Source organism: Aquimarina discodermiae, assembly GCF_040786235.1.
Taxonomy (GTDB): Bacteria; Bacteroidota; Bacteroidia; order Flavobacteriales; family Flavobacteriaceae; genus Aquimarina.
Map to the genome: position 1 here is coordinate 57,672 of NZ_JBFMKP010000022.1, position 57,671 is coordinate 115,342.

The following is a 57,671-nucleotide window of genomic DNA, read 5'->3' on the forward strand; positions in this document are numbered from 1 at the left end:
CCTTAAAATAAACCGTTTGCCCAGGTCTGTAGATACTTCGATCTGTAAACAGGAAAGTAGTATTACGGGTTTTGTTTTCTCCAGAGGGGTCATAAGATTGATTAAGGTAATACCCTTTAAACAAAGCAGAGTCATCTTTATAAGTTACTTGTGCGTCTATGTTATATAGGTAATTAGGAACGGTTAGAGAAGCTTGTCCCTTATCATCTGTTATCAACTTTTTGTCAAGCTGATTGTTACCATGACGTCTTTGCTTGTCTGTTGTTAAGTGCATAGTAGCATTAGCAATTGGAGTACCATTGTTTCTGTCTAACACCTGAAAAATTGTTTTTTCTGGGGTTTTGTTTTCGATCAATGCCAGATTACTAATTTGAGTATCTCCAAAAGAAAACATTTTGTTGTTCGACAGATCTTTCGAAACACTAGCAACGATTATGTAAAAACCGTGATCTAATGCTGGTAAAGTAATTTCTGTAGTATGTCCCTGATAATCGTTGTCATTACGAAGTGTTGCGTCCCAGGTTTTATAAACCTGTAAGGTGTTAATGAATCTGATTTTTTCTTGTATTTCGTAAAGTCGGTTTAAACTTTGTAATTGATCGGGAGTTATTTTAAATGCGTTTAGGTAAAGTTTACCAAGGTTTTTATAGGATACCAGAATTCTGGAAGGTGTTTGAATCGGTACGTGCTTTTCTGTTTTTAAGTTTAATGTAGCTTGAAGTATTTGGCTTTTTAAAGCGTTGCATTTATCACTACCTCTGGAATTCGGAAATTTTTTAATAATGGCATCGCAAAGAGTAAGAGCATCTTTAGCTTTCCATCGATTAGTATCGTTTTTGCCTGGATCATATGTAGTAGATTGATTCCTATATAAACTTGCAATTTCGTAGCTATAAAGGGCAGATGAAGGTTGTGATTCGATTCTTTTCTGTTCTGCTTGTAAACACTGTAGTAGCACTTCATTTTTATCTGTAAAAACAGCATTGGATGTAACAAATTTAATGCGTTCTAGGTTTGCTTCTGTAAGGGCATCTAATGTCTTATTTCTTATATGAAACTTGATCAAATTTTGATATAGCTTCAAAGCATTGTATTGTAGCGACAAAGAGTCTTTAGTCTCTATTTTTAAAGTAGAGAAAGCTGTATGTTCTTTTAAGTATTTCGCATCATTGATAGAAAATGCGTAAGCCGGCTTGGTAATATTGGTTTCCGAAGTTTTATAAAAATCTAGCGCATTGTGGATCAAAAAATCATACAACGTTGGGCGATATTTTTTAGAATCCTTTTCTTTATGTAATATATTATCAAATTTTGAGAGATCAGTTTGTTGGGCCAAGACGCCATTTTTTATCGAATTTTGAAAATGTAAATGTACTTCTGCAAACAAGGTTTCTAAATCCCAGGTCCTAAAATCTTGTTGATCTACTTTGGTAGCAGTTTGAGTTCTATTATAAAACCTCCATCGGTTTTGTTGAAAATATTGCCAATACAAGTTAGCAAGGATACTTTCTAATATATTCTTTTTAGGAAATGCACTTTGTTCAATCTCATTTTTTAAATCAGAAATAATAGTAAGCTGTGCATTTTCTTCTAACGTAAGTAAGTACCTGGCTTCGTGTAAAAATGCTTTTATAGTCTGGTTGTCGTTTTTTTCTTTTTTTGCTTGTTTATATATTGTTTTGATTACCTCTAGAGCAGATTTTGGCAAGCCTTGTCGGTCAAACTCTTTCACTTTTTTCCAGTCGCTTTGATAATCGTTTTGACCATTCATAATATATAAGTTAGCAATACAAAATATGATTAGGATGATATGTTTTTTCATCATTTGTGTTTTTGGTGTTGAAAAAAATGGATACAAGTGTTATGCCAATTCTACTTGTGATAACGTTTTTCAAATTGTAAATAGTATGATAAAACTACGTATTTGAAATTATACCATTTGTGTTTTGAATTTACAGGTAAATAAAAAAGAACATTTTATTCCTGTAGATTTAAAGTATAAAAGGTATTGACTACGGGTAGTTTTCTAAACAATTATCAAAATACATGTATTTTCTGTTTTATTTACTAATAAAATATTAAATAAAAATATGTGAAACTATAAATGAGTGAAAAGCCTATTTCATTTAGGTAAGTTGAGGGGTGAAATTAGGGAATGATATAATAGGGAATGATATAATAGGGAAAAGGCGAAAACATTAAAAAAAGAGAAATAAATCAATTGATTTACCTCTCTTTTTATTGTGTCAGGTTATTGACGAATTAAACTTGCCTCTGAAAGTAAGGCATTTTTTGCGCTTTTTTGAGCTGGAGTTTGATTTCTTGTTTTGATATTGTTGCTTTCGTATGGGTCTGTAGATAAATCATAAAATTTTTGAACCCCATTATCTAACTGGATAACTTTATAGAGATCATCTGCAATGGTGTACCCAGATTTAGCGGGTTTAGAAGCGTCAGTTAGCTCAGAATAATTATGATCCCTGGGAAAAGTGTTGCTTGTAGATAAAACAGATTTAAAGCTAACACTATTCTCATAAGTAGATTGATTAACTCCTGCTATTTCTGCAATGGTAGCAAATAAATCAGTACTAGCAATCATGCTTTGATCTCTTTCGTTTATTCTGGTAACTCCATTTCCTGATACTATTAAAGGAACATTTACCCCACCTCTAAACAAACTTCCTTTACCTTGAGTACTTGCATAAGGTGATTGTAATACCTTTTTAGGAGTTCCGTTGTCCCCTATAAATATGATCACAGTATCGTCCATAACTGAAGTTGGGATTGAGTCTTGTATACGACCAATTTCATGATCGATGCTTTCTATCATTGCCATATAGTAGGGCATTGGGTTGGCATTAATACTAGCCTGATCTGTAGGAAGATTACCTTGTGAGTGCATATTGGTAGGGGGTAAGTGATAAGGTGTATGCGGCGCACTATATGCAAGCCAGCAGAACCAGGGTTGACTTTGTTGATTAATCCAGGAAATAGCCAGATCTGTAAGTTTAGAAGTGCAATATTCTGTGGTAGAGCTGGATTGTCCGTTTTCTACAAGATTCCAGTTGTAGTAGTCAGAAACGGCACCACCAGAATAACCAGCATAGTAGTCGACTCCCATTACTTCTGCATCATTTAATCCATTAGATAAATGCCACTTCCCGATGATAGAATGACTATAAGTAGTTGAGTTATCATCCAGATAAGTTTGTATTGACTTTTCTGTTAAAGAGACATGGTTTCCAACATTAAGTACTCCCGTATGAAATCCATATTTCCCTGTAAGCATAGAAGCTCTGGTAGGAGAACATTTTGGGTACGCCCATGCATTGTCAAATGTTAATCCATTGGTAGCAAGGTTTTGTAAATTTGGCATATTGGGTTTGGTAGCGCCAATAGAGTAACCCGGTGTTGCATCGACCCCCATATCATCGGCAATGATTAATAAAATATTTGGTTTTGCAACGGTGCTTTTGGCAGTTATATCATTTGTTATTTGATTCGGGTTTGGTGCTGCTACTGAAATTTCTTTTTTTTCGCATCCTGCTAATAACAAAGTAAATAGCACGAGAAATACACTCATTTTTTTCATTTGATTGGTTTTAAAAGTTATTGAATATTATAGATTAGTGGTAAACCACTTTGGTTAGTTTAAAGATAAGGTTTTTGAGATTAAATCATTGATTATGTGTTTATTGTTTTCGTTAAAAAGCATTTGTTAACAAAGTAAGTGTAGGTTATGGGCTACTATTTGTAAATTATTTAGTTTAATGATAACCCCGTGTTGAGTTTGGTGTTGTGATCAAAATAAAGTGTGTAAATGTGATAAACGAGCTTAGAAAGTAATTTTGGTAGGGTATTTTTTTATCTTTACTTCCTGATTTAACAGTTAATTATGCGTGTACATTTTATAGCAATTGGCGGAAGCGCAATGCACAATCTTGCCATTGCTTTACATAATAAAGGATACCAGGTTACCGGTAGTGATGATACAATTTTTGAACCTTCAAAATCCAGATTAGAGAGGTGTGGTTTGTTGCCAGATGCCTTTGGTTGGTATGAAGAAAAAATTACCAATGATATAGATGCCATTATCCTAGGTATGCATGCAAAAGAGGATAATGAAGAGCTTATAAAGGCACAAAGTTTAAGATTGAAAATATATTCATATCCAGAGTTTTTATATGAACAATCCAAAAATAAAACAAGAGTGGTTATTGGTGGGTCTCATGGAAAAACTACGATTACTTCTATGATTTTACATGTATTACATTATCATGAAAAAGAAGTTGATTATATGGTGGGAGCGCAATTAGAAGGCTTTGATACGATGGTACACCTTACAGAAGAAAATGATTTTATGGTATTAGAAGGTGACGAATATTTATCGTCCCCTATAGATCGAAGACCAAAATTTCATCTGTACCAACCCAATATAGCATTGGTAAGTGGTATCGCGTGGGATCATATTAATGTGTTTCCTACTTATGATGGATATGTAGATCAGTTTAGGATTTTTATGAATTCTATTATTAATGGTGGGGCATTAGTATATAATGAAGAAGATAAAGAAGTAAAAGAATTGGCAGAACAAGTTGAAAATCCAATTCGCAAGTTTCCCTATGCGACTCCTAATTATAATGTGGAGAATGGAGAAACTTTGTTACATACTCCTGAAGGAGAAATGCCAATAGAAGTATTTGGAGCACATAACCTTAGTAATCTTGCAGGTGCAAAATGGATTTGCCAGCATATGGGAGTCGATGAAGACGATTTTTATGAGGCTATTGCTTCTTTTAAGGGAGCTTCTAAACGTTTAGAAAAAATTGCAGAGAGTACTAACGCAGTTGCTTATAAAGATTTTGCACATAGTCCTTCTAAGGTAAGTGCGACTACACTTGCAGTTAAACAACAGTATGCAAATAGAAAAGTTATTGCATGTTTAGAATTACATACCTATAGCAGTTTAAATGCAACATTTTTAAAAGAATATGAAGGTGCCTTGGATGCGGCAGATGAGGCTGTTGTGTTTTATTCTCCTGATGCTGTAAAAATTAAGCAGTTAGAAGAGGTGTCTGCAGATCAAATTGCACAAGCTTTTAATAGAAATGATTTGATAATATATACAGACCCTAATAGTTTTAAAGAATATCTACAAGAAAAAACATTTCATAATGCTACCCTATTGCTTATGAGCAGTGGTAACTATGGTGGGTTGGATTTTGATGAGGTCAAAAAGTGGATAAACAATTAAAAATGTGTTTCGAACAAATCGTTGACAAAATTCTCAATATTTGTTTGGTTGTTTTTGATAAGTATTTGTTTGGCAGCATGAATATCTGCGGGAATTTTATCTTGACTAAGTTTGAATTTCCCTTCCCAGTGGTCGATTTTGATCTGAAAACCATGCACATAATTAATTAGACGATCCATTTTAGGATCATCTAACCCTAATGTGTATTTGTGATCGGGCGCCTCAAGATAGTTGGTCATGTTGACTATAGATTGTTTTATGAGGTTTGAGTCTTCTATTGTATGTACAAACCCATGTGCATGTGCTATAATATAGTTCCAGGTTGGTAGTTGTTGCGTAGTGTAAATAGAAGGAGAAATATAGGTTTGTGGCCCATGAAAAATAGCTACTATAGGATGGTTATTGCATAGTACTTGAGTATGAGGATTGTTTTTGTCAATATGTCCTACCAAAGTATTATCATCTAAAATAAGAGGAGCATGGGTGATAAAAGGTTTAGAGTCTTTTGCAGAAACTAAAGTTGCAAAAGGATAAGTTTTAACCACTTTTTTGATGGTATTTTCATTACCCTCTATATGATGTTTTGGTGGATACATAGTTTATACATTAAATTGTTTAAGATGATGGTCTAGGTGTTTGTATTGCAATTGCCCCCATTGTTGAGGTGTAAAAGTGCCAAAAATAGGATGAGGATTCCACTCTTTTTTATTTCTTTCATCATAAAAGCTAGAAACAAGCTCTAATAGTTCAGTTTTTTCAGTATCAAAAACCTTTTGATCTGTAATTTTTAGACTAGGATGCGTCGGAAGATTTTTTCTCCAGGGTCTGTTATTATACATAGATTTTTTAAAAAGTATTTTGGCAAGAATATTTGGTTTAATTTTTGGTGATTTATTCCTTAATGCAATTTTTAAAGGATATTTACAATGACATAGCATTTGCGCTACATCCATTTTTCCCCAGGAAGCAGTACTTGAGTTTGATAAATTATTAATGCGCTTTTCTATTTCTACATATGTTTCGGGTGTGAATAGAGATTTCATAAATGGATGTTTGATGATAGCTGGTTCAAAAGTAACGTTTTAATAAAAAAAAGGCTAACTCCTGTTTCAAGGAATTAGCCTTTTTCTATTGAACTTAATATATATTGTTTAGCTTGCTTCGTCGAAGAAAAGACTTAGAAAGCCATCAAGATCGTCATTTCCTGCTATGTCCTTAGGCGTACCAAGGTTAATCATGAGAGGTTGGTCTTTAATAGTTCCCTGTAGGAAATATTGATATGTGGTACCCATTTTGAACTTATATCCTTTTAATTGCGCACCAAATGACGTAAATGTAACCTCTGTTTTTGAACTATTACTTTCTGCAAAAGCACTTATGGTAGCGTCAAAAACTGCTGTTAACATATCATTTGAATAGTAATCCCATTTTATAGATGTGCCATTACAAGCTTGCAATTCATATTCTGATTGGGCTTGACATCCTTTAGGGACTTGTATGTTATTTCCTACCAAATTCAGAAAGGAAATCTTTTTGTCTTGCCCATAAAAACTAACTGTTGCAAGAAGTAAGATTAGAGTCAAAATATTCTTCATAAATAGGGTTATTTCAAGTTGTTAAATAATTCATAATACGACTAGGGGTTTCCAAATATAGTAAAACTTTCATTTTCAACCAAATATATGGAAAAAATAAAGAATTATTAAAACGGTAAAACCACAATATTTTGATATTTTATGAGTAATAAGATATTGTATCTGAGATAAATAGTTTATACTTATAGCAGGTAAATAATTTATAATTTTAACATTTAAAGAGGTGAAATGAAAGAACCGAAACCTGTGTTTTCTATCAAGGAATGGAATGAAAATGATCGTCCAAGAGAGAAATTAATCGCTAAAGGGAAGAATGCATTGACTGATGCAGAATTAATAGCATTATTAATAGGTTCTGGTAATAAAGAAGAAAGTGCGGTAGCCCTTAGTAAACGCGTTTTGGCTAGTGTTGATAATAATATCAATGAGTTGGGTAAGCTATCTTTAAAACAATTAATGAAGTTTAAAGGAATTGGAGAAGCTAAGGCAATTACAATAATTGCAGCACTAGAATTAGGACGAAGAAGAAAAGAAGAAAAAGTACAAGTGATTCCTAAAATTAGCTGCAGTAGTGATGCCTTCCATTTATTACAGCCTATTATGGGTGATTTGGATCATGAAGAATTCTGGGTTTTGTTTTTGAATAACAGAAATAAGATAATTCAGAAAAAACAGATTAGTATAGGCGGAAAGACAGGAACATTGGTAGATGTAAGAATTATTTTTAAAGCAGCCTTAGAGTATGGTGCTACAAAATTGGTATTAGGACATAATCACCCAGGCGGATCTTTGACTCCGAGCGAGTCGGATATAAAAATAACTCAGAAAATAAAACAAGCGGGATTAACATTAGACATTGGTTTATTAGACCACCTTATTATAACAGAAAAAGGCTATTTTAGCTTTGCAGATAAAATGATATTGTAATTGATTGTATTTTAATACCAGAGATATGTTGTTAATACATGTGTCAAAGTACACACCAAGAGTTTCTTATATATTTAAACAAATATGTAAGCGAAACCTTGGGTTAGAGGTTGATTTAACCGCAACCATAGAACCCTTTATTGCACATGATGGCCCAAAATTTTCATATGGTAAACAACCACTTGGTAAAGAATTGTATTTTCAAAGTAGCGATTTGCTTTATGAACATGGATTAAATGATGTAGAGATACAAGTAAAAGATTGGGAAGAGACTCAATGTTTTTTTGAAGTTAAACATGTCAATGCTGCCTTACCGTTCGATATTTTTGCTGCTTCATTTTATTTGCTTTCAAGATATGAAGAGTACCTGCCACATGTAAAAGATGATATGGGACGTTTTCCGGCTACAGAAAGCTTGGGATACACACATAATTTTTTAGAAGACCCAGTTGTAGATGTTTGGGTTAGTAAGTTCAAAAAGGTGTTGTTAGAAAAGTATCCTAATCTTAAGTTTCCTGAAAAGAGTACTCTTATTATGCCGGTGGTTTCTGTTTCTCAAACTTTTGTTTATAAAAATAAAGGGATTTTGAGATCTATTGGTGGAGGACTGCGCGATTTATGGAATTTACAGTTTGATAAATTAACCAGTAGAACAAAAGTGAATTTAGGACTAAAAAAAGACCCCTATAATACTTTTGATTTTATCATAGAACTGCAAAAAAAGAAAAAAAGAAAATCTAAAGTATTAATCGGTTTAGGAGATTATTCTACGTTCGAAAAAAATGTAGGATATAATCGTTTGCAACATCATATTATAATTAAGCATATTGCTGATTATATTGATGTGGGTTTAAAAGCATCTTATGATGCAATTGCAGATGTTGTTACATTAAAAAAAGAAAAATTACGAATAGAGAATATTCTCAATAGAAAACTTCAATATGCTTTATGTTCTTTTTTTAAGCTTAAATTACCAGAAGCGTATCGTAACTTTATTGAATTAGAGATAGGAGAAGATTATTCGATGGGATACCCTGAACACTCTGGTTTTAGAGCAGGCACCTGTTCTCCGTTTTTGTTTTATGATTTAGATTATGAAGTACAAACCCCTTTGGTAATATATTCTTTTTGTTATAACAATTTGGGAGAAGAGGGACTAATCGATTTGGCTTCCGTTAGAAAAGAAATAAGTAAATATCTGGATAAGGTAAGAGAGGTCGATGGTGTTTTTATTCCAGTTTTTAGCAATACACTTTTTAGTGATCTTCAGGATCGGGCGTTTTGGAAATCAATTTTTAAATTTATTTGGATGTCAGATGATGATTAAAGGTATTAAAAACGTTTTTTTTGATTTGGATCATACATTATGGGATTTTGATAAAAACTCATATTTGGCTTTTAAAGCTGTTTTTAATGAACTCGGAGTATGTATAGATATAGAAAACTTTCTGGAAGCTTATAGGCCGGTTAACTTAAAATACTGGAAACTATACAGAGAAGAAAAAGTTAGTAAAAGTGAGCTAAGAAGAGGGCGTCTTATAGATACTTTTAATAAACTTAACCAAAACATACCTGTTAAAACTATCGATGCCATATCAGATAGCTATATAGCTTTTTTGCCAGATAATAATTATTTGATTCAGGGTACAGTAGAGTTGTTAGAATACTTAAATCCAAAATATTCACTTCATATTATTACTAATGGTTTTGAAGAGGTTCAAAATAGAAAACTTACAGAATCAGGAATAATTCATTTTTTTGATACTGTTACAAATAGTGAAGAAGTAGGAGTGAAAAAACCGAATCCCCTAATTTTTGAACGCGCCTTACGAAAATCTAGTGCAGATTTAGAGACAAGTATTATGATTGGAGATAATTATGAAGCAGATATTCTGGGGGCAGAATCTTTAGGTTTGCAAACCATATGTTTTAACTATCACAAAGAGAAAATCCCATTACATAATATACAAGTTTCAGATTTAATTCAGATTAAAAACTATATTTAACAATAAATATTTGTATTTTAGATACATATAGAATGTTTTTAATTACTTAAATTACAGTTATTACTTACATTTATATAATCGAATACTCCAAATCAAAGCTATTTTATAGTAGTTAACACTTTGTCAAAATCTTCAAACCCCGAACAAAGATTTTTAACTACATATATAAAATATGCATGTATAGACATTTTTTCTCAAAAAAATATAAAAGGTACTTATCTCTTACCCTATTTAGTTTTTTATGGGTGTTTCAGTTTACTTCTTGTGTAGATGATGTTGATTTTGAACAAGTGCATTTGATAGAGCTTAATCCCGTGTATGAAGTTGATTTTGTATATGCACGATTCGACACAGATGTTTTTCATCAAAGCTCTTCTGTTTTTGTTCCTGAGCTAATCGTTAATGATACCTTAGACTATGATTTACTTGGAATTGATTTTGCTACGAAGCATTTGGTTAGAGTAGAACTGACTTTTGAATTTGAAAATACAATTCAACGAGATTTTGAGTTTCATTTTGGTTTTTTGAATGGAGAGGGAGAAAGAATCGGTCCTACTTACCACATGATTGCAGACAAAGGAAATGGGGGCGGCACCAGTCCTGTAAAAACTACCAGACAAATTGTTATGAATAATGTTACAATTGATGAGGTAGAAACTGCTACCAAACTTGTTTCTTCTTTAAGGTTAAAAAATGTTTCGGGTACTTTAAAAGGCATTTTTGAATTGAGATCAAAAGGAAGTTACTTTATCAATTATCAGTTATGAATTTCTCTCTTTTCTTATGTTATATCCTACCAAGGCGAAAAGAAAAAGGTAAATCTCCAGCTTTTCGCAATTTTGTTAAACCGTCTTTTACAGAGGCAATCGGTAAAAAAGTTACTAGTACAGCTTTGATTTTAATACTTTGTTTTAGTGTTATGTACTCACAAAATAAAGAAATGTTGTATGACTTTACAGATATACCACAATCTTTACTGCTTAACCCAGGAGCAGATACTAATTTTAATTATCATATAGGAATACCTTTGTTGTCTCATATCAGCCTTAATGTAGGGATTAAGGGGGCCTCGTTGTTTGATGTTTTTTCTGAGGATGAAGACAATATTAATGATAAAATAGCACATACACTTAATAAACTAACAAACGATGATTACTTAACGATAACACAGCAATTAGAAGTTTTTAACTTTGGTTGGAAAGCAAACAAACGTGATGATATTTATTTTTCTGGCGGAATTTATCAAGAATTTGATGCAATAGGGTATTTTCCTAAGGATTTTTCGGTACTGGCTTATCAAGGAAATCAGGACTACGTCAATGAAATATTTCGCTTTTCTAAATTGAGAGGAAATGCAGAGTTGATGATGGTTTATCATTTTGGACTCACAAAAAAAGTAAATAAAAAATTGATTTTAGGATTAAGAGCTAAGCTGTATTCTAGTATGTTTCATGTGCGTTCTAATAAAAACAAAGGTTTTTTTACGACGTTAGAAGTGTCTGATGCAAATAACATTTACCAGCACATCATTAGTAATGCAGATATTACGATTAAAACATCTGGGTACGCTTCTTTAAAAGAAATATATGAGAATGAAGAAGATGATGGTGACAAAGTAGATGAAAGTATCAATTCGTTGGTAGGAAAAAGTCTTTTGGGTGGAAATCTAGGCTTTGGTATTGATCTTGGTGGTACTTTTAAATTAAACAATAGAACAAATATAACAGCAAGTATAAATGATCTTGGATTGATTTTTTATGACAAAGATATAGAGACTTATCAAATAAGAGGGGATTATGTTTTTGAGGGTTTTGATACACCAATTCAATTTTCTGGACAGGCTGCGCAGAATTTTTTAGATGAATTAGAAGAAGCGATTTCTATTGATGAGAATAATGACCCATACATTGTAATGCGCCCTTTAAAATTAAATAGTTCTATTAGATATTCATTTAATAGGTATAAAAATGATAATTGCAATTGTTTTATTAAAGGAGAACAGTTGCCATTTATGGATGCGTTTGGAGCTCAGGTTTTTATGCAGTTTAGACCAAAGAGACCGCAATTTGCAGGTTCACTTTTTTATTTGAAACGTTTTTTCCCTTTTTTGCGAACAAAATTAACCTATACGATAGATGAATATTCTTATTATAATGTTGGTTTTGTAATTTCTGCAGATATAAACAAAATTAATTTTTACATTTCGGCCAATAATTTGTTAGATTATAATAATATTGTAAAAGCTAGAAACATTTCTATGCAATTGGGATTTAATGTAATAATGTAAAAATATGTCTCGTAATTTTCTTTTTGGATTTCTTCTGTTGTTTGTGTTTTCGGGTATAGCACAAAAAAAAGTTAATGAATATAAATATGTCATAGTACCTGATAGTTATCTTTTTTTAAAAGACAAAGATGCTTATCAGCTCAATTCTCTAACAAAGTTTTTATTTAATAAATATGGTTTTGAGGCGTTTATGCAAAGTGATGATTTTCCTAAGGATCTTAGTAACAATGGGTGTAAAGCATTACATGCAGATGTAAAAGAAGAATCGGGTATTTTTCAGACAAAACTTATTGTAGAATTAAAAGATTGTAATAATAAGGTGGTTTATGTATCAGAACAAGGTAGAAGTAGAGAAAAAGATTATAAAGCAGCATATCATGAAGCACTTCGAAATGCATTTTTAGGGATAGAAAAATTAAATTACAAATATGTTGGTGACACAAAAGTGTTGACTTCAGATAATTCTCAGGAAAATAAAAAATTACCAGCTAGACCCACCAAAGTTAAAGAAGAGGTGAAAATAGATCAGGTTGATTCCAAGAAAAATACAATTTTATATCAGCTAAATAATACTTCTCTTGTTTTTGAGGCTAGAGAATATGGGTATGAAATATTTACAAAAGAAGATGCTTTGATATCAATAGGCAGGGCATTTAAATCTTCAAACAATAAGAGTTATATTTTAAAAGCTAATGACTTAAGTGGTCATGGTTTTTTTGATAGTTACGGTAACTTTATTTTAGAACGGGTAAATCCAGCTACTAACAAATTAGTAAAAGATATACTTGCAAGACAGTAAATAAAACGAGTAGAGGTATATTAAGGTAATGCTTTTGTAGGGTTTTGAAACTCATTTTTTATAAGAAAAAAACCTTCATAGTGTTTTTGCTGATCATTCTATGGGTAAACCATACCTTGTTGGTTACGGCATTTTACAAGTTTACAAACCCCTTTCGTTCTGTATTAAATTTTAACAGAATTATTTAAAAGAATAAGTATGTGATTTTTATGTCAATTGTGAATGCACTGTTAAAAAAAATGTTGTTTTTTGAAAGGAGACCAGAAAAAGTGTAAGATATTTACTGTTTTAGAACCTATTTTTTAAGGTTTACTTATTTTATTGAGGTAAAATTGAATTTTTGTGATTTTATTTTTTTGTTATGTTAAAAAATAGTTATTTTCGATGCGAAAAACAAAAAAGTATAATGAAGTAAAATACTTTAAATGTCATGGGGATATATTTTAGTCAAACAAATTCTTATAATTAATATCATTATGGTTTGATTAATTTAAATTTCAGTTTTTTGTGACTAGATTTTTTACTTTGTTATTTTAAATTAATTTTATTATAAAACTGAATTTACATGAAAAAAGTTGTTAGAAATTTAATGTTACTTGCTCTGGTTATGGGAGTAACGTTTGCTTGTGGAGATGATGATCTCAGAAAAATTGATGCAGAAGATGTTGATGAATACCTAGAGTCTCTAAACCCTACTACTGATGTAGAGGAAGAAGAAGAAGAAGAAGAAGAAGAGGAAACTCCTGAACCAGAAGCTTTGAGCTTTAATGTCACCGAGAAAAGTGGACATGTAAGTTCTTGTGACATAGAAAACTCTACTTGGAGTATTACTGGTGAATTTACAGGAGATGCTAGCTTTGTAGATGATATAGAGAATGCACAATTACTTGCATCTTTTGAAGATTTGACTGTTGATGTAGAAGTTAAAAACTTAAAAGAAGACACATTAATAGAAGAATTAAACAAAGATTCTTTTACAAATGATGGAGGGAAGGTAAGTGTAACTTTCGATATTACATTTGGTGATGTTTTAACTGCTCTTGAGTTAACGTCTGGAGATATATCTACTTCTGATAAATTCAAGTTTGAGTTAGTTTTTAATGCTGGAGATGTAGTTTACAATAATGAAAATCTTTTAGATGATTCTGAAGGTTCTTTAGTAAGTTTTGAGGAGACTGTTGTAGAAATAATTAGTGATACCAAGTTTGTAGGAGACTATACTGTTTCATTTGCTGATCCAGATGGTCTTGATGGAGGAACTTTTACAGGGGGGCTTGCATTTGCTGATGATGTTACTTATACTTTAGTTGTTGACCCAGAAAACGAAGGTAGAAGAATTATGAAGATAGTTCATCAACCTAAGTTTTGTTCAGATGATGATCCAATAGATTTTATTATGGATTTTACTTGTGATGCTATTATTGTACCACTTCAGAGTGCATCATGTCATTGTGGTGATGGGACTGATTGGCATGGTCCAGCTGTTACTCCTACCAATTATGATGTTAATGATGACTCGACATTTGTTGTAAAATTCGAAGAGAATGCAAATGATAACTGTACTTCTTATGCTTTTCATGAAGCAGAAGTTACTTTTACTAAAGTAGAGTAGAATTGTAAAAGATAATTCTATATTATTATACGTAAAATATAATAGTTAAAAAAGTCTAACTATTATATTAAAAATAAGTTTTTTAAAACAATCCGGTGAAATTATTTCATTGGATTGTTTTTTTTTACACAATAATTAAAGTGTAGATTAGATTAATATCATATAGATGATAATAACTTTAAGGATAAGAGGTTTTATATCTTAATATCCATATTTATCTCCCCATCTTGACTTAAGAAATGACCGTAGTGAATGTTCTCGTTGATTATCACCTGGGTTATATAATGTTGTTCCCTTAATCTCTTCAGGAAGAAATTCCTGAGCAACAAAATTGTTTTTGTGATCGTGAGCATATTTGTAATCTTCTCCATATCCCAAATCTTTCATTAGTTTGGTAGGAGCATTTCGGATGGCTAAAGGTACAGATAGATCTCCTGTTTGCTTTACAAGTTGCTGAGCCTTGTTGATAGCCATATATGAAGCATTGCTTTTTGCTGAAGAAGCAAGATAGACAGCACATTGGCTTAAAATGATTCTAGCTTCAGGATATCCAATGGTGGTAACGGCCTGAAATGTGTTATTAGCAAGAATAAGCGCGGTAGGATTGGCGTTGCCAATATCTTCAGAAGCTAGTATAATTAATCTTCTGGCAATAAATTTAAGATCCTCTCCTCCTTCGATCATACGTGCTAACCAATAAACAGCTGCGTTAGGATCACTACCTCTTATAGATTTGATAAATGCAGATATGATATCATAATGTTGTTCGCCAGTTTTATCATATCGCACAGTGTTTTGTTGCACCAGTTTTGAAACAAGATCATTGGTAATAATTATGTGCTCTTCGTTTTGCCCGGTAATGATTAACTCAAAAATGTTTAAAAGTTTACGGGCATCACCACCACTTAGTTTTAATAAGGTTTCGGTTTCTTTTAGAGTAATTTTTTTGGACTTAAGGTACTCATCCTCCTGCATTGCTCGATGTAATAATTCCTCTAATTCAGTTTTTCCAAATGCTTTTAGCGTGTATACCTGGCATCGTGATAAAAGTGCAGGAATTACTTCGAAACTAGGATTTTCTGTGGTCGCACCAATCAAAGTTACCCATCCTTGTTCTACAGCTCCTAATAAAGAATCTTGTTGAGATTTGCTAAAACGATGAATCTCATCAATAAATAAAATAGGGTTTTTGGCAGTAAACAAACCTCCGCTTTGTTTTGCTTTATCGATAACCTCTCTAACTTCTTTAACTCCACTGTTTATAGCACTTAATGTATAGAAAGGCCGTTCGGATTCATTAGCGATTATATTGGCTAGTGTAGTTTTTCCTACTCCAGGAGGGCCCCAAAGTATTAAAGAAGGGATAATGCCGTTTTTAATTTGATAGGTTAGCGATCCGTTGTCCCCAATCAAGTGATCCTGACTTAGATATTTTTCGAGAGATTTGGGGCGTATTCGTTCTGCTAAGGGTTTGTTTGTATTCATACTACAAAGTTACAAACCTTGAGCATATCACCGTAAAATAAAATAGGTAAGATGTAATGATGTTTGATTTGCGCAGACTATAAACCTGCCATTTTATCCGAATTATGGGTTTTGGAATTTTTTTTGATACTTTATGTGTTATGAATGAAGAAAATACACAGTTCAATTTTTATACAGGAGTCATAGGGTATCCATTACTTTTTGTATTGGCTATTTGGATCGTCTTTTGGTTTGAAATTCGTTTTGGATTTGATTTTAATTACTTAGGGGTGTACCCAAGAACTATAAAAGGACTCAGGGGGATTTTGTTCTCTCCTTTTATTCATAGTGATATATCACATTTGTGGCATAATACGTTGCCATTGTTAATTTTGTCGGCTGCGTTATTCTTTTTTTATCAGAAAAACTCGTGGAAAGTAATGATTGTTGGAATATTTTTCACAGGTTTATTTACATGGTTATTGGGTAGGTCAGCTAATCATATAGGGGCAAGCGGAGTAATTTATATGCTTTTTGGTTTTTTATTCTTTAAAGGAATTCTCGCAAAACACCTTAGGTTGGTAGCTTTGTCATTTGTGGTTGTTTTTATTTATGGCAGTCTTGTAATGTATGTTTTGCCAATTGACCCAAAAATTTCGTGGGAAGGGCATTTATCTGGACTTGTAACTGGTACGGGATTGGCATTCTTTATTAAAAAGGGGATAGCAAAACCAAATCGGTTTGTGTGGGAGTCAGAAGACTATGATGATGAGAGTGATGAGTTTTTAAAACATTTTGATGCAGATGGTAATTTTATAGAGCATTTGCCACCTGAAGAAAATGAAGAAGTACCCATTAAAATTGTGTATGAATACAAGGAAAACCTAAGAAATTCACCTTTGCCTCCTCCTGATGATCAAAATAAATAAGGATTATAATTTTTGACGAATAGCTTCATATAAGAAGACACCGCAGGCAACAGATACATTTAATGAAGCAATAGTGCCATGCATAGGTAATTTGGCTTTGTGATCTACCAATTTCAGTACAGAAGGAGATATTCCTTTGCCTTCACTACCCATTATAATAGCGGTTGGAATGGTTAAGTCGGTATCATAGATGGTATTCGTTGCTTTTTCAGACGCAGCTATGGTTTGGATACCCGATCCTTGAAAATAAAATATAGCATCCTTAATATGATCTACTTTACAAATAGGAATTTTAAACACTGCTCCTGCAGATGTTTTTATAGTATCTGCATTTATAGGAGCTCCTCCTTTTTTTTGAATGATGATCCCGTCTACACCTGTACATTCTGCTGTACGAATAATAGCTCCAAAATTACGAACATCTGATAATTGATCCAGTACAAGAAAAAGAGGAGTTTTCCCTGATTCTATAACTTGTAATACCAGATTTTCAAACTCATAAAATTCGATAGGAGAGATATGCGCAACAACACCTTGATGATTGTTTCTAGTAAGTCGATTTAATTTTTCTATAGGTACATACGTATAAGTAATGTTTTGTCTTTTTACAAGTTGCATTAATTCCCTGGCCAAGTCGCCCTGTAATCCTTTTTGAATAAAAAGTTTGTCGATAGTCTTACCAGAATTTATGGCTTCTACTATCGCTCGAATTCCAAAAATAAGAGAATCGTTTTTCATTAATTTGTTTTAAATTAAGACTTAATCCAAAGATTAAAGAATGATTTTTCAAAAATTAAAGGTGAAAAATTGTTTTGGGTGTAAATATAAATAATCTAATACTTAAAGATTGAGTATTTAAAAAAAATAAAGGCGATCTTATGATTAAGATCGCCTTTTTGTTTGATGATATATTTATTGATTAATGAGGGCAGAAAACTGATCCAGCAAAAGGAAAAATATCAACACCTTTTCCTTCATCTAGAATTACATTTCCTTCTGGATCGGTTAATGTATACTCGTTCTCTTCTTCAAATCCTGGTCCCAAGGCTCTACCGGGACTTGGAGAAGAATAAGAAGCGGCTATAAAAGCAGTTCCTTCTGGTACGGTAATATTAAAATCACTACCAGAATCGGCGGCTGCGTATTCTGTTTTTACACCATCTATATCAAAGGTGAAAATAGCACCGTTCCACCCATCACCATAAAGGTCAATAGTTTTCAACACCCATATTCCAGGAATTGGATCTGTAATTACACACGCATAGGAAACTTTGAATTCCATTGCTTGTCTGTACCCTCCTTCATCAAGTAAATTGTCACTTAGATTTCCTCCTAATATTTTCACTAAGCTATCAGGTTGAAAAACAGGTCTTTCATAAGTGAATACTTGACCTTCACTTGTGGTAATGGTGGCGTTAAATTCAAACGTGTTCCCTCCATCTAAATCGGCAGGTGTTAAACCTAAAGATGTTGCAATATCACTCGGTGATATATCAAAATCTGAAGGGAATGAGGTGATAGATCTAAATGGAGATACAGATGTAGTGTCTCCACTAACTATTGAAATCATTTCATAATCAACCTTTGTAATATTACCGTTAGGGTCCTCAATTTTAGATGTAAAAACTTCACTAGGCGCTTGCCCAGGTATAACGTTTAGGTTAAAGTTAGGTTGGTCACCTTCCGCAAACCTTACAAATCCTCCTTTAGATAATTCGTGAGTAACAGGGCTATTAAATTTATCTTCATCTTGACATGACATAAAAGCACCTACGATGCTTAATGTCAATATTTTTAAAATTATATTTTTCATTTTCTAATTTTTTTTATTTTATAAAACCAGCAGCATTCGTATCCCAGAATACTTGATCGGTCAAACTCTTTTGAGTGATATTAGGGTTGTTATTAGCCTCAATTTCTGAGTTTGGTAAGAAGAAACTTCTAGGGAACTGCCCTGCATCACTAATAACTGGTTCTTGTAAGTCTGGAAATCCTGTACGTCTGTATGCATTGTATGCTTCGATAGAGTTCCCAAAAGAAGCTACATAAAATTCTCTTATGATAATTTTTAATCTGTCTGAATCGGTAGTTGCCATGTCATATTCATTAGAAATTGAATCGATATAGTTTGTTATAAGTGTAGCGTCTATTGCTTGTCCCGCAACCGTGCCAACTCTATCAAAAGAGTCTTGTATTCCTTGTAACATTAGAGCTTTAGCATCACCTGTAGTACCTAGACCAACCGGGGCTGGTAATGAAGCTTCAGCTAGTAAGAAATGTGTAAAAGAAGAAAGTAGTATGGGTGAAATGCCAGCTCCTCCTTTATTAGTACTTTCATTTCCTTTAGGGTTAATATTCGTTAATTTTTCTAATAGAAACTCTGCTAAGGTTTGATCAGGATTTGCAACATATTCTGTGGTAAAAGTGGCAATTGCAGCTACTTGAGTGCCTCCATTATCGATAGCACCACCGGCAGGATAAACACCATAAGTGGTTCGTTGGTCTCCATCATTAGGAATACCATCATTATCTCCATGATCTCTTCCCCAATATCCATCACCAATGTAACAAAAAGTGATGTCAGCATCTGCGGTACAAGGTAGCCAATCGTTGTCTGCAACTAATGGATTGTTTGGATCGTGCAATACCTGACGATAGAAATAATATTTCATTCTTGGATCTTGATCAGTAATACTTCTTTGCATTAAATCCATAAGACCATTATTCATGTATTCATTTGCATTGGTAACATAATTATTTTGAAATGAAGGATGTCTTACATCTGGGTTGGTTGCCTGAGTGCCGAATTGTACAAAAAAGTCATCCGCAGGTGAACTGATGAAATCACCAGATGCAATAATTGCATTGATATCTGTTACGGCTGCAGTATTATTAATTAATTTTGTCTGTACATACATTCTTATTTTTAATGTATTAGCCAGTTTTTTCCATTTAGAAACATCATCCGTGGTTGCATCAAAAAATATGTCCTCTAAAGGTACAGAACTTGGTGTTTCCAATTCAACCAATGCTTGGTTTAGTAGGTTGTACATTTCATTATAAATATCTTCTCCTTTATCTAATTCTGGATTTGGAAATGTTCCTGGTTGGTTAGCTTCAGAATACACAGCAGTTCCAATAAAGTCCACTAAATTTACAAAGGCATAAGCTTCTACAATTTTGGCAATGGCTACATGTTGTGATAACCCCCTTTCTGTAGAAAGCTGTTCTAAAAACTCTCTGTTAGACCTTACCTGATAAGAAAGGGCCCAAGGTGTGTTAATAGCAGTGTTGGTTGCATTAGCTGCATACGTACCAAACTGGTGTGTATGCCTTATTATAGGCGATGCAAATGCTGCTAATGTACCTTGCTGTTGTGCAAAATTAAAAAGTACCGAATTTAATACGAAATTTGGATTCGCTTGATCCTCTGTTAAGCTGGTAGGGTCGTCTTGTAAATCTAACTCAGTAGTTTCGCAAGAAATTGCTACTTGCAGTACTACTATTATAGCGATTAATTTATATATATATGTTTTCATCTTTTTCATTTAAAAAGTTAATTTAACTCCAATAGAATATTGTTTGTACGAAGGGTCGTTTTGGAAATCTATCCCTTTTCCATTACCCACTCCAGATCCTAATACTCCTGGATCTAAGTTAAGCCCCTTAGGGATGTTTGGAGTTTCATACCAAAGGTTGTTTCCAGATAATGTAAATACAACACTTCCAAAAGGAGTTCGTTCTAGCTGTTCTTTGGTAAATGTATAAGATAAAGACACGTCCCTTAAGCGAATTACAGAAGCATCATATACAATGTTTTCGTTAACATCTTGTAGGTTAAGGAAGTAAAGGTCATTTGCTGCTAATTGAATAGTATTAGGAATTGTATTGCCGTTTGTATCCGTAAGGATGGTGCCATCAGCGGGATCTGCATAAATTCCTGGAATTACAAAAGTGCCTTCTCTATCTTGAGTGTCTGTTGTAACACCACGTCTTAATAGGTTAGTTGCTGTATCCGACCAGATGTCTCCACCATGTATATATTCTAATTGTGCTGATAACGTTAATCCTTTATAGCTAATGGTGTTAATAGCAGTAGCTCTCCAGTCCTCGTTAGGGTCACCGATAATTTTATTTTCCTTACCAGCAGCATCGTTTGCTATGATTTTACCATTAGCAGGGTTGATCAGTAAGGTTCCGTTACTATCTCTTAATGGATAGGTGCCTCTAAATACTCCAAGAGGTTCACCTTCTACCGCAAAGTTTCTACCAAATGCAATATTTAAATTGTCTTCTGGTAAATCAATTACGGTGCTTTCATAAGCAGTAAAGTTGGTGTTGATATTCCACTCAAAATCATCATTTTTATAAGCATTGTAAGTCAAACCAATTTCAAGACCTTCTGTGTCAATACGACCAGCATTTACTACAGAACGTAAGAAACCAGTAGAGTTGGGTAAGTCGGTAAACAAGATTTGATCTTTAGATATTCTTTGATATACAGATAAATCTAACGATACTTTGTTATTAAAGAATTTACCTTCAACACCAACCTCAATCTCTGTTAAAAGCTCTGGTTTGATATCTGGGTTAGGTCTAAATGTATTGGTCGCATTGGCAGCAACAGTAGCTCCTGTGAATGGGTTTATAAAGGCATTGTTGTTACTTGCTAAAGAAGGACGCGTGAGATAAGGTCTTGGAAAACTTGCCGAAGAACCATATCCTGCTCTTAATTTTAAATAATTTATGGCATCACTTTTTATCCCAGGAAAAGCACTTGTGGGGATAAATGATAAGGATGCACTAGGGTAAAATAAACTTCTGTTTTCTGCTTCGGTTGTTGAAGCCCAATCATTTCTTCCTGATAAAGTTAAGAAGATAAATTGATCATAATCAAAATCTAATGAACCATAAACACCCATTCTGTTTTGCTCAGAAGAATTAATGCCAAATTCATCGGCATTTATTGGGTTATGTGCTCTAAAATTGTCGTGATTTAATACACCAAACAGCGCTTGATCCGTACTGTTAATACCTAAAACATTTTTTCTGATATTTCTAAAGTTAGCTCCTAATGTAGAATTAAAAGAAATCTTTTCGGTCAATTTTAAGTTTTTCAGGTAGAAAATAAAATCATGGTTTGTGATGGTGTTTTCGTCATTAAATGTAGAAAGAAATCCTAATGGAGCATTGGTTCCTCCTCTATTGATACTATTTTGAGTTCGTTCATTGTAAGTATCAATACTATATCTATATGTTGATGCTATATAATCGCTAAAATCATAGTCTAGTGCAATCTTACCAAAGAATCTTTTAGTTTCTGTAGCAAATTTGGTATTCGCTAACTGCCATCTTGGATTGGTGACAGTCGCTCGATAATAGATACTTTCTCCCGTAATAGGATCCTGGAAAGGTAGGTTGTGAATATCTAAGTTACGAGGTATCCAAGTAAGTAAAGTAAAAAGATTTCTTGTTGGTCTTTTTGTCTTAGTTTGCGTAAATCCTGCAGAAGTTTGTACAGAAAACTTGTTGGTTAGTTTAGTGCTACCTCCAAAGTTTAAGTTTAATCTGTCCAAAACGTTTTCTGCAACATAGCCAGTCTGGTTCGTATGTCCCACACTTACGCCATAATTAGTATCTCCAGAATTACCGTTAACTTGTAACGAGGTAATTTGCCCGATACCAGCAGAAAAGAAATCTGAAACGTTATCTGGTACAGCTTTGTACTCTACAGTTTGATTACCATATTCAGCTGCTCTAACACCCGATAGTGGGTGGGCAACTATTTGCCCGTTAAATCGAGCTCCCCACGTACCAAAAAAGGTAGTGTTAATCGTTTGATCACCTCCTTGTCCATATTCGTTTTGGAAATCTGGAAGGTTGGCAATTTGTGTAAATAAAGTAGTAGAAGATACAGAAATTTCAAACTTCTTATTAGTTATACCAGCAGCTCCGGTTTTTGTTGTAATAAGAATTACCCCATTTCTACCATCTTCACCATATAGGGTAGATGCTGCTAAACCTTTTAATACACTTGTAGATTCAATGTTATTAGGGTCTAAATCGAAAGACCTGTCACCCGTAATAGGAGAGCCATCTACAATATACAATGGTTGGTTGTTACCTGTAATAGATCCTTTAGAACGAATAATTACATTAGTTCCTGACCCTAAGAATCCTCCTCCAACATTTACTTCTACACCGGCAACCTTACCTGTTAAGATTCTTGCGATGTCAGCTTCTGGTTTTTTCTCAATATCATCAGATTTTATTGTGCTTACCGCGTATCCTAAAGCTTTTTTCTCTCTTTTAATACCTTGTGCAGTTACAACTACCTCTTCTAGTTCTGATGCGTCTGCAACAAGTTGAATGTTAATTGTATTACTACTACCAACAGTGACTTCTTTAGTTTTAAATCCCAAATAACTAAATGTTAATACTGATCCTGTAGAAGTATTGATAGAATATTTACCATCAAAATCAGATTGAGTACCTGTAGAAGTGTCTTTTATCAGAATGTTTACTCCTGGTAATGGCAACCCTTTATCGTCTGTTATGGTACCTGAGATTGATTTTTCTTGTGCAAAAGTACAATGCACGACAAACACTAGTAAAAGTGTTAGAATTTCACTAAACTTTGTTCTCATTTTTAAAATTTATTTGAATTAGCCAGTTCCAAAAGTCATAATAATATTATTATAAAACAACTTTTTGTTATTAAAAGTTTAAAATTAAAAGACTTACGGTGTTGAGGTTAACACTTATGTATGATGTGCTTTAAAGGTCGTTTTTACCGCGTCTTTCGGCGTTTTAGTACGCTATTTTAATTTTCAAAATTTTGCTAAGTAAGTCCATAATCTAACTTACTTTTTGCCAAAAATATTGGATTTTTGAAAAGAACAAAATCTTCGTTTATTTGTGTTTTTTAGGCCTATATGTTAATATACTATCATTGTTGTTTGCCGAAATAAGATGTAAACCGTTTTCTTGTTTTAATAAAAGTAGTTTCCTTGTCTGCTTATTATGTAATTCTAATCCTATTTCAAAGGATTTTTTGTAGACAAAAGATGATTTTTTCGGATTCTTATAAATTAAAAACCCGGGATTAGAGTTAAAAACCCCGTGGTAGGTGTTCAAACCATTAAAATTGCCTCCTAGCAAAAGTTGGTCGTAGCCTGAATTACTAAAATCACCTTGTACAAAACAATTTATTGGGGACAACTGAAGATCTTGGGGGAATTCTTTAAAAGAATTATAGGTTCCATTATCATTGATGATATAGCCGCTAGCCAGGGTTTTAGTTTCGTATTTTGTTAAGGTGTCTTTTGGGTTTAGCATTGTTAAGATGCTCTCAATAGGTTGATTAGCGTAGCTTTTATAATCTTTAAAATGCTTATTGATGATCGGTAATTGAGACGATAGTTCGTCTTTGGAATTAGCAGGATAGTACGCTCCGTTTTTTTCATAAGTAAGAATGGTTTCTTTTTTTCCATTTTGATCAAAATCAGAAAGGTACATTAATAAAGGAGTGTTCGCAGAAGCTTTGAACTTAGTGTTTAGCCCCCAGTTCCCTAAAATAATATCGTCATCTCCGTCATAGTCGATATCGTACATTGTAATGGACTGCCATAGCCCTTTTAAGCTCGGAAATTTTTTAGTTTCGTTCAATTTTCCTTTTTGATTCATGAATATTCTTGGGTAATCCCATTCTGTAGCTACAAGTAAGTCTTTATGCCCATCATTATTTAGATCTGCCCAAATAGCGTCTGTTACCATGGACTTTAATAAAAAAAGAGTGTCTTTTTCAAACTTACCATCATTATTTTTTAATAAATATGATGGTACTCGGTTTCCAAAAGTTGATGAATCAGATCTGTTTCCAACAAAAAGATCCATATCTCCGTCCTGGTCATAATCATAAGGTTTTACTACAGAAGTGTTGAGAAAATTTTGTGGTATACTGGTGGTATCTTTTACAAAATCACCTTTACCATTGTTTATGTACAAACGATCATTCTGATATTTTTTGTTTTTTTTGAAACTTATTCCTGATGCAATATATAAATCCAAATCATTGTCGTTATCAATGTCTATAAAAGTAGCAGCCACATCATCACTTATAGAGTCTTTTTCTATTTCTGGGATAGATTTCTCTATAAATCCATGCAAAGTATTGATGAATAGTTTTGATTTTTTTAATGAAGCGCTTCCTATAAAAATATCTTCTCTTTTGTCGTTGTTTACGTCACCTATTGCGATAGCAGGTCCTTGTTCCGACACTTTGTATGGTGCTAATTTGTCAATATCAAAATCATTGTAAGAATCTTCTTCATGTTTGTAAGAAATTAAGTTTTCTTGCTGAAAAAGAATACTTTTTTTTAAGCTTTCGCTGGTTAGGTAAATTTCGTTTGTTTCGTTATAATTTATGGTTATTTCTGAAATGTCTTTTTCTGGAATAATTTTCTGTTGTTTAAGATTAGGCCAGATAATTAAAATAGAGTCTATAGTGTTGGATTTGGGTATTCCAAAATGCAATTTTGATTCTGTTGATGATATAAATCCTCTGGAAACAAAAAGTTGTTTATATTGAGTATTGTTGTTTGAATAAAGGTATACTTTTGAGCCAATTCCATTTTTGTTTAACTTTTGGTAGTTAAGTTTTATTGAGATGTTAGAGTTTGAAGTTCCTTCTTTTGTGTTGTTTTTATAAATAGAAGCATAATCGTTTAGATTGTTTGTTATGATGTCTAAATCGCCGTCCAGATCTAAGTCTACATAAACGGCCCCATTTGATAAAGAAGGAAGGTTTTCTATCCATGAACCATTTCTATTAATGAATGTTTTCGAATTTCCTTCAAAAATTTGATTAGGAGCTTTTCCTGTAGGCATAGCTTCTAATGATTTGATTAGCCAATCTTCGTTTTTTTTGTTTTTCTGGCGGTTTTTAAAAGAATTGGAGAGATATCTCATAAAGTCTAGGTTGTTAGGCCTTTTGAGTATTCCGTTAGAGATAAACAAATCTTGATGGCCGTCCATGTTAAAATCGGCAATAAGTGAAGCCCAACTCCAATCTGTTGCGGCCACATTAGTATACAATCCAGCTTCGGTAAAATATTTTCCTTTATTATTTAGCTGCAACATGTTTCGTGCATATTGTTTTTGATATCCCTGGCTTATTAGAAAATCTTGAGTTTTGTATGAAACATCCCCATCAGACTCTTTTAAGATTTTTTCGTCATAAGGAAGCATGTCTAACGTGATAATATCAAGATATCCATCTCCGTTAATATCCCCAGTGTCACTCCCCATAGAAAATCGACTGGTATATGAGAAACTTTTAGAAAGCTCTTCTCTAAAAGTTCCATCTTGATTATTGATGTAGTAGTAATCGTCTTCATGAAAATCATTGCATACATAGATGTCATCCCACCCGTCATTATTAAAATCTGAAATAGATGCACTTAAGCCATACCCATTAGCACCGCCATAAATTTTGGCTTCTGTGCTTATATCTTTAAATCTAGAATCGTCATTTCTTAGTAAAATGTCACCAATTAGATTGGTTCTCTTTTTTCGAATGTAAGAGGGACCATGTGATGTTTTTGTGTGTAGGGCATGATTAACGATATATGCGTCCAGATCATCATCTTTATCAAAATCAAAAAAATATGCTTGCGTTGCATATCCTTTAAAATCTAAATCATAGTTTTTTGATTGTTCAGTAAAGGTCTCATCTCCATTGTTGATAAATAATTCGTTATGACCCTTAAAGCCCAATATTTTGGTTACTGCACAGACATAAATGTCTAAAAAACCATCTCCATTAATATCAACCATTGTAACGCCTGTATTCCAGTCAGAATTTCCCATGGTTCCAGAGGATTTGCTGATATCTTTAAATTTTAAGTTTCCTTGATTTAGGTATAGCTTATTTTTACCACGATTAGAAACGAAATATACATCAGGAAGATTGTCGTTATTAATATCTCCAATGGCAACACCGCCGCCATTATAGTAATACAGATAGTTTACAATGTTATGTTTTTTATCTTCTTTAATTATGTTTTTAAAATCTATGCCTGTGATTGTGTGATCTTGCATAGAGAATAGATAAGAATGTTTAGATTTCTCGTTAGAGGAGCAGTTAAGAAATATGGTAAGTAGCAGGGTCTTGAAAATGTGTCTCATTGTATAAATATAAAAAAAAGAGGTTGTGTGTGAACAACCTCTTTTATGTAAAATACTTGATTTGTTGTAATATATTAATTTGGTGTTGAAGATGGTGGATTGAAATCTGATTCGAATGCAGGTACCGGCCAATATTCTAAATACCCATAGTTGATAGTTGCATTAGTATTTAATACCCCATTTTGATCAAGTACGTGGGCTCCTGTTCTAGAACCTGCAGCCACACCGTAACGTCTGGCATCATAAAAAGAAACGGCTCTAAAGAGTAAGGCTAAACGACGTTCTTTTCTGATTTCTTCAAGTGCTTCATCTTGAGTAAGTCCTGTTCCTACGGTTGCAGCAAGTCCAGACTCTTGTAAAGTTCTTACGGCGTCTAAGTGAGCAAGTCCACCTTCAATATCATTGGTTCGTACTTTGGCTTCTGCCAGAAACAGTTGGTTTTCTTCATGAGTACCAGCATAGTACATGGTAACTTCTTGGGCTGTTGATGAAACAAGTGGTGAACTTTCTTGCCAAAAATAAGAAGCTCCATATTGAATACCACGCCCTCGAGGATTAGGGAAAGGAAAACCATCATCTGCGTCCTGGATAAAAAGCCTGTCTAATCTTTCGTCTCCAGTATTAATGTCCTGAATTAATCGATCACTTGGGAAATACCAAAAACCAGTTACTTGCCCCGGAAGCCAATTATTGTCAATAAACGAAGTTTCAGATTCTATGGTGAAAGCACTTGAGTTGGCACTCACTCCATTATTAGCAAGTGTAATTACCTGATTCCAGTCTGCTGTAGTCATGTCTGCTACCTTAGTGTTGTAAACCAGGTTTCGTACCCTAAGTGTATTAATGTTTTCTAATAGTTCGCTTAGGTTTACTTTTTCTTTTAGATAAGCAAGTTGGAAATTGCTAAATCTGGTATCGAATGCACTTGCGTCAGAAACATTATTTAATAATGTTTCTAGGTCGTCTAATATGGCATTCGATTTTGTAATAAGCTCGTTATTAGATGCGTATTCTGTGCTTGGTGCCGAAGTTGGATTAGAGATTAGACCACTGTCATTGATTACTCCTTGTTCGTACATAGAGCCTAGCCTACTGTAACCATAGGCTCTCCACCATAATGCCCAGGCATTAAAAGCTTGCTTGGTCACATCATCTGCAGGGAGATTGTCTAATGCTTCTAGAATAGTATTGCTTTGTACAATGATGCTATACATATCTCTCCATTCGTATTGCAAAGCGTTATCACTTCCTGCTGCTCGAGTGTTTCGAATGGCAATTTCTCCAGGTTGTGGCCCTCCTGCAGGAGGGGTAATTACCGAAGCGTCATCTAAGGTGATAGATTCTGTTTGGTTAATCCATCTTCCTCCAAAATTACCCCAGGGCATGGTCATAACGTCTCCCATGGTCTCATGATATCCATAAGTAAAGAAAAGCATTGGGCTTTCTTTTTCTACTCCGACAGTCTCAAAAACATCTTCCGAAGCAATAAAATCATAAATTCCTTTTGCAAAAGTGGTTAATCCATCTACATTGGTCAATGAAGAAAGAGAAGGAAGGTTGTTGTCTACTGGGTCTATGTCAGTGTCTAAAATGTTATCTTGACAAGAGACCATAAATAAAAGCACTAAAAATGATAGTAATGCTACTTTGTTAAATAAACTTTTCATAGTCTTAGTTTTTAAAATGAGATGTTTAACCCGAAATTATAGCTCTTAGTATTTGGATGCGTAAATTCATCAAAACCTCTTTGAAACGTATTGCCAAATCCTCTGGCTGCTTCAGGATCCAATCCAGAATAATCGGTTATGGTGATTAAGTTTCTTCCAGAAATACTTAAGTTAATATGGTCTATTTTATCAAATTTAAGAACGTTGTTTAATTTGAAATTTAGACTAATGTCTCTAAAGCGAATGAATGAACCATCTTCTATAAATTCTGAAGTCGGTACATTGGTGTTATATAGAGAAGTGTAATAGGCTACAAAAGCTCCGGTTTGATCAGCTCCGGTAGGGTCTTCAATAGTAACGGGTACAGCTGTATTGGCATGTAATCCGTTGTTATATAGCCATTGTCTCGCGCGATTGTAAACATCGATCCCTTGAAACCAATCTATTTGAAATGAAACCCCAACAAAATCATTGAGTATAGAGAAATCATTGATAAAAGTTAGTACAAAATCGGGCTGTGTACTACCAGCGACTATTTTGTCAGGCCCTATAACCACTCTACCTGTGCTTTTATTGACTACGTAACCAGAACTTGCTATGGTAAAATCATTAACGTCTGCAGCAGGGATAATTCTATCACCACTATTATCTACAGCGTCTAAGCTTGTAATAACAGGAAAAACAGAGAATGTTCCTATTTCTTGGCCTTCCTGCAACACAAAATTATCACTAACAACAACTGGTAATTTGTTGGCAATTCTATCCAGTATAGCTGTTGATTTGGTATAGCGAATACCAAAATCCCATTTAATTTTGTCTGATTTGTAAATTGATAAATCTATAGAGGCTTCAAGACCATCACTAGTAATGTCATAAGCGTTTGAGACTATAGCAGATGTTCCTACACTTGTAGGTAGTCCTAAGTCAAAAATAGCTCCCTCTGTTTTTCGGTCAAAGTAATTTACAGAACCATCTATTCTATTAAACCATAATCCGGTACCAGGAGAGAGGGTATAGTCTATACCTAATTCTAACTCTTTAGAGATTTCTACTTCTAATTCTGGATTAGCAACTGTAGAGGGTATACTGGCAATTGCTTCACTACCAATGGTGGTTAGAGCAAAAGTAAAGAGGTTCTGACCAAATAAGGGTTGAATTCCCGCTTCACCATACGCTCCTCTTACTTTTAGTGTTTTTACAACATCAGATTCAAATAGTTCAGCGGTATTTAAGTAAGCATCGGCTCTTGGGAAGGTGAAATCTAATCCAGACCCAAATCGGTTTGAGAAATCTTTTCTAAGACCGACAGAAAAACCAAAAATAGCTTCATAATCAAATTTTTGATTAATTAAGAATCCGTAGGTTGTAAAAGGCTCTTCTTCATAAGAGTTGAATGTTTTGACAACTGCTTGATTGATGTTAAAAGAACCAAGAGGGCCAGACGGCAAGCTGGTGCCTTGAACATCTGTTGTTTCAGAGTTTAGGTCTCTCCAGTCAAAATTGAATGTAGTGTTTGAGGTAAAGGGAATGTCAATTTTGAGATCTTCTACAAAATCTAGGGTTAGATTTGTAGAAATTAGTAAGTTTTGAAAATATTCCTGTGTATCTACCTGATTTATAATGCCAGATACATTGGTTCCTATAGAGGATGCTTGTATATGATCAATTTGATTCTCCTGAAAAAAGGTAAACTGTTGGGTGAAGGTGTCATAGCCGTATTTAAGATTTAGTGATAAGACTTCAAGAGGTTGGTATGTGATATCAAAATTTGCAATATACCGGGTTACTTTGTCTTCTCTATTCTGTATTTCTTGAAAAAAGAAAGGGTTTGAGGAGTTTGGGTCTGTAGCATCTGGCGATACCGTTAGGTCTCCGTCACTATTCCTGTTAAAGAAATTTACATGTGGAAGGTTTTGATATACATTATTGATCAGGTTATTGTCGTTAGCATCATCAGTGTCTGTACCTGTAGTGTTGGTGCTGTTAATCACATCAAATCTAGTGTTGATTTTGATTTTTTTAGAAAGATCAAAACCTAGATTTATACGAGCATCGTATTTGGTGTATTTTCCATTTACCAATACACTCTCTTGTTCTGTCCTGTTACCAGATACTAGATATCTGATGGTTTCTGAACCTCCAGATACAGTTACACCATTAGTGGTGTTGATCGCATTATTAAATAATATGTCTGATCCTACAAAAGTTGGTTCTCTAAATGGAGTGTTGTTAATACCTTCGGCTCCAAATTGAGCGCCATTAATGTCTGCTATTTCATTAGGATCAACCGCTAAGTATTGTGCATTGTCATTTAATTGTGTGACGGGAGTTCCGTTAAGATCTACCAAAAAACCCTGGGCATTGGTAGAATAGCGATGTAAATTGGCTCTTAAAGGATCTTTGCTAGTGATCGCTTGTGCGATACTAACAGAGGATCTAATGTTAACAACAGGGGCACCAGCCTTACCTTTTTTTGTGATAATGTTAATGACTCCGTTGGCTCCCTGGGCCCCATAGATAGTACCCGCAGCTGCACCAGAAATAGTTTCTACTCTTTCAACATTAGAGAAATCAATATCAGCAAGACGAGAACTTTGGTTAGATGCACCTCCAACACTGGATTCTGAAGTGGATACTTGAACACCATCGATCAAAATCATAGGTTGCGAGGAGTTTAAACTATTGATCGCTCTTAAGATGATATTTTGTTGTTGTCCTGGTTGTCCTGTAGTTGACTGAATAATGGTACCAGCAATTTTACCTTGTAAGGCCTGGTCAATTGCTTGAGCTCCCTGTACTTGTAAATCTTCAGATTTTACCGAGTTTACAGAGACTCCTAGCTTTCGTTTATTTGTACCAGATGCTACCCCAGTAACAACTACTTCTTCTAATACCGCAGCATCTTCTTGTAAAGAAACATTGATTTCACTTTTGTTAACTGTAATTATTGTTTTGGTAAACCCAACGTAACTAAACTCTAATGATTTTCCTTGATTTGTTTCGATAGAGTATTTTCCGTCAAAATCAGTTTGAGTTCCTTTATTGGTACCACGCTCAATAATATTTACCCCAGGTAAAGGTGCTCCGTTGTTGTCGGTCACAATACCTGTTACGGTTATTTCTTGAGCAAGCGCAAGTTGCGCAACTAACACTAAGAAAAGTGTTAGAATTCCTTGTTTTGATGACTTCATTATGTGTGAATGTTTAGGATTAGCTTGTCTAAAATTCTTTATAATATCTTAATTAAACAACTTTTTTTGGTTAAAAAATAATAAGTATATGGTAAAATAGTATATGTATTTTACGTTTAAATAGTATATAGTGTATGGTTTAAGTGTAAGTTGATTGCGTCTTAATAACCTGCTAATCATGTTTTTATGGGGTTTTCGGAAATGTGGTTTCTGGTGTTTTTTTGAAAAAACAAGCGTAGTTTTTTAATTTTTAATTTTTAGAAAACTTTAACTACTTGTTTTTCAGTATTTTGTTTCATTTATTAAAAAATGGGATGTAGAGTGTTTTTTTTGTTTCACTACTTCGGACATAAGAAGAAGAGTTGTATGTCTATGTGGTTTTTTGGATTTGACTATGAGGTTTGAGATAATATTTTATAAAGTTCTTTAGGTATTAACTAAATTTAAATTCGATATTTAGATAGTTATGAGAAAATACATAGACATGTTTAGAAAAGCGGTTGTATTAACTTTTTTGGTTTTAGTGGTTTCTTGTCAAAAAAGAAGGGAAGAGAGAATTAGTTTGGAGGCAGAAGATTATCATAAAGCAATCGATAAAATTACTGAAGTTATAGTGCATGATATTTTTTCTCCACCAGTTGCTAGTAGGATCTATAATTATGTAAATATTGCTGCTTATGAGGTGGTGGCTTCTGGAAGTAATGATATGAGGTCGTTAACGAGGCAATTAAATGGATTTGATAAATCTTGTAATGTAAATGCAGTAGAGTTGGTGGATTATAAGATGGCCTCTATAATTGCTTGTTTGGATTTGGGAAAAGAACTGGTTTTTTCTGGGTATAAAATAAAGACATATCAAGATAGTTTGTATAATTCTTGGGGGCAAGTGGATCAGAAGGTTTTTGAGGATTCTAGAGTTTATGGGCTTAATGTTGCGCAGTGTGTGAAAGAATGGTTGAATCAGGATAATTATGCAGAGACGCGTTCTATGTCAAGATTTTCTGTAGATATTGAAGACCCTTCTCGTTGGCAGCCTACACCTCCCGATTATATGGATGGTATAGAGCCTCATTGGGGGAGGATAAGACCTTCTGTTTTAGAGTCTGCTTCACAGTTTAAGCCTGCAAAGCATCCTGATTTTTCGTTAGAAAAGGGGTCGGCGTTTTATTCTGAGATTATAGAAACCTATGAGGTGAGGAAAGAGATAACAAAAGAAGGAGATGTCTCAGAGAAATTACAGATTGCTCAATTTTGGGATTGTAATCCTTATGTTTCAGTACATAAAGGCCATGTAATGTTTGCTTCAAAAAAGATAACACCAGGGGCTCATTGGATTGGAATATGTAAAATTGCATGTAAAAAAGAAGATGTCGATTTCGAAAAAACAATTTTTGCTTATACCAAGACATCAATTGCGATAGCAGATGCATTTATAAGTTGTTGGGATGAAAAATATAGAAGTAACCTTATTCGTCCAGAGACTTTGATCAATAAGTATATAGACGAAGATTGGGAGCCGGTTTTGCAAACACCTCCGTTTCCAGAGTATACTAGTGGTCATTCGGTAGTTTCTGGAGCGGCTTCTGTAATTCTGTCTGATATTTTTGGCGAAAACTTTCAGTTTGATGATGATACAGAGGTTCCTTATGGTTTGCCGGTGCGTTCATTTCAATCTTTTGAAGCAGCAGCAGAAGAGGCAGCAATAAGCAGATTGTATGGAGGAATTCATTATAGATCTGCAATAGAATTGGGACTTCGACAAGGAAAGGAATTAGGGAAATTTGTTGCAAACAAGTTGGTTATGAAAAACGAAGCGAATTAATTTTAGCAAGTTAAGAAGAGGTGTGTTGCGGAAAAGATAAATGACGATTTTTAGTATTCTTGTTTTATGACAATAAAAAAAGAGGTGCATAAAAGCACCTCTTTTGATTTAGTAAGTAAACTTAATGAGTTGATTATTCAAAAAGTTTGTTTTCTTTGGCTGATATTGGTATTTCAACTGCAGGAGGACCGGAGCTGGAAAATTTAAAAGTAACTTCTCCGATTAAAATAACACCATAGTGGTCTACAGGGGTGCCATCTACATCTCGAACTATTTTGTATACATAGATATCATCTGGAGTAGCTGAAACCGATGTAGAAGATGATCCTGCATCAAAATCTACTTTTGCTTGTTCAAGATCATCATATTCTTCAAAGCTATCAGCTCCTGTAATGCCTAATTGTACAAATGAGATGTCAACCATGTCTTCTGCTTCAAAAAATGGAGGTCCTCCAAGATCCATAGAAATGTCAGATTCTTCATTTACTCCTGTAGAAAGGTTTAATTTCTCTTTGCCCTCTACATTTCCAATAACACCGTTAATCACATCGTTAAACATTTGTGGTAGGATAGCTGTTTTGGATTCTACAGCTTCTGATAATGTTCCACTGGTTACTGTAAATGTGTAGATTAGGGTATCACCAGGAACAAAACCATAGGTTGCATACTCAAGATTTTTTAGGTCGATAGAGCCTTTGTCTGAAGCAAAACCCGTAGAGATGTCTGTTTCTGCACCCATCTCACCATTTTTCCAGGTAACTGTGATGTCGTCGATATTGGTTCCTGCAGTAGTGGTTTCATAAGAGATTACATTTCCATCAGAAGTATCTCCATTTTGTACAGATTCGACTTCGCTAGTTAAGCTTATAACAGATGTTACATCGATTGTTTCTGTAAAAGATGCTTTTGCAAAGTTTCCGCCAGAAAAAGTGGATACAATGTCAAGGTTGATTGAGCCTGTTTCCAAAGTTCCTAAAGATGAGGAACTGAAAGTTGCTGTTTCTCCATTTATTGTTGCATCTGCAATTTTGTCTGAGGAGCCAGATCTGTATATTTCAATACCCGTTGTTTGGGAATCACTGGAGTTGGTAATGCCCAATGTTAGGTCAATGTTCGAATCAAAAATAGATATGTTGTCATCTATCAGAAAAACTGGGGCTGGGATGGTAGTTCCTTCTGCTCCAATTTCATCATCATCAGAACATGATGATGCAAAAAGCAAGGATACTACCAATACTATATATAAGGGATTTAAAAATGCTTTCATAGATATTGTTTTAATTGTAATACATCGTCTTCTTCCGTGGTTTTTCATTGTTTTTAATTGGCTTTGAATATCCATAATTGATCAAATATAGTTACACCATCCGGAGTATTGCTGTTGGTATTTGTGGATTCTTCTGGGTAAGGAACCCTTTGAATAAATTCTGTAGCAATTGCTTTTCCATCATTAGTTGGTATCGATAAGGTAGCAGGATAATCATAATTATGCCTTCTTACATCTACCCATGATTCGGTATTCATAGTAAACATTGCTTTGTGCTTTTCTGTCATTATTTTTTCTATAGTGATAGAGCCGGCATCCTCATCGGCAAAAGCTGCAATGTACGTATTTATTTTTGCCTGATAGGTGCTAACATCACCTCCAGATGAAGTAAGGAACTCTATTGCAGAAGGAGTGACTAGATTAAGCTGCGCTATAATTGCTGCGTTATGAGCAGTAGCGGCTCTTTCTGCATCTCCGGATCTTAAGGCTGCTTCGGCTTCTATAAAAAGTAATTCAAAATGAGTAGATATAAGCTGCGGGGATGTTTCTTTTCCATAAAATCCTTGTGGACCTACAGGCGAATAACTAGCATTATCTGTTCCAAAACCGTTTGATTTACCTGTATATCCTACTACGGTACCATCTGTAGCTTCGGTATTCCAGTAAGCTTCTTTACGAGGATCATTAGTGCTTGTTAAAGTATTCATGAATACTTCTGATGCAATCATTTGGTTGTTTTGAAAAAGGTGATAGTAACCGTTTCGGTATATATCTGCTCCTTCATAAGGAAAAACCAAATCATAAGCATGTTCTGTAAAGCCAGCTGATTTGGCATTGTCTACAGCCGTAAGCGCAGCGGTTGCTGATCCAGAAGGATCTTTAATACTAAAGTGATTTCGATATCTTGCTTCTAGAGCATATGCTAAAGCTTTCCATTTATTTAGTTGTTCTTCGTTACTTGCGGCAGCTGAGTTGTGAAAAACAAAGTCTTCAGCTCCTAATTGGATAGAACTGGTTTTGTCTAAATCAGCTATTCCTTCGCTTAACAAAGAAAACATACTATTGTAGATTTCTTCTTGAGTGTCAAATTTGGGATTCGGATTTTCTGAGCCTACAAGTGCTTCTGACCAAGGGATTCCTCCGTATTGGGAGGTAAGTGTTCCTAAAGCAAGAGCAGATATTATTTTAGAAGCGCCTACATGTTGCCATGCTTCTCTTTCTGTTCCTAAAGAAATCACGATCTTTAGGTCGTTAAGGGCGTCGTACTGTCGATCCCATAAAGAGGCATTAGGTAGGATATCGTATAAGTCATAATTAACCCCGTTTCCATGGTTTCCTGCAAATGTTTGTATCCATAACCCACACCAAAGATCCCAATCAGTTCCTTCGGTAAATCTACCATATTTATATAAGATAGAGCGTTCTCCTGATGTGAAAATTAAAGGTATGTCAACCTCTTTAGGGTTGTTAGGGTCCGTATTAGTTTCTTCAAAATCTTCTGTACATGATGTTATTATACTAAGGACAGAAAAAATAAATAAGAAAATATTTTTATAGTTTATTATATTTAATGTTTTCATGAGATCTTTTTTTAGAATTGAACTTTAACCGTCATTCCATAACTTTTTGTGTTAGGAGCTGTAATCGTGTTGAATCCCTGTACATTACCTGCTCCAAGTCCGCTAGTTTCTGGGTCAGCACCAGAATAATTGGTGTCTAGCCATAAGTTACGACCAGTAAACGTAACACTTACTCTGTTTATAAAGGTGTTTTCTAATATTTTGGAGGGTAAATTGTATGTTAAATTAAGAGTACGTAATCTTACCCATGATGTATCTTCTACAAAATTTTCATCAGTCGCGTTGTAGTTATTGTGATAATAGGTGTTCGTTAAAGGTACGGCAATGGTACTTTGTTCTCCAGTACTTTCGATAATACCATCAAATACTCGAGTAGCATTCGCATTTACGTCAGAAGCGTTATAAAAACGATCTTCAGTTGTCTGACTTAAACCAGCATATATCCAAGATACTTCGGCATCGTTATAAAGGTCTCCTCCTTTTCTAAATTCTAAATTTCCACTTAAGGTAAATCCTTTGTAAGATACTCTAGGGTTAAAATTTAAAGTCCAATCAGGATTTATATTACCAAGAATCTGGTTAGACTCTCTTTGGGGAGCTCCACTATCGTCTAATAGCAATTGTCCGCTTTCGTTTCTTTTGTATTTGTCTCCGACAAAAGTCCCGTAGGGTTCTCCTGGTCTTGCAACCAATTTAGTTCCATTCCAATATCCGTTACCAATAATGATCTCTTCAAGACCTTCTGGTACTTCTACAACTTCACTATTGTTTTTTGCAAAGTTAAATCCAAAATCCACTACAATACCATGGTTGTTTTTAATAAAATCATTAATGTTCAGTAATGCTTCAATACCATTATTGGTCACTTTTCCGCTATTGTCGATGTATTCGGCAAATCCTGATGAAGAAGTTAACGGAATCGGTAATACTTGATCTACTGTATTTCTTTCGTAATACGTAATATCTAGGCCAATAAGATTGTTCAAAAATTTAAATTCTCCACCAATTTCCCAAGCTGATGATAATTCTGGCTTGATATTCGGATTATTTTGTCTGTTGCTTATGGTAAACTGAGGTTGCCCACCAACATTAGGTGTTCTTCTTGCAAAAACATTTTGTAAAGAAAAATTGGGTGCGTCATTTCCTAATTTTGCCCAGGAACCTTTTAATTTACCATAGCTTAAAATTTCGTTATCACTTAATAGGTTGCTAAACACAAAACCAGTACTTACAGACGGGTAGAAAAAAGAATTGTTTACTTTAGGCAGTGTAGAGGACCAGTCGTTTCTACCTGTTAAAGTCAAAAATAAGAAGCTTTTATAATCTAATGTTACTTCCGAAAATGCTCCGAAAATTTTCTTGTTATTGTCCGAGTTGTTAGAAGTGACTGTTTTTGCATTTGAGATATCAAAAAAATCTTTTGTTAATAATTCTTGACCATCTACATATAATCGATCATATCTTGAGGTATAGATGTCTCCCCCTACTAAGTAAGATAAATTTAAATCTTCATTCAGTATAAAATTTCCTGATAAGTTAAAGTTGTTGGTAATATCTTTACTGTTTATTCTTATTTCATACATGTCACCTAATCTGTTATTGGTGTTAACAGAAGAAATAGGTCTCACTAACCTTTTTTGGTCGCTGTAGGTATCGATACCTGAGCGAAAATTTAATTTCATCCAATCTGTGATATCATAGCTAAAATTTATATTTCCAATTGTTCTGTTAACTTCTCCTTTTTCCCCTTCTTCATTTACGATCCAGTTAGGATCCCCAACAAAATCACTAAACCATACTTTGTCTCTATTAGAATCTACCCATGGTCTGTTGATATCCCACATATGATGCCAATAGGTTAGCCCATTACCAATACCAGTGTCTCCTCCTTGAAACGAATTCGTGTTTACATTAGAATAACTTGCCATTGCACCTATTTTAAACTTATCAGTAATGTCATAGTCTCCTTTTATGGTGAAATTTGTTCTTTCGTAAGTGTCATTTTTAACAATACCTTCGTGATTTACATTACCAGCAGAAACATAAAAACGACCTTTTTCACCTCCGCCAGAAACAGAGATATTAGTGTTTAACCTGGTGCCTTTTTGCCAAAAATTCTTGTAGTTGTCTCTAAAGAAAGGAATTCGTTGTCCAGAAACATCGTCATCTGTTCCGTCTCCGTCTATATCAGTAATAGTATTTGCAGGAAAGGTAGGATTGTTGGCGTATGCAGGTCCCCAACTCCAATGAGTTAGATTAGAGTAAGCTCCATTTCGACCACGGGCATATCTGTCTGTAAATTCTGGAAATTTGTTTACTTCATCTATGGTGTAACCAGTAGAAAGTGAGATGTTCAGTCCTTTTTGATTTCGAGACCCACTTTTTGTGGTAATTATGATAGCTCCATTAACTGCTCGTATACCATATAATGCAGTTGCTGCTCCACCTTTTAGTACGGTCATAGAGGCAATGTCATCCGGATTAATATCAGAAGCTCTATTGACACCTACAGTTTTTCCGTAGTCTCTGAAATCAGTTCCATCAACCGTTCCGCTAGAGGATCCATTTTCAGTGTTATTATTAATGGGTATCCCGTCTATTACAAAAAGAGGCTGGTTATTTCCTAAAATACTAGAAGAACCTCTAATAACAATGTTGGCAGAAGCACTAGGAGATCCACCAGAATCAGTAATGTTAACCCCGGATACCTGACCGTTTAATGCGTTTACGAGGTTGTTTTCTGCTGCATCGTTTAATTTATTTACATCGACACTTTCAGCAGAGTACCCCAATTTGTTTTTTTCTTTCGCAATTCCAAAGGCGGTAACTACTACTTCTTCTAGTTCAGAAGCATCTTCTTGCATACTTACGTTTATTTGGCTGCTTTGCCCTACAGTGACTTCTTGATTTGCAAAGCCGAGATAGCTAAATATCAAAATAGATCCTGTATCAGCAGAGATAGAATATTTTCCATCAAAATCTGATTGGGCACCTTTATTAGTGTCTTTTACTTGTATGTTTACCCCGGGTAGCGGTAAACCTTTGTTGTCTGAAATAACCCCGGTAATAGTTTTTTCTTGAGCAAACGAAGTTTGCGTTACTAATGTTGCGAACAACATTAGCAATGTTGTTTTAATTGATTTATTCATGTGTTATAATTTTAGATTAGCCACGATAAATGTCATAATTATAAATTAATAAAGCAACTACATTATTGATAATTAAGGTTTTGCAGTAATACTTTTGTGTTTTTAAAGTAATTGTTAAGTGTTTTAGGTCTTTTGGTGTTGAGTTTTTGGTATAGTTTGATTACGGAAGTGGAATAGTAAGTTGAAGTTTTTGGGATGGTATTTTTAAGAAGTGTGGTTTAATTTAAAATGGTTTAGATAGGTAGTTCTGGGCAAAGATTATGTTATAAAGAAATTTTAGATTTACTGGCTTAAAACGAAAAAGAATTACATGTGTTAAATTTTATAAGTTTTTTGGGAATACTTTTGTAAGGATACTGGGTATTAGCGTGTAGGTGACTCTTTTCTCTACTGTGTGGTTTGAATTACGGGTAAAGTGTTGCTTTTTTATTGATTAAGTCTGTTGTGTCAGAAGGTTGTAAGTTGAAAAAATTAAATGTATTTGAAAATTAATGCATTAGGATTTGATTTGCTCAAAAATATTTCTACCTTTGCAGCCCTCATAAAAGAGGTGTAATAAAATAATTAATAATAGTGTAAAGCAAATTATGCCAACAATTTCACAATTAGTACGAAAAGGTAGAACCAAAATAACTAAGAAGAGTAAATCGGCTGCTTTGGATTCGTGCCCGCAACGCCGCGGTGTATGTACACGTGTTTATACTACTACTCCAAAAAAACCAAACTCAGCTATGCGTAAGGTAGCTCGTGTTAGGTTAACAAATGGGAAAGAAGTGAATGCGTACATCGGTGGTGAAGGACACAATCTCCAAGAGCACTCGATAGTATTAGTTAGAGGTGGAAGGGTAAAAGATTTACCAGGAGTTAGATATCATATTGTTCGTGGAGCTTTAGACACCGCTGGTGTTGAAGGTAGAACACAACGTAGATCTAAGTATGGTGCAAAACGCCCTAAGAAGTAATTAAAAACTTTTAAAAAGAAGACATGAGAAAAAGAAAGGCTAAAAAAAGACCGATTTTGCCAGATCCACGTTTTAACGATCAACTAGTGACTCGTTTTGTAAACATGATGATGTGGGATGGTAAGAAATCGACTGCTTTCAGAATATTCTATGATGCGATAGATATCGTTGAAGAGAAAAAACAAGATGAAGAAAAAACTGCATTAGAGATATGGAAAGATGCATTATCTAATGTTATGCCTCACGTAGAAGTAAGAAGCCGTCGTGTGGGGGGTGCTACTTTTCAGATTCCAAATCCGATTAGACCAGACCGTAAAATATCCACTGCAATGAAGTGGTTGATTCAATTTTCTCGTAAAAGAAATGAGAAGTCAATGGCTCAGAAACTTGCTGCAGAAATCATTGCTGCGGAAAAAGAAGAAGGAGCTGCGGTTAAGAAAAGAGTAGATACTCATAAAATGGCAGAAGCCAATAAAGCATTTTCACACTTTAGATTTTAATCATTAAGAAATGGCTAGAGATTTAAAATATACAAGAAATATAGGTATTGCTGCGCATATTGACGCAGGAAAAACTACAACTACCGAGCGTATACTTTATTATACGGGGGTAAGTCACAAAATTGGTGAAGTGCATGATGGTGCAGCTACTATGGACTGGATGGAGCAAGAGCAAGAAAGAGGTATTACAATTACTTCTGCTGCTACCACTTGTGAGTGGAAGTTCCCTACAGAAAATGGTCAGGCGATTTCTGATACAAAAGGATATCACTTTAATATAATTGATACACCGGGTCACGTTGATTTTACGGTAGAAGTTAACCGTTCACTTCGTGTTCTTGATGGTTTAGTGTTCTTGTTTAGTGCTGTAGACGGTGTAGAGCCGCAATCAGAGACTAACTGGAGACTAGCAGATAACTATAAGGTGCCACGTATCGGTTTTGTGAATAAAATGGACCGTCAAGGATCTAACTTTATGGCAGTTTGTCAGCAAGTAAAAGATATGTTGGGGTCTAATGCAGTGCCAATTGTAATGAATATTGGTGATGAGGCAGATTTTAAAGGGATTGTAGATTTAGTGAAGAACCGTGCTATTGTATGGCATGATGAAACACAAGGGTCTACATTCGACGTTATAGATATTCCAGAAGAGTTAAAAGCAGAAGCATCAGAGCTTAGAGGTAAGCTTATTGAAGAAGTAGCAGCTTATGACGAGAATCTTTTGGAAAAATTCATGGAAGATGAAGACTCAATTACAGAAGAAGAAGTGCATGCTGCACTTAGAGCCGCTGTAATGGATATGAGTATTATTCCTATGATTTGTGGGTCTGCATTTAAGAATAAAGGAGTGCAGTTTCTTTTAGATGCGGTTTGTCGCTATTTGCCATCTCCTACAGATAAAGATGGTATTACAGGGATTAATCCAAATACAGATCAGGAAGAATTACGTAAGCCTGATGTAAAAGAGCCGTTTTCAGCATTAGCATTTAAAATTGCAACTGACCCATTTGTAGGGCGTTTGGCATTCTTTAGAGCTTATTCTGGACGTTTAGATGCAGGTTCTTATATCTTAAACAACCGTTCTGGTAAAAAAGAACGTATTTCTAGAATTTATCAAATGCATTCTAATAAGCAGAATGCTATAGAATATATTGAGGCTGGAGATATTGGTGCGGCAGTTGGGTTTAAGGATATTAAGACAGGGGATACCATGTCTGATGAGAAAAACCCTATTGTTTTAGAATCAATGGATTTTCCAGATCCGGTAATTGGTATTGCTGTAGAGCCTAAAACTAAAGCTGATGTTGATAAATTAGGATTAGCGTTAGGTAAATTAGCAGAAGAAGATCCAACATTTACAGTTAGAACAGATGAAGCTTCTGGACAGACTATTATTTCTGGAATGGGAGAGCTTCACTTGGATATTATTGTTGATCGTTTAAAGCGAGAATTTAAAGTAGAGGTTAACCAAGGTCAGCCTCAAGTAGAGTATAAAGAAGCGATTACTCAAAAAGCAGAGCACAGAGAAGTTTATAAGAAACAATCTGGTGGTCGTGGTAAATTCGCAGATATTGTATTTACTTTAGAGCCTGCTGAAGAAGGAGCTGTAGGACTTCAATTTGAGTCTACTATAAAAGGTGGTAACGTTCCTAAAGAATTTATACCTTCTATAGAGAAAGGATTCAAGATGGCAATGACAAATGGTCCATTGGCAGGATATGAAGTAGATGCTATGAAAGTTACTTTGACAGATGGTTCGTATCACGATGTGGATTCTGATCAGTTATCTTTCGAATTGGCGGCTAAATTAGGGTTTAAAAACTCGGCAAAAGCAGCTAAGGCAGTGATTATGGAGCCAATTATGAAGCTAGAGGTAATTACACCAGAAGAAAACATGGGTGATATTGTAGGTGATCTCAACCGTCGTAGAGGACAAGTAAGTGATATGGGTGATAGAGCAGGTGCAAAGACTGTAAAAGCAACCGTTCCGCTTTCTGAAATGTTTGGATATGTAACAACATTAAGAACATTGTCTTCAGGTAGGGCAACATCTACAATGGAATTTTCTCACTATGCTGAGACTCCTTCTAATATTTCAGAAGAAGTAATTGCAGCAGCAAAAGGAGTTAACGCTTAATTATTACAGAAATGAGTCAAAAAATTAGAATAAAACTAAAATCTTACGATCATAACTTGGTGGATAAATCTGCTGAAAAAATCGTAAAGACGGTAAAGAGCACGGGAGCTGTAGTAACGGGGCCAATTCCTTTACCAACACATAAAAAGATATTTACTGTGCTTCGATCTCCGCACGTAAACAAAAAATCTAGAGAGCAATTTCAATTAAGTTCTTATAAAAGACTTTTAGATATTTATAGCTCTTCTTCAAAAACGATTGATGCGTTGATGAAGCTAGAATTACCAAGTGGAGTAGAAGTTGAAATCAAAGTTTGATAAGACTTCGTAAGAGAGAATAGTTATCTTACAATAAATGTCTCGCGCTGCGTGCAAGAGAAAAACGGCAAAAAATACATTCAGGGTTGAACGTGTTTTGACCCTGTTTTTTTGTGAAGATCAGAACGTCTAATTTTTAGAACGTTCCTTAAAATAAGTAAACAATTAATAAATAATTAAATATGTCTGGGTTAATAGGAAAAAAGATCGGTATGACCAGCATTTTCGATGAAAATGGAAAGAATATTCCATGTACAGTTATCGAAGCTGGGCCATGCGTGGTTACCCAAGTCAGAACCGAAGAGGTTGATGGTTATGAAGCTGTTCAATTAGGTTTCGATGACAAAGCAGACAAAAATGCTACAAAAGCGGCTTTAGGTCACTTTAAAAAAGCAGGAACTGTTGCTAAACGTAAAGTTATCGAATTCAAAGGTTTTGAAGAGGAGTACAAATTAGGTGATACAGTAACTGTAGAGCATTTTAGCGAAGGAGAATTTGTAGATGTTTCTGCAACTTCAAAGGGTAAAGGTTTTCAAGGGGTTGTAAAAAGACACAACTTTGGTGGTGTCGGTCAGGCAACTCATGGTCAGCATAACCGTTTAAGAGCTCCAGGTTCGATTGGTGCTGCATCATATCCTGCAAGAGTTTTTAAAGGAATGAAGATGGCAGGAAGAATGGGTGGAGATCAAGTAAAAATTCAAAACTTAAGAGTGTTAAAAGTGGTTCCTGAAAAGAACTTGCTTGTTGTGAAGGGATGTGTTCCTGGACATAAAAACGCTTACGTAACGATTCAGAAGTAATGGAAGTAGCGGTAATTGATATCAACGGAAAAGAAACAGGAAGAAAGGCAAACCTTTCGGATGCTGTTTTTAGTATTGAGCCTAACAATCATGCTGTTTATCTTGATGTAAAGCAGTATTTAGCTAATCAACGTCAGGGAACGCATAAGGCTAAGGAAAGAGCAGAGATTGTAGGTAGTACAAGAAAGATTAAGAAACAAAAAGGAACAGGTACTGCTAGAGCAGGTAGTATAAAGTCTCCAATTTTTAAAGGAGGAGGTAGAGTTTTTGGACCAAGACCTCGTAATTACTCTTTTAAATTAAACAAGAACTTAAAGAGATTGGCTAGAAAATCTGCGTTAAGTATTAAAGCAAATGAAAAGGCAATTACGGTTGTAGAAGACTTTAATTTTGATACGATAAAAACGAAGAATTTCACAGCTGTTTTGAAGTCTTTAGGGCTAGAAAACAAAAAATCTTTGTTTGTGTTGGCTGAGTCAAATAAAAATGTATATTTGTCGTCACGCAATTTAAAAAGCTCTGAAGTTATAACAAGCTCAGAATTAAGTACTTACAAGATACTTAACGCAGGGAATGTTGTGCTTTTAGAAGGTTCTTTGAAAGCAATTGAAACGAATTTAAGTAAATAGAAGCCATGAGTATCTTAATAAAACCTATTATTACAGAAAAGGCTACTGCAGACAGCGAAGTGTTTAATCGTTATGGTTTTGTAGTAGATAAAAGAGCGAATAAGGTAGAGATCAAAAAAGCGGTTGAGGCTGCTTATGGTGTATCTGTTACTAAAGTTCGAACAATAAATGTCCGCCCAGAACGTAAAACTCGTTATACAAAAACGGGAATGGTTACTGGTAAAACAAATGCTATTAAAAAAGCAATTGTACAGGTGGCGGAAGGTGAAGTAATTGATTTATATAGTAATCTTTAAGACTAAAAAATGTCAGTAAGAAAATTAAAACCAATTACCCCAGGTCAGCGTTTTAGAGTAGTAAATGGATTTGACGCAATTACTACTGATAAGCCGGAGAAAAGTCTATTAGCTCCGAAAAAAAGATCTGGAGGTAGAAACAGTCAAGGTAAAATGACTATTCGCTATAAAGGTGGAGGTCATAAAAGAAGGTATCGTATCATCGATTTTAAACGAGATAAGCAAGGAATTCCTGCTACAGTTGCATCGATAGAGTATGATCCGAACAGAACTGCATTCATTGCGCTTTTAAACTATCAAGATGGTGAAAAGCGTTATGTAATCGCTCAAAATGGTTTACAAGTGGGACAAAATGTTGTCTCTGGTAATAATGTTGCTCCAGAAATTGGAAATGCAATGCCACTTAGCGATATTCCTTTAGGTACAATTATATCTTGTATAGAGTTACGTCCAGGACAAGGAGCTGTAATGGCTCGTAGTGCGGGATCATTTGCCCAGTTAATGGCGCGAGATGGTAAATTTGCTACGGTAAAATTGCCTTCTGGTGAAGTTAGAATGGTGCTAGTAAACTGTATGGCTACTGTTGGAGCTGTTTCTAATAGCGATCATCAGTTGATTGTTGGAGGAAAAGCCGGTAGAACAAGATGGTTAGGTCGTAGACCGCGTACTAGACCAGTAGCAATGAACCCTGTTGATCATCCAATGGGTGGTGGAGAAGGACGTTCTTCTGGAGGTCACCCACGTTCTAGAAAAGGGCTTCCTGCAAAAGGATACAGAACCCGTTCTAAGACGAAAGCGAGTAATAAGTATATTGTAGAACGTAGAAAGAAATAATAAGATATGGCACGTTCATTAAAAAAAGGACCTTACGTTCACTATAAGTTAGAGAAAAAAGTAGCTGCAAATGTAGAAGCTAATAAAAAGTCTGTTATCAAGACTTGGTCAAGAGCATCTATGATTACTCCTGACTTTGTAGGGCAAACAATTGCAGTTCATAATGGTCGCCAGTTTGTACCGGTATATGTTACCGAAAACATGGTGGGTCATAAATTAGGAGAATTTTCGCCAACAAGATCTTTTAGAGGACATGCTGGTGCTAAAAATAAAGGTAAAAAATAATTTAAGTCATGGGAGTTCGTAAAAGAGAAATGGCAGACAGAATTAAAGAAGAGAAAAAGCAAGTTGCTTTTGCTAAGCTTAATAACTGCCCTACGTCACCTCGAAAAATGCGTTTAGTTGCAGATTTGGTTCGTGGTGAGAAAGTTGAAAAGGCGCTTCACATTCTTAGATTTAGCCCTAAAGAAGCATCACGTCGCTTAGAGAAATTATTGCTTTCGGCAATAGCTAACTGGCAGGCGAAAAATGAAGACGCTAGCATCGAAGATGCAGATCTTTTTGTAAAAGAGATTCGTGTAGATGGAGGAAGTATGTTAAAAAGACTTCGTCCTGCTCCACAGGGTCGTGCACACAGAATAAGAAAACGCTCTAACCACGTTACTATAGTGGTTGCAGCAAAAAATAATACACAAAGCTAATATAGACTATGGGACAGAAGACAAATCCAATCGGAAATCGCCTTGGTATTATCAGAGGATGGGAATCCAACTGGTACGGAGGTAATGACTACGGTGACAAGCTTGCCGAAGACGATAAGATTAGAAAGTATGTACACGCACGTTTATCAAAAGCTAGTGTATCTAGAGTAATTATTGAGCGTACGCTTAAACTTGTAACCGTTACTATCACTACTGCTAGACCTGGTATTATTATCGGAAAAGGTGGACAAGAGGTAGACAAGTTAAAAGAAGAGCTTAAAAAAATTACTGATAAAGAAGTACAGATCAATATTTTTGAAATCAAAAGACCTGAACTTGATGCATTTTTAGTGGGATCAAGTGTTGCAAGACAAATTGAAGGTCGTATTTCATATCGTCGTGCTATCAAGATGGCTATTGCAGCAGCGATGAGAATGAATGCAGAGGGTATTAAAATCCAGATTTCGGGACGTTTGAACGGGGCAGAAATGGCACGTACAGAGTCTTATAAAGAAGGTCGTATTCCTTTATCAACATTTAGAGCTGACATAGATTATGCTTTAGTAGAAGCGCATACTACTTATGGTAGATTAGGCGTTAAAGTGTGGATCATGAAAGGCGAAGTGTATGGTAAAAGAGAGCTTTCTCCATTAGTTGGTTTATCCAAAAAACAAGGAAAGAGCGACAGAGGTGGACGAAGTGGTGGAAACAATAAATCACGTCGTAGAAAGTAATTTTTTAAAGTAAATTAACAATGTTACAGCCTAAAAGAACAAAATTCCGTAAACAACAAAAAGGACGTATGAAAGGTCTTTCTCAAAGAGGACATACACTTTCAAATGGTACTTTCGGAATTAAAGCATTAGATTCATGTTTTATTACTGCAAGGCAGATAGAAGCAGCTCGTATTTCTGCTACTCGTTATATGAAAAGAGAGGGATCTCTGTGGATTAAAATATTCCCAGACAAGCCAATCACAAAAAAGCCTCTTGAAGTACGTATGGGTAAAGGAAAAGGTGCTGTAGAATATTGGGCAGCAGTGGTAAAACCAGGAAGAATATTATTTGAAATAAGTGGAGTGCCTCATGAGGTTGCTAAAGAAGCATTACGTCTGGCGGCTCAAAAACTTCCTGTAAAAACTAAGTTTATCGTAGCTAGAGATTATCAAGCTTAATATTTGAGAGATTATGAAACAATCAGAAGTAAGTAAAGCGTCTGAAGCTGAATTAAGAGAAGAGCTTGGTAAATCGCAAAAAGCGTATTCAGATTTAAAAATGGCTCACGCTATGTCTCCGTTAGAAAACCCTTTACAATTACGTAAAGTAAGAAGATCTATCGCAAGAATAGCTACAGAGCTAACAAAAAGAGAATTAAACGGTTAATTCTGCTGAAAGATGGAAAAAAGAAATTTAAGAAAAGAGCGTATAGGTGTTGTTACAAGTAACAAAATGCAGAAATCAATTGTGGTTTCTGAGGTGAAAAAAGTAAAACACCCTATGTACGGAAAGTTCGTGTTGAAAACGAAAAAATACGTTGCACACGACGAGAAAAACGATTGCAACATTGGTGATACTGTAAAGATCATGGAAACAAGACCTATGAGTAAAACCAAATGCTGGAGATTAGTAGAAGTAATTGAAAGAGCGAAGTAATTATGGTACAACAAGAGTCTAGATTAAAAGTAGCCGATAACACAGGTGGTAAAGAAGTTTTAGTTATTCGTGTTTTAGGTGGTACAGGAAGAAGATACGCCTCTGTAGGAGACAAAATAGTTGTCAGTGTAAAAGAAGCAACTCCAAATGGAAACATTAAAAAAGGAGCAGTTTCTACTGCAGTTGTAGTTCGTACCAAAAAAGAAGTGCGCAGACCAGATGGTTCATACATCCGTTTCGATGATAATGCATGTGTTCTTTTGAACCCTGCAGGAGAAATGAGAGGAACTCGTGTATTTGGTCCTGTTGCAAGAGAACTTCGTGATAAGCAATTCATGAAGATTGTTTCACTAGCGCCAGAAGTGCTTTAAAACATTTGTAAAGATGACAAAGCTAAAAATCAAATCAGGAGATACAGTACGTGTTATAGCCGGAGACAATAAAGATCAGGAAGGTACAGTACAAAAGGTATTGAAAGATGTAAACAAGGCGATTGTAGAAGGTGTGAACTTAGTTTCAAAACACCAAAAGCCTAGTGCAACAAATCCACAAGGTGGAATTGTGAAAAAAGAAGCTCCTATTCATATTTCTAACTTATCATTGTTGACTTCTAAAGGAGAAACAACAAGAGTTGGATACAGAGTAGAAGGTGATAAGAAAGTAAGATTTGCTAAAAAATCTAATGAAGTAATATAGTTATGGCTTATATACCAAGATTAAAACAAGAGTATAAAGACCGAGTAGTGTCTGCTCTTACAGAAGAATTTAGCTATAGTAATGTAATGCAAGTGCCAAAACTTAAGAAAATTGTTTTAAGTAGAGGTGTTGGAGCAGCTGTGGCTGATAAGAAGTTGATCGAACATGCAGTAGATGAGTTAACTACAATCACTGGTCAAAAAGCGGTACCTACGATTTCTAAAAAAGACGTCGCTACTTTCAAATTACGTAAAGGAATGCCAATTGGTGCAAAAGTTACGTTAAGAGGAGAAAGAATGTATGAATTTTTAGATCGTTTAATTACTTCGGCTTTACCAAGAGTTAGAGACTTTGGAGGGATTAAAGCAACAGGTTTTGACGGTAGGGGTAATTACTCATTAGGGATTACTGAACAAATTATTTTTCCAGAGATCGATATCGATAAGGTAAATAAGATTGCTGGTATGAATATTACATTCGAAACTTCTGCAAATACTGATAAAGAAGCAAAATCATTGTTAACCGAACTAGGATTACCTTTTAAAAAGAATTAATTATGGCTAAAGAATCAATGAAAGCCCGTGAGGTGAAGAGAGCTAAAACTGTTGCTAAATACGCAGAAAAACGCAAAGCTTTAAAAGAAGCTGGTGATTATGAAGCGTTACAGAAATTGCCAAAAAACGCTTCACCTGTTCGTAAACACAATAGATGTAAACTTACAGGAAGACCAAAAGGATATATGCGTCAGTTTGGAATTTCTCGTGTTACATTTAGAGAAATGGCGAACAAAGGGTTAATTCCGGGAGTAACAAAAGCTAGTTGGTAATAATAAAGAAAATTAATTGGTTTCAGGTTCGGTCGTTTTTTCGGCCGAAAACCAAAACCATAAATTAAATACAATGAATACAGATCCTATTGCAGATTATTTAACCAGAATTCGTAATGCAAATAGTGCTCAACATAGAGTTGTTGAGATACCAGCATCGAAGGTTAAAAAAGAGATCACTAAAATATTATTCGATCAGGGTTATATTTTAAGTTATAAATTTGAAGATAATACAACACAAGGTACTATCAAAATCGCACTTAAGTACGATAAGTTGACTAAAGAACCAGTTATTAAAGAATTACAAAGAATAAGTAAGCCAGGTTTACGTAAGTATGCTGGATCAAGCGAAATTCCAAGAATTCTAAATGGTTTAGGTGTAGCGATAGTTTCTACTTCTCATGGTGTAATGACCGGTAAACGCGCAAAGCAAGAGAATGTAGGTGGTGAAGTACTTTGTTACGTATATTAACAGTATAAAAGGACAAAAGAAATGTCAAGAATAGGAAAAAATCCAGTAACTATTCCGTCTGGTGTCACTGTTGAAGTGACAGGTAATGTTGTTACTGTTAAAGGAAAATTAGGAGAGCTTTCTCAAGAGATCGATAGTATCGATGCGAAAGTAGAAGAAGGTCAGGTAGTTTTAGAAAGACCTAGTGATGCCAAAGATCATAAAGCAAAGCACGGTTTATATCGAGCGTTGATTGATAATATGGTTAATGGTGTTTCAACAGGATTTACTAAGGAGTTAGAATTGGTTGGTGTAGGTTATAGAGCATCTAATCAAGGTCAAAAATTAGATTTGGCTTTAGGATTCTCTCATAACATAGTATTGGACATAGCTCCAGAGGTCAAAGTTGAAACTATTTCAGAAAAAGGTAAAAACCCTATCGTAAAATTAACTTCTCATGATAAGCAATTGGTTGGACAGGTAGCAGCTAAAATTAGAGGCTTCCGTAAACCAGAACCTTATAAAGGGAAAGGAATTAAATTCGTAGGAGAACAATTAAGAAGAAAAGCAGGTAAATCTGCATAATAACTATCGTTATGGCATTCTCAAAAGAATTAAGAAGATTAAAGATAAGAAAGCGTATCCGTGGTAATGTAAGCGGTACAGAACAACGTCCTAGATTATCTGTTTATAGAAGTAACAAAGAAATCTATGCGCAAATCATAGATGACGTAACTGGTAAAACTATCAGTGCAGCTTCTTCAAGAGATAAAGACATTGCTTCGGCAACAGGAAATAAAATAGAAAAGGCAAACTTGGTAGGTAAAGCACTTGCTGAAAAAGCTAAGAAAGCCGGTATAGAAACAATATCTTTCGATAGAGGAGGTTATTTATACCATGGTAGAGTAAAATCATTAGCAGAAGGTGCTAGAGAAGCAGGACTAAAATTCTAAGAAATTATGTATCAAAAATATAAAAACGCAGAATTAGTAAAGCCAAGTGGACTTGAATTAAAAGATCGTTTAGTTGGCGTGCAACGTGTAACTAAAGTAACAAAAGGTGGTAGAGCATTTGGTTTCTCGGCTATCGTTGTTGTAGGAGATGAAAACGGTGTTGTAGGTCATGGTTTAGGTAAATCTAAAGAGGTAGCAGAAGCTATCGCTAAGGCAGTAGAAGATGCAAAAAAGAATTTAGTTCGTATACCATTACATAAAGGAACATTACCTCATGAACAAAAAGGTAAGTACGGTGGAGCAAGAGTATTGCTTATGCCTGCCGCAACAGGTACCGGGGTAATAGCCGGTGGGGCAATACGTGCTGTATTGGAGTCTGTGGGGGTACATGATGTACTTTCTAAAAACCAGGGATCTTCTAACCCGCACAATGTGGTGAAGGCTACTTTTGATGCATTGTTACAAATGCGTAGCGCACAACAGGTAGCGGTTCAAAGAGGAATTTCACTAGAAAAAGTGTTTAAAGGATAAATTCAGGAACGATGGCAAAGATTAAAATTACTAAAGTAAAAAGTGCGATTAACCGTACTCAAAGACAAAAGAGAACCCTAGAGGCTCTAGGTCTTAAAAAGATCGGCCAGGTTGTGGAGCATGATGATACTCCTAATATCCTTGGGATGGTAAATAAAGTTAAACATTTAGTTTCTATAGAAACAAAATAATAAAAGCACATGGATTTAAGTAACTTAAAACCTGCTGCAGGTTCGGTAAAAAATAATAGTAAGCGAGTAGGTCGTGGACAGGGTTCTGGAAAAGGAGGAACTGCTACTCGTGGTCATAAAGGAGCAAAGTCACGTTCTGGATATTCTAAAAAGATCGGTTTCGAAGGTGGACAAATGCCACTACAAAGACGTGTACCAAAATTTGGTTTCAAAAATATTAACAGAAAAGAGTATCAAGGTGTAAACCTTGATACCCTACAAAAACTTGTAGACGATGGTAAAATAACAGATACCGTTGATCTTGATGTACTGTTGACAAAACGTCTTGCTGGAAAGAATGATTTGGTTAAGATATTGGGAAGAGGTGAATTGAAAGCAAAGTTAAAAGTTTCAGCTCATAAATTCACAGCCACTGCAAAAGCAGCTATAGAAGCAGCAGGTGGTGAAGCAGTAACCTTATAATAGACAATTCATGAAATTCATTGACACAATAAAGAATATTTGGAAGATCGAAGAACTAAAGAATAGAATCTTGGTTACGCTAGGATTACTTTTGGTATATCGATTTGGAGCGCAAGTTGTACTTCCAGGAGTAGACGCATCAGAACTAGCAAATTTAGGAACACAAGCCCAAGATGGATTATTAGGTTTGTTAAATGCATTTACAGGAGGAGCATTTGCTAATGCTTCTGTTTTTGCATTGGGTATTATGCCTTATATATCAGCTTCAATTGTAGTGCAGTTAATGGGGATAGCAATTCCTTATTTGCAAAAATTACAAAAAGAAGGAGAAAGTGGTAGAAAAAAGATTAATCAAATAACACGTTGGTTAACTATTGCTATTACGTTGGTTCAAGGACCAGGCTATATATATAATTTGTTTGCTACACTACCAGCTGAAGCATTTGTGGTTCCAAACCAAACAGTTTTTGTTGTGTCGTCTGTTATCATAATATCTACGGGTTGTATTTTTGCAATGTGGCTGGGAGAGAAAATTACAGATAAAGGTATCGGTAATGGTATTTCCTTATTGATTATGGTGGGTATTATTGCCACTTTACCACAGTCATTTGTACAAAACTTTTCATCACGAGTTTCTGGTGATGGAGGTGGAATGATCATGGTTCTAATAGAATTGGTAATCTGGTTTGTAATTATTTTAGCGTCTGTATTATTGGTGATGGCGGTTCGTCAGATACCGGTTCAGTATGCTAGAAGAACTGCTAGTGGTGGTTATGAGAAAAATGTTTTTGGATCACGTCAGTATATTCCGTTAAAATTAAATGCTTCAGGTGTAATGCCAATTATATTTGCGCAAGCGATTATGTTTGTACCAGCGGCGGTAGCAGGATTATCTGATTCTGAAACCTCACAAGGTATTGTAGCGGCATTTAGTGATATTTTTGGATTTTGGTATAATGTAGTGTTTGCATTGTTGATCATTGTATTTACGTATTTTTATACGGCAATTACAGTACCAACCAATAAAATGGCTGATGATTTAAAGCGTAGCGGAGGTTTTATACCAGGAATTCGACCAGGCAGTGAAACTTCTGAATACCTGGATAGAATCATGTCACAGATTACATTACCAGGGTCAATATTCTTGGCATTGATAGCGATTTTCCCTGCAATTGCAGTTAAATTGTTGAATGTGCAACAAGGATGGGCATTGTTTTTCGGAGGTACATCTTTACTTATTATGGTGGGAGTTGCAATCGATACAATGCAACAGGTTAATTCATACTTGTTGAACAGACACTATGATGGGCTAATGAAAACTGGTAAAAATCGTAAAGCAGTAGCGTAATGGCAAAACAACCAGCAATAGAACAAGATGGAAGTATAATCGAAGCATTGTCTAATGCAATGTTTCGTGTAGAGTTGGAAAACGGTCATGTTGTTACAGCTCATATCTCGGGTAAAATGCGTATGCATTATATTAAATTATTACCAGGAGATAAGGTAAAGTTAGAGATGAGCCCTTATGATTTATCAAAGGCTCGTATAACATATAGATATTAATAATGTATTAATATTAGTAAATAAAGATTTTTTGTGTACTTTTGCAGCCCGAAAAATCTTGTTACTGATTCCTTCCTTAAAACGCATTTAGTGGATTTTGGAAATTAAAAACAAAGAGATGAAAGTTAGAGCATCAATAAAAAAGAGAAGTGCCGAGTGCAAAATTGTGCGTAGAAAAGGCCGACTTTACGTAATTAATAAAAAGAATCCTAGATTTAAACAAAGACAAGGGTAATTATGGCAAGAATTGCAGGGGTAGATATACCTAAACAAAAGCGAGGAGTTATAGCATTAACCTATATCTTCGGTATTGGTAGAAGTAGAGCTAAAGAGATTTTATCAGCTGCCAAAGTAGATGAGAGTATAAAAGTTTCAGATTGGGATGATGATCAGATTGGTCGTATTCGTGAAGCTGTTGGAGCCTATACCATCGAAGGAGAACTTCGTTCTGAAGTACAGTTAAGTATCAAACGTCTTATGGATATAGGATGTTATAGAGGAATTCGCCACAGAGCGGGATTACCTCTTAGAGGACAACGTACTAAGAATAATTCTAGAACGCGTAAAGGAAGAAGAAAAACTGTTGCTAACAAGAAAAAAGCAACTAAATAGTAATTAATAAAGAGACATTAGTCATTAGTAAATAGACGTTAGATGAATCTGTTTGAAATAGCAATGTTTAGGATTCTAACAACTAAAAGCTAACAACTAAAAACTAAAAAGTATGGCAAAGTCAACTTCAAAAAAACGTAAAGTAATCGTTGAGTCAATAGGAGAAGCACATGTAACTGCATCTTTTAATAACATTATTGTTTCGTTAACCAACAAAAAAGGAGATGTGATTTCTTGGTCTTCAGCCGGTAAAATGGGATTTAGAGGATCTAAGAAGAATACTCCTTATGCTGCTCAATTAGCTGCAGAAGATGCTGCAAAAGTTGCTATAGAAGCAGGGCTTAAAAAGGTTAAGGTGTATGTTAAGGGGCCTGGAAACGGAAGAGAATCTGCAATACGTTCTATCCATAATTCAGGGATAGAAGTTTCAGAGATTATCGATGTAACTCCAATGCCTCATAATGGATGTAGACCTCCTAAAAGACGTAGAGTATAATAGAAGATATTCCGAACTTAATGTTCGGAATACTTTTGTACTATATAATAAGTAAATCTAGAGGGAGTATTGATTATCGAAGGAAAGAGACCTTAATTCATAATCACCCTTAATAACTAAATAATTAAAAATGGCAAGATATACTGGTCCAAAAACAAAAATCGCTCGTAAGTTTGGTGAAGCGATTTTCGGAGACGATAAATCTTTCGAAAAAAGAAATTACCCTCCTGGTCAACACGGAAACAACAGACGTAGAGGTAAAAAGAGTGAATATGCAATCCAGTTAATGGAAAAGCAAAAAGCTAAATACACATACGGTGTATTAGAACGTCAGTTTAGAAACATGTTCGAAAAAGCTACACGTGCACAAGGAATTACCGGTGAGGTTTTATTACAATTGTGTGAATCTCGTCTAGATAATGTAGCATTTAGAATGGGATTGGCAAACTCTCGTAGAGGTGCTAGACAATTAGTATCACACAGACACATTACTGTAAACGGACAATTGGTAAATATTCCATCTTACCAATTGAAGGCAGGTGATGTTGTAGGAGTAAGAGAAAAATCAAAATCTTTAGAAGTAATTCAAAATGCTTTAGCTAATAATAGTAAAGTATACGAATGGATTACTTTTAACAACGATACCAAAGAAGGAACATTTGTATCGGTTCCAGCTAGAATACAAATTCCTGAAAACATTAACGAGCAATTCATAGTCGAATTATACTCTAAGTAATAACTCTAAGAAGAAACATAACATGGCAATATTAAATTTTCAGAAGCCCGATAAAGTTATCATGATCGACTCTACCGAGTTCGATGGTAAATTCGAATTTAGACCATTAGAACCTGGGTATGGATTAACAGTTGGTAATGCTTTACGAAGAGTTTTGCTATCTTCTTTAGAAGGATTCGCTATAACTTCTCTTAGAATAGAAGGAGTGGATCATGAATTTTCTACGATCTCAGGAGTTGTAGAGGATGTTACAGAAATTATCTTAAACCTTAAACAAGTACGTTTCAAACGTCAAATTGAAGATATAGATAATGAGTCCGTTACTATTTCTATTTCGGGTCAGGAGCAATTAACAGCTGGTGATTTTCAGAAGTTTATTTCTGGATTTCAGGTGCTAAACCCTGATCTTGTAATTTGTAACATGGATAAAAAAGTAGCACTTAACCTTGAAATCACTATCGAAAAAGGTAGAGGTTATGTTCCTGCTGAAGAAAATAAAAAAACGAATGCTCCTATAGGAACCATTTTTACAGATTCTATTTACACGCCAATAGTAAATGTTAAATATAGCATCGAAAATTATCGTGTAGAGCAAAAGACGGATTATGAAAAACTGGTTTTCGAAATAGCAACAGATGGTTCAATTCATCCAAAAGATGCATTAACCGAAGCTGCAAAAATATTAATCCATCACTTCATGTTATTCTCTGATGAGCGTATTACATTAGAAGCAGATGAGATTGCTCAGACAGAAACATATGATGAAGAATCACTTCATATGAGACAACTTCTAAAAACAAAGTTGATCGATATGGATCTTTCTGTAAGAGCGCTTAATTGTTTAAAAGCAGCAGAAGTTGATACATTAGGAGACTTGGTATCTTATAACAAAAATGACTTGATGAAGTTCCGTAACTTCGGTAAGAAATCTTTAACAGAACTAGAAGAACTAGTAAATGTTAAGGGGCTTAACTTTGGAATGGATCTCTCTAAGTATAAATTAGATAAAGATTAATAATACATCATATTTTGCTCTCTACGCGAGGTAGATTGAGCAAGATGATGATTAAATTAAAATGTCATGAGACACGGAAAAAAAGTAAACCATTTAGGTAGAAAAACAGCACATCGTAAGTCGATGCTTGCAAACATGGCTTGTTCATTAATTGAGCATAAAAGAATCAATACTACGGTTGCTAAAGCAAAAGCACTTAAGCAATTTGTAGAGCCATTAGTAACAAAAGCAAAAGCAGAAAACAATACAACAACTTCAGAGTCTACTCATAACAGACGAATCGTTTTTAGTCGTCTTAGAAATAAGTATGCTGTAGCAGAGTTATTTGGAGATGTGTCTTCTAAAATTGGTGAGCGACCAGGAGGATATACAAGAATTATCAAACTTGGTAATCGTCTTGGAGATAATGCAGATATGGCAATGATCGAATTAGTAGATTATAACGAGCTATACAATGCTGGTAAGCCTGCTAAGAAAAAATCTACAAGAAGAGGTAGAAGTAAAAAGTCTGAAGCAGCATCTGTTGCTCCGGCAAAAGAAACTACAAGTTCTGAAGAAGAATAAATGATTGTAG

Annotated in this window: 58 protein-coding genes (1 of these 58 only partly in view); 42 read left to right on the top strand and 16 right to left on the bottom strand. The window is 34.7% G+C overall.

Features of this window, described 5'->3' with window-relative positions; translation table 11 throughout:
* Positions 1 to 1,822, bottom strand: partial view of an alpha-2-macroglobulin family protein gene (locus ABW636_RS15025; protein WP_367590887.1) — the 5' end (the start) only. The gene continues 4,277 nt to the left of window position 1, outside the view; the window shows 1,822 of its 6,099 coding nt (coding positions 1-1,822); the start codon lies at positions 1,820 to 1,822; its stop codon lies off the left edge, out of view.
* A gap of 429 nt (positions 1,823 to 2,251) precedes the next feature.
* A complete protein-coding gene (locus ABW636_RS15030; RefSeq protein ID WP_367590888.1) occupies positions 2,252 to 3,583 on the bottom strand; it encodes a sulfatase-like hydrolase/transferase in 1,332 nt (443 codons plus the stop codon).
* Positions 3,584 to 3,895: 312 nt separating this feature from the next.
* Here ABW636_RS15030 and ABW636_RS15035 point away from each other — a divergent pair, with 312 nt between their 5' ends.
* Entirely contained in the window at positions 3,896 to 5,254 is a 1,359-nt protein-coding gene (locus ABW636_RS15035; protein ID WP_367590889.1) for a UDP-N-acetylmuramate--L-alanine ligase, read from the top strand.
* Here ABW636_RS15035 and ABW636_RS15040 read toward each other — a convergent pair.
* The 3 genes from ABW636_RS15040 to ABW636_RS15050 form a co-directional block, all read right to left on the bottom strand.
* Positions 5,251 to 5,850: an FMN-binding negative transcriptional regulator gene (locus ABW636_RS15040; protein WP_367590890.1), complete on the bottom strand. Its 600-nt coding sequence runs from the start codon at positions 5,848 to 5,850 to the stop codon at positions 5,251 to 5,253. The genes ABW636_RS15035 and ABW636_RS15040 overlap by 4 nt on opposite strands.
* Positions 5,851 to 5,853: 3 nt before the next feature.
* Positions 5,854 to 6,297 (bottom strand): DUF1569 domain-containing protein, encoded by a 444-nt coding sequence (locus ABW636_RS15045; RefSeq protein WP_367590891.1) that lies wholly within the window; start codon positions 6,295 to 6,297, stop codon positions 5,854 to 5,856.
* A gap of 108 nt (positions 6,298 to 6,405) precedes the next feature.
* Positions 6,406 to 6,849, bottom strand: coding sequence for a hypothetical protein (locus ABW636_RS15050; protein ID WP_367590892.1), 444 nt, complete (start codon positions 6,847 to 6,849; stop codon positions 6,406 to 6,408).
* A gap of 228 nt (positions 6,850 to 7,077) precedes the next feature.
* Here ABW636_RS15050 and radC point away from each other — a divergent pair, with 228 nt between their 5' ends.
* From radC to ABW636_RS15085, 7 genes are all read left to right on the top strand, one after another.
* Positions 7,078 to 7,776, top strand: coding sequence for a RadC family protein (gene radC, locus ABW636_RS15055; protein ID WP_367590893.1), 699 nt, complete (start codon positions 7,078 to 7,080; stop codon positions 7,774 to 7,776).
* A gap of 25 nt (positions 7,777 to 7,801) precedes the next feature.
* Entirely contained in the window at positions 7,802 to 9,103 is a 1,302-nt protein-coding gene (locus tag ABW636_RS15060) for a DUF7033 domain-containing protein (RefSeq protein ID WP_367590894.1), read from the top strand.
* Positions 9,093 to 9,782, top strand: a complete 690-nt coding sequence (locus ABW636_RS15065) for a YjjG family noncanonical pyrimidine nucleotidase (protein WP_367590895.1) — start codon at positions 9,093 to 9,095, stop codon at positions 9,780 to 9,782. The genes ABW636_RS15060 and ABW636_RS15065 overlap by 11 nt, the downstream gene beginning before the upstream one ends.
* Positions 9,783 to 9,958: 176 nt before the next feature.
* Positions 9,959 to 10,549 (top strand): hypothetical protein, encoded by a 591-nt coding sequence (locus ABW636_RS15070; protein WP_367590896.1) that lies wholly within the window; start codon positions 9,959 to 9,961, stop codon positions 10,547 to 10,549.
* 152 nt (positions 10,550 to 10,701) lie between these two features.
* Positions 10,702 to 12,069 carry a DUF5723 family protein gene (locus ABW636_RS15075; protein ID WP_367590897.1) on the top strand — a complete coding sequence of 456 codons (1,368 nt, stop codon included), beginning with the start codon at positions 10,702 to 10,704 and terminating at the stop codon, positions 12,067 to 12,069.
* Positions 12,070 to 12,073: 4 nt separating this feature from the next.
* A complete protein-coding gene (locus tag ABW636_RS15080) occupies positions 12,074 to 12,868 on the top strand; it encodes a hypothetical protein (RefSeq protein ID WP_367590898.1) in 795 nt (264 codons plus the stop codon).
* 565 nt (positions 12,869 to 13,433) lie between these two features.
* Positions 13,434 to 14,480, top strand: coding sequence for a hypothetical protein (locus ABW636_RS15085; protein WP_367590899.1), 1,047 nt, complete (start codon positions 13,434 to 13,436; stop codon positions 14,478 to 14,480).
* 201 nt (positions 14,481 to 14,681) lie between these two features.
* Here the strand turns inward: ABW636_RS15085 and ABW636_RS15090 are convergent, their stop codons facing one another.
* Positions 14,682 to 15,965, bottom strand: coding sequence for a replication-associated recombination protein A (locus tag ABW636_RS15090; RefSeq protein WP_367590900.1), 1,284 nt, complete (start codon positions 15,963 to 15,965; stop codon positions 14,682 to 14,684).
* Positions 15,966 to 16,105: 140 nt separating this feature from the next.
* Here ABW636_RS15090 and ABW636_RS15095 point away from each other — a divergent pair, with 140 nt between their 5' ends.
* On the top strand, positions 16,106 to 16,873 hold the full coding sequence (locus ABW636_RS15095) for a rhomboid family intramembrane serine protease (RefSeq protein ID WP_367590901.1): 768 nt from the start codon (positions 16,106 to 16,108) through the stop codon (positions 16,871 to 16,873).
* Between the two features lie 3 nt (positions 16,874 to 16,876).
* Here ABW636_RS15095 and rlmB read toward each other — a convergent pair whose 3' ends face one another.
* From rlmB to ABW636_RS15130, 7 genes are all read right to left on the bottom strand, one after another.
* Positions 16,877 to 17,611 carry a 23S rRNA (guanosine(2251)-2'-O)-methyltransferase RlmB gene (gene rlmB, locus ABW636_RS15100; RefSeq protein WP_367590902.1) on the bottom strand — a complete coding sequence of 245 codons (735 nt, stop codon included), beginning with the start codon at positions 17,609 to 17,611 and terminating at the stop codon, positions 16,877 to 16,879.
* 181 nt (positions 17,612 to 17,792) lie between these two features.
* Positions 17,793 to 18,686, bottom strand: a complete 894-nt coding sequence (locus ABW636_RS15105) for a hypothetical protein (protein ID WP_367590903.1) — start codon at positions 18,684 to 18,686, stop codon at positions 17,793 to 17,795.
* A 13-nt stretch (positions 18,687 to 18,699) separates the two neighbouring features.
* Complete coding sequence (locus ABW636_RS15110; protein WP_367590904.1) at positions 18,700 to 20,412, bottom strand: SusD/RagB family nutrient-binding outer membrane lipoprotein; 1,713 nt, start codon at positions 20,410 to 20,412, stop codon at positions 18,700 to 18,702.
* 9 nt (positions 20,413 to 20,421) lie between these two features.
* Positions 20,422 to 23,520: a SusC/RagA family TonB-linked outer membrane protein gene (locus tag ABW636_RS15115; RefSeq protein WP_367590905.1), complete on the bottom strand. Its 3,099-nt coding sequence runs from the start codon at positions 23,518 to 23,520 to the stop codon at positions 20,422 to 20,424.
* Between the two features lie 265 nt (positions 23,521 to 23,785).
* Positions 23,786 to 26,974 carry a VCBS repeat-containing protein gene (locus tag ABW636_RS15120; protein ID WP_367590906.1) on the bottom strand — a complete coding sequence of 1,063 codons (3,189 nt, stop codon included), beginning with the start codon at positions 26,972 to 26,974 and terminating at the stop codon, positions 23,786 to 23,788.
* Between the two features lie 161 nt (positions 26,975 to 27,135).
* The gene (locus ABW636_RS15125; protein WP_367590907.1) at positions 27,136 to 28,728 is read right to left on the bottom strand and encodes a RagB/SusD family nutrient uptake outer membrane protein; all 1,593 of its coding nucleotides are present in this window, start codon (positions 28,726 to 28,728) and stop codon (positions 27,136 to 27,138) included.
* Positions 28,729 to 28,739: 11 nt separating this feature from the next.
* Complete coding sequence (locus tag ABW636_RS15130; protein WP_367590908.1) at positions 28,740 to 31,919, bottom strand: SusC/RagA family TonB-linked outer membrane protein; 3,180 nt, start codon at positions 31,917 to 31,919, stop codon at positions 28,740 to 28,742.
* 466 nt (positions 31,920 to 32,385) lie between these two features.
* On the opposite strand from ABW636_RS15130, the gene ABW636_RS15135 reads away from it, so the two are divergent.
* Positions 32,386 to 33,741, top strand: a complete 1,356-nt coding sequence (locus ABW636_RS15135) for a vanadium-dependent haloperoxidase (RefSeq protein WP_367590909.1) — start codon at positions 32,386 to 32,388, stop codon at positions 33,739 to 33,741.
* Between the two features lie 133 nt (positions 33,742 to 33,874).
* Here ABW636_RS15135 and ABW636_RS15140 read toward each other — a convergent pair whose 3' ends face one another.
* The 3 genes from ABW636_RS15140 to ABW636_RS15150 are packed head-to-tail and all read right to left on the bottom strand — an operon-like array spanning position 33,875 to position 39,737.
* Positions 33,875 to 35,008 (bottom strand): hypothetical protein, encoded by a 1,134-nt coding sequence (locus ABW636_RS15140; RefSeq protein ID WP_367590910.1) that lies wholly within the window; start codon positions 35,006 to 35,008, stop codon positions 33,875 to 33,877.
* A 53-nt stretch (positions 35,009 to 35,061) separates the two neighbouring features.
* Positions 35,062 to 36,588: a SusD/RagB family nutrient-binding outer membrane lipoprotein gene (locus tag ABW636_RS15145; RefSeq protein WP_367590911.1), complete on the bottom strand. Its 1,527-nt coding sequence runs from the start codon at positions 36,586 to 36,588 to the stop codon at positions 35,062 to 35,064.
* A gap of 11 nt (positions 36,589 to 36,599) precedes the next feature.
* Positions 36,600 to 39,737, bottom strand: coding sequence for a SusC/RagA family TonB-linked outer membrane protein (locus ABW636_RS15150; RefSeq protein ID WP_367590912.1), 3,138 nt, complete (start codon positions 39,735 to 39,737; stop codon positions 36,600 to 36,602).
* A 587-nt stretch (positions 39,738 to 40,324) separates the two neighbouring features.
* Between ABW636_RS15150 and rpsL the strand changes: the two genes are divergently transcribed.
* From rpsL to rplQ, 32 genes are all read left to right on the top strand, one after another.
* Complete coding sequence (gene rpsL / locus ABW636_RS15155; RefSeq protein ID WP_367590913.1) at positions 40,325 to 40,699, top strand: 30S ribosomal protein S12; 375 nt, start codon at positions 40,325 to 40,327, stop codon at positions 40,697 to 40,699.
* A gap of 23 nt (positions 40,700 to 40,722) precedes the next feature.
* Positions 40,723 to 41,199, top strand: coding sequence for a 30S ribosomal protein S7 (rpsG, locus tag ABW636_RS15160; RefSeq protein ID WP_367590914.1), 477 nt, complete (start codon positions 40,723 to 40,725; stop codon positions 41,197 to 41,199).
* 10 nt (positions 41,200 to 41,209) lie between these two features.
* Complete coding sequence (gene fusA, locus ABW636_RS15165; RefSeq protein ID WP_367590915.1) at positions 41,210 to 43,336, top strand: elongation factor G; 2,127 nt, start codon at positions 41,210 to 41,212, stop codon at positions 43,334 to 43,336.
* An 11-nt stretch (positions 43,337 to 43,347) separates the two neighbouring features.
* Entirely contained in the window at positions 43,348 to 43,653 is a 306-nt protein-coding gene (gene rpsJ / locus ABW636_RS15170; protein WP_010181931.1) for a 30S ribosomal protein S10, read from the top strand.
* Positions 43,654 to 43,835: 182 nt separating this feature from the next.
* The gene (gene rplC, locus ABW636_RS15175; RefSeq protein ID WP_367590916.1) at positions 43,836 to 44,453 is read left to right on the top strand and encodes a 50S ribosomal protein L3; all 618 of its coding nucleotides are present in this window, start codon (positions 43,836 to 43,838) and stop codon (positions 44,451 to 44,453) included.
* The gene (rplD, locus tag ABW636_RS15180; protein WP_367590917.1) at positions 44,453 to 45,082 is read left to right on the top strand and encodes a 50S ribosomal protein L4; all 630 of its coding nucleotides are present in this window, start codon (positions 44,453 to 44,455) and stop codon (positions 45,080 to 45,082) included. The genes rplC and rplD overlap by 1 nt, the downstream gene beginning before the upstream one ends.
* Positions 45,083 to 45,087: 5 nt before the next feature.
* Entirely contained in the window at positions 45,088 to 45,378 is a 291-nt protein-coding gene (rplW, locus tag ABW636_RS15185) for a 50S ribosomal protein L23 (RefSeq protein WP_367590918.1), read from the top strand.
* 9 nt (positions 45,379 to 45,387) lie between these two features.
* Positions 45,388 to 46,212 carry a 50S ribosomal protein L2 gene (rplB, locus tag ABW636_RS15190; RefSeq protein ID WP_367590919.1) on the top strand — a complete coding sequence of 275 codons (825 nt, stop codon included), beginning with the start codon at positions 45,388 to 45,390 and terminating at the stop codon, positions 46,210 to 46,212.
* 6 nt (positions 46,213 to 46,218) lie between these two features.
* Entirely contained in the window at positions 46,219 to 46,497 is a 279-nt protein-coding gene (gene rpsS, locus ABW636_RS15195) for a 30S ribosomal protein S19 (RefSeq protein WP_019386271.1), read from the top strand.
* Positions 46,498 to 46,505: 8 nt separating this feature from the next.
* On the top strand, positions 46,506 to 46,913 hold the full coding sequence (gene rplV / locus ABW636_RS15200) for a 50S ribosomal protein L22 (RefSeq protein WP_367590920.1): 408 nt from the start codon (positions 46,506 to 46,508) through the stop codon (positions 46,911 to 46,913).
* Positions 46,914 to 46,921: 8 nt separating this feature from the next.
* The gene (gene rpsC / locus ABW636_RS15205; RefSeq protein WP_367590921.1) at positions 46,922 to 47,647 is read left to right on the top strand and encodes a 30S ribosomal protein S3; all 726 of its coding nucleotides are present in this window, start codon (positions 46,922 to 46,924) and stop codon (positions 47,645 to 47,647) included.
* A 20-nt stretch (positions 47,648 to 47,667) separates the two neighbouring features.
* On the top strand, positions 47,668 to 48,087 hold the full coding sequence (rplP, locus tag ABW636_RS15210) for a 50S ribosomal protein L16 (RefSeq protein WP_367590922.1): 420 nt from the start codon (positions 47,668 to 47,670) through the stop codon (positions 48,085 to 48,087).
* Positions 48,088 to 48,100: 13 nt separating this feature from the next.
* Complete coding sequence (rpmC, locus tag ABW636_RS15215; protein WP_367590923.1) at positions 48,101 to 48,295, top strand: 50S ribosomal protein L29; 195 nt, start codon at positions 48,101 to 48,103, stop codon at positions 48,293 to 48,295.
* 12 nt (positions 48,296 to 48,307) lie between these two features.
* Positions 48,308 to 48,565, top strand: coding sequence for a 30S ribosomal protein S17 (rpsQ, locus tag ABW636_RS15220; RefSeq protein WP_034243856.1), 258 nt, complete (start codon positions 48,308 to 48,310; stop codon positions 48,563 to 48,565).
* Between the two features lie 2 nt (positions 48,566 to 48,567).
* On the top strand, positions 48,568 to 48,936 hold the full coding sequence (gene rplN, locus ABW636_RS15225) for a 50S ribosomal protein L14 (RefSeq protein WP_027411971.1): 369 nt from the start codon (positions 48,568 to 48,570) through the stop codon (positions 48,934 to 48,936).
* Between the two features lie 13 nt (positions 48,937 to 48,949).
* Positions 48,950 to 49,261, top strand: coding sequence for a 50S ribosomal protein L24 (gene rplX / locus ABW636_RS15230; protein ID WP_367590924.1), 312 nt, complete (start codon positions 48,950 to 48,952; stop codon positions 49,259 to 49,261).
* 2 nt (positions 49,262 to 49,263) lie between these two features.
* Complete coding sequence (gene rplE, locus ABW636_RS15235; protein ID WP_367590925.1) at positions 49,264 to 49,815, top strand: 50S ribosomal protein L5; 552 nt, start codon at positions 49,264 to 49,266, stop codon at positions 49,813 to 49,815.
* A 2-nt stretch (positions 49,816 to 49,817) separates the two neighbouring features.
* Positions 49,818 to 50,087, top strand: a complete 270-nt coding sequence (gene rpsN / locus ABW636_RS15240; RefSeq protein ID WP_367590926.1) for a 30S ribosomal protein S14 — start codon at positions 49,818 to 49,820, stop codon at positions 50,085 to 50,087.
* 73 nt (positions 50,088 to 50,160) lie between these two features.
* The gene (rpsH, locus tag ABW636_RS15245; RefSeq protein WP_367590939.1) at positions 50,161 to 50,559 is read left to right on the top strand and encodes a 30S ribosomal protein S8; all 399 of its coding nucleotides are present in this window, start codon (positions 50,161 to 50,163) and stop codon (positions 50,557 to 50,559) included.
* Between the two features lie 21 nt (positions 50,560 to 50,580).
* Positions 50,581 to 51,123, top strand: a complete 543-nt coding sequence (gene rplF, locus ABW636_RS15250) for a 50S ribosomal protein L6 (RefSeq protein WP_367590927.1) — start codon at positions 50,581 to 50,583, stop codon at positions 51,121 to 51,123.
* Between the two features lie 11 nt (positions 51,124 to 51,134).
* Positions 51,135 to 51,491: a 50S ribosomal protein L18 gene (rplR, locus tag ABW636_RS15255; protein WP_367590928.1), complete on the top strand. Its 357-nt coding sequence runs from the start codon at positions 51,135 to 51,137 to the stop codon at positions 51,489 to 51,491.
* 6 nt (positions 51,492 to 51,497) lie between these two features.
* On the top strand, positions 51,498 to 52,022 hold the full coding sequence (gene rpsE, locus ABW636_RS15260) for a 30S ribosomal protein S5 (RefSeq protein ID WP_367590929.1): 525 nt from the start codon (positions 51,498 to 51,500) through the stop codon (positions 52,020 to 52,022).
* 11 nt (positions 52,023 to 52,033) lie between these two features.
* Positions 52,034 to 52,213 carry a 50S ribosomal protein L30 gene (gene rpmD, locus ABW636_RS15265; RefSeq protein ID WP_103863696.1) on the top strand — a complete coding sequence of 60 codons (180 nt, stop codon included), beginning with the start codon at positions 52,034 to 52,036 and terminating at the stop codon, positions 52,211 to 52,213.
* Between the two features lie 9 nt (positions 52,214 to 52,222).
* Positions 52,223 to 52,675, top strand: coding sequence for a 50S ribosomal protein L15 (gene rplO, locus ABW636_RS15270; RefSeq protein WP_367590930.1), 453 nt, complete (start codon positions 52,223 to 52,225; stop codon positions 52,673 to 52,675).
* A gap of 10 nt (positions 52,676 to 52,685) precedes the next feature.
* A complete protein-coding gene (gene secY, locus ABW636_RS15275) occupies positions 52,686 to 54,023 on the top strand; it encodes a preprotein translocase subunit SecY (protein WP_367590931.1) in 1,338 nt (445 codons plus the stop codon).
* On the top strand, positions 54,023 to 54,238 hold the full coding sequence (infA, locus tag ABW636_RS15280) for a translation initiation factor IF-1 (RefSeq protein WP_010181908.1): 216 nt from the start codon (positions 54,023 to 54,025) through the stop codon (positions 54,236 to 54,238). Before secY ends, infA begins: the two co-directional genes overlap by 1 nt.
* A 118-nt stretch (positions 54,239 to 54,356) precedes the next feature.
* Positions 54,357 to 54,473 carry a type B 50S ribosomal protein L36 gene (gene ykgO / locus ABW636_RS15285; protein WP_013621733.1) on the top strand — a complete coding sequence of 39 codons (117 nt, stop codon included), beginning with the start codon at positions 54,357 to 54,359 and terminating at the stop codon, positions 54,471 to 54,473.
* A 2-nt stretch (positions 54,474 to 54,475) separates the two neighbouring features.
* The gene (gene rpsM, locus ABW636_RS15290) at positions 54,476 to 54,850 is read left to right on the top strand and encodes a 30S ribosomal protein S13 (protein ID WP_367590932.1); all 375 of its coding nucleotides are present in this window, start codon (positions 54,476 to 54,478) and stop codon (positions 54,848 to 54,850) included.
* A gap of 112 nt (positions 54,851 to 54,962) precedes the next feature.
* Positions 54,963 to 55,346, top strand: a complete 384-nt coding sequence (gene rpsK, locus ABW636_RS15295) for a 30S ribosomal protein S11 (protein ID WP_367590933.1) — start codon at positions 54,963 to 54,965, stop codon at positions 55,344 to 55,346.
* 130 nt (positions 55,347 to 55,476) lie between these two features.
* Positions 55,477 to 56,082: a 30S ribosomal protein S4 gene (gene rpsD / locus ABW636_RS15300; protein WP_367590934.1), complete on the top strand. Its 606-nt coding sequence runs from the start codon at positions 55,477 to 55,479 to the stop codon at positions 56,080 to 56,082.
* A gap of 22 nt (positions 56,083 to 56,104) precedes the next feature.
* Complete coding sequence (locus ABW636_RS15305; RefSeq protein ID WP_367590935.1) at positions 56,105 to 57,097, top strand: DNA-directed RNA polymerase subunit alpha; 993 nt, start codon at positions 56,105 to 56,107, stop codon at positions 57,095 to 57,097.
* A 66-nt stretch (positions 57,098 to 57,163) separates the two neighbouring features.
* Positions 57,164 to 57,661 carry a 50S ribosomal protein L17 gene (rplQ, locus tag ABW636_RS15310; RefSeq protein ID WP_367590936.1) on the top strand — a complete coding sequence of 166 codons (498 nt, stop codon included), beginning with the start codon at positions 57,164 to 57,166 and terminating at the stop codon, positions 57,659 to 57,661.
* Positions 57,662 to 57,671: the final 10 nt, after the last annotated feature.

Bases quoted from the DNA above. Each gene is read 5' to 3' on its own strand.
- ABW636_RS15050 (WP_367590892.1), bottom strand. From the start codon at position 6,849: ATGAAGAATATTTTGACTCTAATCTTACTTCTTGCAACAGTTAGTTTT.
- rplP (WP_367590922.1), top strand. From the start codon at position 47,668: ATGTTACAGCCTAAAAGAACAAAATTCCGTAAACAACAAAAAGGACGT.
- ABW636_RS15095 (WP_367590901.1), top strand. From the start codon at position 16,106: ATGAATGAAGAAAATACACAGTTCAATTTTTATACAGGAGTCATAGGG.
- infA (WP_010181908.1), top strand. From the start codon at position 54,023: ATGGCAAAACAACCAGCAATAGAACAAGATGGAAGTATAATCGAAGCA.
- rplD (WP_367590917.1), top strand. From the start codon at position 44,453: ATGGAAGTAGCGGTAATTGATATCAACGGAAAAGAAACAGGAAGAAAG.
- ABW636_RS15115 (WP_367590905.1), bottom strand. From the start codon at position 23,520: ATGAGAACAAAGTTTAGTGAAATTCTAACACTTTTACTAGTGTTTGTC.
- ABW636_RS15070 (WP_367590896.1), top strand. From the start codon at position 9,959: ATGTATAGACATTTTTTCTCAAAAAAATATAAAAGGTACTTATCTCTT.
- rpsE (WP_367590929.1), top strand. From the start codon at position 51,498: ATGTATCAAAAATATAAAAACGCAGAATTAGTAAAGCCAAGTGGACTT.
- ABW636_RS15085 (WP_367590899.1), top strand. From the start codon at position 13,434: ATGAAAAAAGTTGTTAGAAATTTAATGTTACTTGCTCTGGTTATGGGA.
- rplE (WP_367590925.1), top strand. From the start codon at position 49,264: ATGGCTTATATACCAAGATTAAAACAAGAGTATAAAGACCGAGTAGTG.
- rpsQ (WP_034243856.1), top strand. From the start codon at position 48,308: ATGGAAAAAAGAAATTTAAGAAAAGAGCGTATAGGTGTTGTTACAAGT.
- ABW636_RS15065 (WP_367590895.1), top strand. From the start codon at position 9,093: ATGATGATTAAAGGTATTAAAAACGTTTTTTTTGATTTGGATCATACA.
- ABW636_RS15035 (WP_367590889.1), top strand. From the start codon at position 3,896: ATGCGTGTACATTTTATAGCAATTGGCGGAAGCGCAATGCACAATCTT.
- rplR (WP_367590928.1), top strand. From the start codon at position 51,135: ATGGCATTCTCAAAAGAATTAAGAAGATTAAAGATAAGAAAGCGTATC.
- rpsS (WP_019386271.1), top strand. From the start codon at position 46,219: ATGGCACGTTCATTAAAAAAAGGACCTTACGTTCACTATAAGTTAGAG.
- ABW636_RS15305 (WP_367590935.1), top strand. From the start codon at position 56,105: ATGGCAATATTAAATTTTCAGAAGCCCGATAAAGTTATCATGATCGAC.
- ABW636_RS15080 (WP_367590898.1), top strand. From the start codon at position 12,074: ATGTCTCGTAATTTTCTTTTTGGATTTCTTCTGTTGTTTGTGTTTTCG.
- rplX (WP_367590924.1), top strand. From the start codon at position 48,950: ATGACAAAGCTAAAAATCAAATCAGGAGATACAGTACGTGTTATAGCC.
- rplF (WP_367590927.1), top strand. From the start codon at position 50,581: ATGTCAAGAATAGGAAAAAATCCAGTAACTATTCCGTCTGGTGTCACT.
- rpsK (WP_367590933.1), top strand. From the start codon at position 54,963: ATGGCAAAGTCAACTTCAAAAAAACGTAAAGTAATCGTTGAGTCAATA.
- rpsJ (WP_010181931.1), top strand. From the start codon at position 43,348: ATGAGTCAAAAAATTAGAATAAAACTAAAATCTTACGATCATAACTTG.
- rpsL (WP_367590913.1), top strand. From the start codon at position 40,325: ATGCCAACAATTTCACAATTAGTACGAAAAGGTAGAACCAAAATAACT.
- ABW636_RS15075 (WP_367590897.1), top strand. From the start codon at position 10,702: ATGTACTCACAAAATAAAGAAATGTTGTATGACTTTACAGATATACCA.
- rpsD (WP_367590934.1), top strand. From the start codon at position 55,477: ATGGCAAGATATACTGGTCCAAAAACAAAAATCGCTCGTAAGTTTGGT.
- ABW636_RS15140 (WP_367590910.1), bottom strand. From the start codon at position 35,008: ATGAAAGCATTTTTAAATCCCTTATATATAGTATTGGTAGTATCCTTG.
- ABW636_RS15130 (WP_367590908.1), bottom strand. From the start codon at position 31,919: ATGAAGTCATCAAAACAAGGAATTCTAACACTTTTCTTAGTGTTAGTT.
- ABW636_RS15105 (WP_367590903.1), bottom strand. From the start codon at position 18,686: ATGAAAAATATAATTTTAAAAATATTGACATTAAGCATCGTAGGTGCT.
- rpsN (WP_367590926.1), top strand. From the start codon at position 49,818: ATGGCTAAAGAATCAATGAAAGCCCGTGAGGTGAAGAGAGCTAAAACT.
- ABW636_RS15045 (WP_367590891.1), bottom strand. From the start codon at position 6,297: ATGAAATCTCTATTCACACCCGAAACATATGTAGAAATAGAAAAGCGC.
- fusA (WP_367590915.1), top strand. From the start codon at position 41,210: ATGGCTAGAGATTTAAAATATACAAGAAATATAGGTATTGCTGCGCAT.
- radC (WP_367590893.1), top strand. From the start codon at position 7,078: ATGAAAGAACCGAAACCTGTGTTTTCTATCAAGGAATGGAATGAAAAT.
- ABW636_RS15030 (WP_367590888.1), bottom strand. From the start codon at position 3,583: ATGAGTGTATTTCTCGTGCTATTTACTTTGTTATTAGCAGGATGCGAA.
- rpmC (WP_367590923.1), top strand. From the start codon at position 48,101: ATGAAACAATCAGAAGTAAGTAAAGCGTCTGAAGCTGAATTAAGAGAA.
- rplN (WP_027411971.1), top strand. From the start codon at position 48,568: ATGGTACAACAAGAGTCTAGATTAAAAGTAGCCGATAACACAGGTGGT.
- rplO (WP_367590930.1), top strand. From the start codon at position 52,223: ATGGATTTAAGTAACTTAAAACCTGCTGCAGGTTCGGTAAAAAATAAT.
- rpsC (WP_367590921.1), top strand. From the start codon at position 46,922: ATGGGACAGAAGACAAATCCAATCGGAAATCGCCTTGGTATTATCAGA.
- ABW636_RS15135 (WP_367590909.1), top strand. From the start codon at position 32,386: ATGAGAAAATACATAGACATGTTTAGAAAAGCGGTTGTATTAACTTTT.
- secY (WP_367590931.1), top strand. From the start codon at position 52,686: ATGAAATTCATTGACACAATAAAGAATATTTGGAAGATCGAAGAACTA.
- ABW636_RS15110 (WP_367590904.1), bottom strand. From the start codon at position 20,412: ATGAAAACATATATATATAAATTAATCGCTATAATAGTAGTACTGCAA.
- ABW636_RS15150 (WP_367590912.1), bottom strand. From the start codon at position 39,737: ATGAATAAATCAATTAAAACAACATTGCTAATGTTGTTCGCAACATTA.
- rplV (WP_367590920.1), top strand. From the start codon at position 46,506: ATGGGAGTTCGTAAAAGAGAAATGGCAGACAGAATTAAAGAAGAGAAA.
- ykgO (WP_013621733.1), top strand. From the start codon at position 54,357: ATGAAAGTTAGAGCATCAATAAAAAAGAGAAGTGCCGAGTGCAAAATT.
- ABW636_RS15040 (WP_367590890.1), bottom strand. From the start codon at position 5,850: ATGTATCCACCAAAACATCATATAGAGGGTAATGAAAATACCATCAAA.
- ABW636_RS15145 (WP_367590911.1), bottom strand. From the start codon at position 36,588: ATGAAAACATTAAATATAATAAACTATAAAAATATTTTCTTATTTATT.
- rplW (WP_367590918.1), top strand. From the start codon at position 45,088: ATGAGTATCTTAATAAAACCTATTATTACAGAAAAGGCTACTGCAGAC.
- rpsH (WP_367590939.1), top strand. From the start codon at position 50,161: ATGAATACAGATCCTATTGCAGATTATTTAACCAGAATTCGTAATGCA.
- rpsM (WP_367590932.1), top strand. From the start codon at position 54,476: ATGGCAAGAATTGCAGGGGTAGATATACCTAAACAAAAGCGAGGAGTT.
- rplQ (WP_367590936.1), top strand. From the start codon at position 57,164: ATGAGACACGGAAAAAAAGTAAACCATTTAGGTAGAAAAACAGCACAT.
- ABW636_RS15120 (WP_367590906.1), bottom strand. From the start codon at position 26,974: ATGCAAGATCACACAATCACAGGCATAGATTTTAAAAACATAATTAAA.
- rpmD (WP_103863696.1), top strand. From the start codon at position 52,034: ATGGCAAAGATTAAAATTACTAAAGTAAAAAGTGCGATTAACCGTACT.
- ABW636_RS15125 (WP_367590907.1), bottom strand. From the start codon at position 28,728: ATGAAAAGTTTATTTAACAAAGTAGCATTACTATCATTTTTAGTGCTT.
- rplC (WP_367590916.1), top strand. From the start codon at position 43,836: ATGTCTGGGTTAATAGGAAAAAAGATCGGTATGACCAGCATTTTCGAT.
- ABW636_RS15090 (WP_367590900.1), bottom strand. From the start codon at position 15,965: ATGAATACAAACAAACCCTTAGCAGAACGAATACGCCCCAAATCTCTC.
- rplB (WP_367590919.1), top strand. From the start codon at position 45,388: ATGTCAGTAAGAAAATTAAAACCAATTACCCCAGGTCAGCGTTTTAGA.
- rpsG (WP_367590914.1), top strand. From the start codon at position 40,723: ATGAGAAAAAGAAAGGCTAAAAAAAGACCGATTTTGCCAGATCCACGT.
- ABW636_RS15060 (WP_367590894.1), top strand. From the start codon at position 7,802: ATGTTGTTAATACATGTGTCAAAGTACACACCAAGAGTTTCTTATATA.
- rlmB (WP_367590902.1), bottom strand. From the start codon at position 17,611: ATGAAAAACGATTCTCTTATTTTTGGAATTCGAGCGATAGTAGAAGCC.